Consider the following 55,443-nt stretch of genomic DNA (forward strand, 5'->3'; position numbering starts at 1 on the left):
GTGCTGCCGTTCGACTTGCATGTGTAAGGCATGCCGCCAGCGTTCAATCTGAGCCAGGATCAAACTCTTCAGTTCAAACCTGTTACTGTGTTCGGTCCCGCAGTTTCCTGCTTCTGGACCGGTCGCTCACTCAACGTACTGACGATGGATTTCTGCCTGTCTCGCGACAGGCGAAAACCTTCCTCTAATACTTGGTGTGAGACTCTTGATACTTTCGCTTCAGCCAGCTCCCGAAAGAGCCGGCCCGCATCCCGCATCAAGTGCCCACACTTATCGGCTGTAGGTTTTTAAAGATCGGTCACAACACCTGCGGCACCCCAACTATCCGGCACCGCTTCGTTTGCGTCGCTGCGTCTGCAGCAGAGAAGCGGAATTATGCAGTCTCTTCGTGGCGCCGTCAACAGGTTTCTGACAATCCGTCACCCCGTTCACGCCGCCAGAGCCCTGCCATGACTGGCTCTCCCGCTTCCCCATGCCCCGCTGCGCGGAGCACGAAAGAGCGGAATTCTAGCGGCCTCGAAGAGGGCTTGCAAGCGCTATTTTGACAAGCGTATTAACGATGTTTAAAAACCGGCTTGCGCTTCTCCACGAACGCGGCCATGCCTTCCTTCTGATCTTCAGTAGCGAAGAGCGAATGGAACAGCCGGCGCTCGAAATGCACGCCTTCCGCCAGCGTCGTTTCATAGGCTCGATTGACTGACTCCTTGACCATCATCACCGCCGGCAATGGGAATTCCGCGATGGTCGCGGCTGCAGCTACCGCCTCGTCAAGCAACGACGCCGCCGGAATCACGCGCGAAACCAGGCCGGCGCGCTCCGCTTCCGTGGCATCCATGAAGCGGGCGGTCAGACAAAGGTCCATCGCTTTCGCTTTCGACACTGCTCGCGGCAACCGCTGCGTGCCGCCCGCCCCAGGCATGATGCCGAGCTTGATTTCCGGCTGACCGAACTTGGCCGTATCGGCGGCAAAAATGATGTCGCACATCATGGCCAGCTCGCAGCCACCGCCCAGCGCGAAGCCGGCCACCGCGGCAATGATCGGCTTGCGGATGGAGCGAACCGTTTCCCAGTTGCGCGTGATGTAGTCACCTTTGTAGACATCCATATAGGTGTAGGTCGCCATCATGCCGATGTCGGCCCCAGCCGCAAACGCCTTCTCGCTACCTGTCACGACAATCGCGCCAATCGCTTCATCGGCGTCGAACTCGCGCAACGCGGTGCCCAACTCGTCCATCAGTGCATCGTTCAGCGCATTCAGTGCCTTCGGACGATTCAACGTGATCAGACCGACTCGCCCCCGCGTCTCAACCAGAATGTTTTCGTAAGCCATGCCGCCTCCAAATAGTTGATTTGCACGCGAAAAAACTCTTCGCGCGGCTCTCTCAATAATGCTACCATTAACCAACCAACCGGTCGGTCAATTATTAGACAGGCTTTTCCCAACACATAGCCAAGCCCTCCTAGCCATGACACACCAGCTATTCACCAAGCACGAAGACACGCTGCACAAGGCGCTCGCCGCACTCGAAACGCGCGGCTACTGGAGCCCGTTCGTCGAGATGCCCAGTCCGAAAGTGTACGGGGAAACAGCCAACGCAGACGGCGAAGCCGCGTTCAAAGCGCTTCTCAACAAGACATTCGAACTGGACCAGCCGTCGACGGGGGAAACGGTCGGCGCTGAAGTCTCGCCGTTCGGCTTCCCGCTCGGCGTGCGTTATCCGAAAGCCGACCCGGACGCATTGATCGCCGCAGCGGCGGCTGCGCAACCCGGCTGGCGCGCGGCCGGCCCGCAGGCATGGATCGGCGTGAGCCTGGAAATCCTCGCGCGACTGAACCGCGCCAGCTTCGAGATTGGCTACAGCGTGATGCACACGACCGGCCAGGCCTTCATGATGGCTTTTCAGGCCGGCGCCCCGCATGCGCAGGACCGCGCGCTCGAAGCCGTTGCGTACGCATGGGACCAGTTACGCCGCGTTCCCGCCGACGCGCACTGGGAAAAGCCCCAAGGCAAGAACCCGCCGCTCGCCATGCATAAGCGTTACACCGTCGTGCCGCGCGGCACCGGCCTTGTGCTGGGCTGCTGCACGTTCCCGACGTGGAACGGCTATCCGGGCCTCTTCGCCGACCTGGCTACCGGCAACACGGTCATCGTCAAGCCGCATCCGGGCGCGATCCTGCCGCTCGCGCTGACCGTGCGTATCGCGCGCGAGGTTTTGCGCGAAGCGGGCTTCGACCCAAACGTCGTCACGCTGCTAGCTACCGATCCGAACGACGGCGCCCTCGTCCAGAACCTGGCCCTGCGCCCGGAAATCAAGCTGATCGACTTCACAGGCAGCACCCAGAACGGCACATGGCTCGAGCGCAATGCGCACCAGGCTCAGGTCTACACCGAAAAATCCGGCGTCAACCAGATCGTGATCGACTCCGTCGACGACATCAAAGCCGCTGCCCGCAACATCGCCTTTTCGCTTGCCCTGTACTCGGGACAGATGTGCACCGCGCCGCAAAACATCTACGTACCGCGTAACGGCATCCGCACCGCCGACGGCATGCTCGGTTTCGACGAGGTCGCGCAAGCCATTGGCGGCGCCGTACAAAAGCTCGTTGCCGACCCGGCCCGCGCAGTCGAGTTGCTCGGTGCGATCCAGAACGAAGGCGTCATGCAGCGCATCGACGAAGCCGCCAAGCTCGGCCGCGCGCTCGTCGAAAGTCAGACGCTCGAACATCCGTCCTTCCCGGACGCTCGCGTACGCACGCCGCTCGTGCTGCAACTCGACGCCGCAACCGACCGCGCACAGTTCACGAGGGAATGGTTCGGACCGATCTCGTTCGTGATCGCGACGGACTCGACCGCGCAGTCGCTCGATCTCGCCGGCGCCATCGCCGCCGAGCACGGCGCGCTGACGCTGTCTGTCTACAGCACGGACGAAGCCGTACTCGACGAGGCGCACGAAGCGTCGATCCGCGGCGGCGTGGCGCTCTCGATCAATCTGACCGGCGGTGTGTTCGTCAATCAGTCCGCGGCCTTCTCCGATTTCCACGGCACCGGCGCCAACCCGGCCGCCAATGCCGCGCTGGCCGATGCGGCGTTTGTCGCAAACCGCTTCCGCGTGATTCAAAGCCGTGTTCATGTTGAACCGAAAGTGGCGCCGGCGGTAGCTGGCTGAATGGCATAGGACAAAGCGCGGTCCTACGCCGTCTGGCCGAATGGACCGCGCCGTGCGCCCCAATTAACATGAGACATCGGATCGGCATCACACGCCGATCCATTCGAGCGGAAGTTTCCATGATCGACGCCTTCACCCGCGCTGCGGTTCGCCGACCGATCGGCCGCTGCGGCGACGGCGGAGCCCGGCAAGATAACCACGCCATGCGAGCCTCGCGCCGCGCCGTTCGGCGCCGGCTCATCGCGCGGCCTCGCTAACCGCGCCGCAGTGCCCCGCAGTGCCCATCGGTCAATGAGATTTTGAGGAGACACCCAATGTCATATGAAGCGATCCGGCTGGACATCGACACATCGAGCCACGTAGCCACCATCACGCTGAACCGTCCGGACAAGCTCAACAGCTTTACGGGCGCGATGCACCAGGAACTGAGCGCTGCGCTCGAGCAGGTCGAAACGTCCGGCGCCCGCTCGCTCGTGCTGACTGGGGCGGGCCGCGGCTTCTGCGCCGGCCAGGATCTCGCCGACCTCGACTTCACACCAGGCGCGGTGACCGATCTGGGCAACGTGATCGACACATATTTCAACCCGCTGATCCGCCGCCTGCAGGCGCTGCCGTTGCCCGTGATCGCGGCGGTCAATGGCACGGCCGCCGGCGCCGGCGCCAATCTCGCGCTGGCCTGCGACCTCGTGCTCGCGGCGCGCTCTGCGAGCTTCATTCAGGCGTTCGTGAAGATCGGCCTCGTGCCGGACTCGGGCGGCACCTGGTTCCTGCCGCAGCGCGTCGGTATGGCGCGCGCCTTGGGACTCGCCATCACCGGCGACAAACTCAGCGCTGAGAAAGCCGAAAGCTGGGGCTTGATCTGGCAGGTGGTCGACGACGCGGAACTCGCCGCCTCCGCCGCCAAACTCGCGACCCAGCTCGCCCAGCAACCGACGCGCGCCATCGCTGCAATCAAACAGACCATGCGCGCGGGTGTAACGCAAACGCTCGACCAGCAACTCGATATGGAGCGCGATCTGCAACGCGAACTCGGTGCGTCGCACGATTACGCGGAAGGCGTGCAGGCGTTCATCGAAAAGCGCGCGCCGCGTTTCGAGGGCCGTTGACATGACCGCTCAAACCAACCACCCCGACCAGATGACGTCCGACGAACTCGCCCGCGCGACCGCAGCCGCGATGTACGAGAACGATGCCTGCAGCCGCGCGCTCGGGCTCGAAATTCTCGAAGTGCGCCCAGGCTATGCGCGGCTGCGCATGGCGGTGCGTGACGACTTTCTGAACGGCCATCAGATCTGCCACGGCGGCCTTATTTTCACACTCGCCGATTCGACGTTCGCGTTCGCCTGCAACACGTACAACATCAATACGGTCGCGGCCGGTTGCGCGATCGAGTTCCTGCGGCCGGTGCGAGGCGGCGACGTGCTGACGGCGGAAGCGGTCGAGCAGACACTGAGCGGACGCACCGGCATCTACGATATTCGCGTGACGAATCGCGCCGGGGAAACCGTCGCGATGTTTCGCGGCAAGTCGGCGCAAATCAAGGGCAACCTGATTCCCACCGGCGACTGACAGGCAAAGGCGCAACCGCTGGCGACAACCCCAAGGCCGTCCCCATAGACAACACGCGGTTCCGGATTTCTGGCGCGCGAGCGCGCCGCACATCAGATTCAGGCATTTGAGGCAGCAAGGAGACATTCGATGACCACCAATCTTCCGCTCGATCCGATCGAGACCGCCAGCCGCGACGAACTCGCCGCGCTTCAACTTGAACGGCTCAAATGGTCGCTGAACCATGCGTACGAGAATTCGCCGGTGTATCGGCGCAAGTTCGACGAAGCAGGCGTGCATCCCAGCGAAGTGAAATCCCTCGCGGACCTCGCGCGCTTTCCGTTCACCACCAAGAAGGACCTGCGCGACAACTATCCGTTCGGGATGTTCGCCGTGCCGCAGGAGCAGATTTCGCGGATACACGCGTCGTCCGGTACGACGGGCAAGCCGACCGTCGTGGGCTACACCGCGCGCGACATCGACACGTGGGCGAATCTCGTTGCGCGGTCGGTCCGCGCCGCCGGTGCAAAGCGCGGCGACAAGGTGCATGTGAGCTACGGCTACGGCCTCTTCACCGGCGGCCTCGGCGCGCACTACGGCGCCGAGCGCGCAGGCCTCACCGTGATCCCGTTCGGTGGCGGCCAGACCGAGAAGCAGGTGCAATTGATCCAGGATTTCCGGCCGGACATCATCATGGTGACGCCTAGCTATATGCTCTCGATCGCCGACGAACTCGAACGCCAGGGGCTCGATCCGGCCAGCTGCTCGCTGCGTATCGGCATCTTCGGCGCGGAACCGTGGACCAACGACATGCGCCAGGCGATCGAAAAACGCATGGGCATCGACGCGGTCGACATCTACGGGCTGTCCGAAGTGATGGGCCCGGGCGTCGCGTCGGAGTGCGTCGAAACGAAAGACGGCCCAACCATCTGGGAAGATCACTTCTATCCCGAGATCATCGACCCTGAAACCGGTGAGGTGCTGCCCGACGGTGAACTCGGCGAGCTCGTGTTCACGTCGTTGACGAAGGAAGCGCTGCCGATCATCCGTTACCGCACGCGGGACCTCACTCGCCTGCTGCCGGGCAGCGCTCGCACGATGCGGCGCATGGAAAAGATCACGGGCCGCTCGGACGACATGATGATCGTGCGCGGCGTGAACGTGTTCCCGACGCAGATCGAGGAACTGCTGCTCAAGCAGCACGCACTCGCGCCGCACTACCAGATCGTGCTTACGAAGGAAGGCCCGCTCGACGTATTGACGCTGAACGTCGAACCATGCCCGGAAAGCGCGCCGGACGCGGCCGCACTAACCACGGCAAAAAACGCGCTCGCATATGACATCAAGGCGCTGATCGGCGTGAGCGCGGTGGTGAATGTGCTGGCGGTGAACGGAATCGAGCGTTCGGTGGGCAAGGCGCGGCGCGTGGTGGACAAGCGCAAAGCCGGACTCTGATTCAGGCAAGGAACGAAGCAAAGACCACGATAAAAAACGGCGTCACTCGCGGATCATCATCCGCTCGCGGCGCCGTTTTCATTTCAATGCCCGTCGTCACCTCGCAACGGCTTCAAACCAGCTTCACAAACGACTCGCAAAACGTCGTTGCAACCACGGCTACATTTCCAGCGGCAACCACAACCGCTTGCGGACAATCCCGCACGAACCGGTTTGCCAGTCACGCTGGCCCATGCGGTCCAGAGGCCGCCGCTCCTATCGGCTATTCAGCTTCACGAATTCGGCAGCAGCAACCACATCCGGCCGCCCTGCTTCATCTTGCCGGCCAGATCTCCCGCGTCATCGCCGAGCCCCCAGAAATAGTCGGCGCGCACGCCGCCCTTGATCGCTGTACCCGTGTCCTGCGCGAACACGAGGCGATTCATCGGCGAATTCGTCAGCGGACGCGTGGTCTGCAAAAACACCGGCGTGCCCAATGGAATCGCGCTCGGATCGACCGCGATCGACCGCTCCGGCGTCAGTGGCACGCCGAGTGCGCCGATCGGGCCATCGGCGCCACCGCTCGGTGCACTTTCCGCGGATGGCATCTCGCGGAAAAACACAAAGCGGGGATTCGTATCGAGCAATGCCTCGACGCGTGTCGGGTTCGCGCGTGCCCATGCCTTGATGCCTTGCATCGTCGCCTGCGCTGGCGTGACCTCGCCATGATCGAGCAGCCAGCGGCCAATCGACTTGTACGGCTGGTTGTTGGTGCCGCCAAAGCCGACGCGCATCACGCTGCCGTCTTCCATCACGACGCGCCCCGAGCCCTGGACCTGCAGGAAGAACGCTTCGATCGGATCGTCGACCCACACGAGCTCGTTGCCGTTGAGCACGCCCGAGCGCTCGAGCTGCGCACGCGCCGGCAACGACCCGCCCGCGCGATACCCGGCGGGCCAGCGATACAGCGCGGTCTGATACACGCCGTGCCGCGTGCGCGAACCGCGCAGCAAGGGCTCGTAGTAACCGGTAACGAGACCGTCGAGTGTGCCGTCGCTATTGGCGAGCTGGAAAGGCGTGAAATAGGCTTCGAAGAAAGCGCGCGCGCTCGTGACGTCGAGATCGTCGATTTGCGCGGCGGCGGCGCAGGCACGGGACCAGTTCGGCTGACGCGCGAGCCTCACGCAGTTTTGCCGCAACGCGGCCGTCGCGCCGATCAGCGAGTCGTCCTGCCAGCCTGGCACCTGCTGCCAGGCGACCGCGGTCAATCGCGCCGAGGCAATCTGGCCGGGGACGATCGCCGCGCCGGTCGGCGGCGAAGGCCGGATCGCGCCGCCGCCACCGCAGGACGCGAGCAATACCGCCACCGAAAGTGCACCGAGCCACGCGCCGGCGCGGCGGACAAAACGCATACAATGTTCGTTCTTGATGGAAACCGCCATGTCTGATCTGTTCGACGAATACCCGATGCTCATCTTCGCGCTGGAATCACTTGTCGCGCTCTTCCTGCTCGTCTTTATCGTCGTATGGACGGCGTCCGGCAAGAAGAAAGCGACGCGTGCCAGGTCGGCGAAGCAGCCCGAGCAGCAAAAACCGCAGTGACGAGCAAGAACAAGCAGGCACGAGCAGCTGCGCTGTAGTTACGTCGCCCGTTACCCCGTGGGCCGCACCGAAGCAGGTATCAACCGCTTGCCCCGCTGCGCGTCACACCGCTTCACCATTCATTGCGCCGCCCACTCCACCGCGCGCGTACAACGTGACTAAAGACCGCGGACCTTTGCGCCGGTTCAATGCAACGTACGCGGCATGCGCAACACGAACTCCGGCACAGGCGCATCGAAGCGCTCGCCGTCCTCGGCCACGCAGAAGTAATCCCCGCGCATAGTGCCGACCGGTGTCGCGATCACCGCCCAGCTCGTGTACTCGAAATGCTCGCCCGGTTTGAGCAGCGGCTGATGGCCGACCACGCCCAGGCCTTTGACTTCCTGCACGGTGTTTTCGCTGTCGGTGATCACCCAATGACGCGCGATCAGTTGCGCGGGCACCTGGCCGGTATTACGGATGGTCAGCGTGTAGGCAAATGCGTACTGGCGGCGCTCCGGGTCGGATTCTTCCGGCAGGTATTGCACCTGCGACGAGACGCTGAATTCGTACTGGCTCATCCTGATTCCGGTCTGATGAAACGGCTGTGAAAAATCGCGGGACGGCCCGAACACCAATGGTTTGCGGGTGCATCGGCGACACGGCGCTCATGGAGTGGCATTCTGCTTGATGCGCGGCATGCCCGCAACCGGGCATATCCTTTGGCCAGGAGCGTTTAGGGCATTGTGACATCCATGCCTCGCCGCCCGGTTTCTTGATGCCGTTTCTTCCCCACCATTTCGCCACGCCGCTTCTTTCCGCTCCCGGCGCAGTCAACCTCCACCGCCCGCGCCCCCGGCACACGCCTGCAAAACGGTAAAATAGCGCTTTCCCGCTTGCACCCTCCCCTGCCATGACGCAATTCCGCATCGCCCCCAGCATTCTGTCCGCCGACTTCGCTCGCCTCGGCGAGGAAGTCCGCAACGTCGTCGCCGCCGGTGCCGACTGGATTCACTTCGACGTGATGGACAACCACTACGTGCCGAACCTCACCATCGGCCCGCTCGTCTGCGAAGCGATCCGCCCGCACGTGGATGTCCCGATCGACGTGCACCTGATGGTGCGCCCGGTCGACCGCATCGTGCCGGACTTCGCGAAAGCCGGCGCGAACCTGATCAGCTTTCACCCGGAGGGCTCGGACCACATCGACCGCACGCTGTCGCTGATCCGCGACCACGGGTGCAAGGCCGGCCTCGTGTTCAACCCGGCCACTTCGCTGAACTACCTCGATCACGTGATGGACAAGGTCGACCTCGTGTTGATCATGTCGGTGAACCCCGGCTTCGGCGGCCAGGCGTTTATTCCCGAGGCGCTCAACAAGCTGCGCGAAGCGCGCAACCGCATCGACGCGTACAAGGCGCGCACCGGCCGCGAGATTCACCTCGAAGTGGACGGCGGCGTGAAAGTCGACAACATCGCGGAAATCGCGGCGGCAGGCGCGGACACGTTCGTGGCCGGCTCGGCGATCTTCGGCCAGCCCGATCATAAAGTCGTGATCGACAAGATGCGCGCGGCTCTCGCCGCCGTTCAGCACTGAAACTTCGCACCCGAGCCAGCACCACATGACCGCTCCGTTTCCCGCCCCGACCTTCACCGGCCCGCGCCTGCAAGCCGCGATCATCGACCTCGACGGCACGATGATCGATACCGCCGACGACTTCACCGCCGGCCTGAACGGCATGCTCGCGCAACTCGACGCGGCGGAAACCTCGCGCGAGGAAGTAGTCGGTTATGTCGGCAAGGGTTCGGAGCATCTGATCCGCAGCGTGCTCGCGCCGCGCTTCGAAGCCGAGCATGCGCAGGAGCGCTTCGAGGAAGCGCTCGCGATTTATCAGGCTGAATACGCGAAGATCAACGGCCTGCACACGCGGCTTTATCCCGGCGTCGAAGCCGGTTTGCGCGCGCTGCGCGAGGCCGGCCTCAAGCTCGCGTGCGTCACCAACAAGCCGCACCGCTTCGCGCTCGAACTGCTGCAGCAGTACGGGCTCGCGCAGTATTTCAGCGTCGTGCTCGGCGGCGACAGCCTCGCGAAAAAGAAACCCGACCCGCTGCCGATGCTCACCGCCGCCGCGCAACTGGGTGTCGAGCCGCAAGCCACGGTCGCGATCGGCGACTCGGAAAACGACGCGCTCGCGGGCCGCGCGGCCGGCATGGCGACGCTCACGGTGCCCTACGGCTACAACCACGGCCAAGCTATACAAACGATAAAATCCGATGGTATAGTTGCCTCGCTGCTCGACGCCGCCAAGGCGATCGCAGCGCACCATTCCACGACTTGAAAAGTCCTTCATCCTCATGTTTCTGAATAAAAAACGGAGTCTGATTAGCATCGACCGGGGAGCCTGGCCCTGGCGTCGCTGGTCGCGCTAACCTCGCCTGAGGTACGCTGAAGCTCGTCTTCGGCAACCGTTTTTTACTTCGCTGCGCTCACGCGCTTTTTCCATCGTTCAGTTTTTTCGCTGCTGCATCGGCTGATTGGCCCGCGCGTACCCGCAAAGTACAGCTGCCTACCGGCCAACACCTGCACGCATCGATGGGAAACTCGCGCCGGTCGGTATCATCGAGTCGAAACCGTCGACCCGCGTCCTGACCGGAGGCGCCTAGCCCCGCTTTGTCCGACGCTCGCTGCCGCCGGATCACCGTACAGGATCGGAACATGACCGAACTCGAATTCCAGTCCCTCGCGAACGAGGGTTTCAATCGCATTCCGCTGATCGCCGAAGCGCTCGCCGACCTCGAAACGCCGCTCTCGCTATACCTGAAGCTCGCGCAGAGCGAGCGCAACGGCGCGAATTCGTTCCTGCTGGAATCGGTGGTGGGCGGCGAACGCTTCGGCCGTTATTCGTTCATCGGACTGCCGGCACGCACGCTGCTGCGCACGCGCAACGGCGTCACGGAAGTCGTGCGCGACGGCCAGGTGGTCGAGACGCACGAAGGCGATCCGCTCACCTTCATCCAGCAGTTCCAGGCGCGTTTCAAGGTCGCGCAGCGCCCGGGGCTGCCGCGCTTCACGGGCGGCCTCGCCGGCTACTTCGGCTATGACGCGGTGCGCTACATCGAGAAAAAGCTTGCGCACAGCGCACCGAAAGACGATCTCAATCTGCCCGACATCCAGTTGCTCCTGACCGAGGAAGTCGCGGTCATCGACAACCTCGCGGGCAAGCTCTACCTCGTGGTCTACGCCGATCCGACGCAGGCCGAGGCGTACACGAAAGCGAAGCACCGTCTGCGCGAACTGCGCCAGCGTCTGCGCACGAGCGTGCAACCGCCCGTCATTTCGTCGAGCGTGCGCACCGAGATCTACCGCGAATTCGCAAAGGACGATTATCTGGCCGCCGTGCGCAAGGCGAAGGAATACATCGCGGCCGGCGAACTGATGCAGGTGCAGGTCGGCCAGCGTCTGACCAAACCGTACCGCGACAATCCGCTGTCGCTGTATCGCGCGCTGCGCTCGCTGAATCCGTCGCCGTATATGTATTACTACAATTTCGGCAACTTCCACGTAGTCGGCGCGTCGCCGGAAATTCTCGTGCGCCAGGAAAAGCGCGGCGAGGACCGCATCGTCACGATCCGCCCGCTCGCGGGCACGCGTCCGCGCGGCAACACGCCCGAGCGTGATGCGCAACTCGCGACCGAGCTGCTCAACGACCCGAAGGAAATCGCCGAACACGTAATGCTGATCGACCTCGCGCGCAACGACGTGGGCCGCATCGCGCAGATCGGCTCGGTCGTCGTAACCGACAAGATGGTGATCGAAAAGTACTCGCACGTGCAGCACATCGTGAGTTCGGTCGAAGGCAAGCTCAAGTCCGACATGACCAATTTCGACGTGCTGCGCGCCACCTTCCCAGCCGGCACGCTCTCGGGCGCGCCGAAGGTCCGCGCAATGGAGCTGATCGACGAACTCGAGCCCATCAAGCGCGGGCTTTACGGCGGTGCGGTCGGCTATCTGTCGTTCACGGGCGAGATGGATCTCGCCATCACGATCCGCACCGGCGTGATCGCGAACGGCAATCTGTACGTGCAGGCGGCCGCGGGCGTGGTCGCCGATTCGGTGCCGGAATCCGAATGGCAGGAGACCGAGAACAAGGCGCGCGCGGTGCTGCGCGCGGCCGAACAGGTTCAAGACGGCCTCGATAGCGACTTCTGACCGGAGACACACCATGCTGCTCATGATCGACAACTACGACTCGTTCACCTACAACCTGGTGCAGTACTTCGGCGAACTCGGCGAAGACGTGCGCACCTACCGCAACGACGAAATCACGCTGGATGAAATCGCGAAGCTCAACCCCGAGCGCATCTGCCTGTCGCCGGGCCCCAGCAATCCGCAGCACGCCGGCATCACGCTCGACGTGCTGCGCGAATTCGCCGGCAAAACGCCGATTCTCGGTGTGTGCCTCGGCCATCAGGCGATCGGCGAGGCGTTCGGCGGGCGCGTCGTGCGCGCGCAGACCATCATGCACGGCAAGGTCAGCACGATCGAAACCGACTGCAAGGGTGTGTTCGCCGACTTGCCGAAGCATTTCTCGGTGACGCGCTACCATTCGCTCGCGATCGAACGCGAATCGCTGCCGGACTGCCTCGAAGTGTCGGCGTGGACCGAGGACGGCGAAATCATGGGCGTGCGCCACAAGGAACTCGCGGTCGAAGGCGTGCAGTTCCACCCGGAATCGATCCTGTCCGAACACGGCCACGCGCTGCTCGAAAACTTCGTCAAGCAGTCGAAGCTCGCCGCCGCCGGCAAAACATCGAACAACGCGGCTCACCGCAACGCCTGATGAAGAGAGACGAAATCATGTCCATTACTCCCCAGGAAGCCCTGCAGCGGACCATCGAGCACCGCGAGATTTTCCACGACGAAATGCTGCACTTGATGCGCCTCATCATGCGCGGCGAGCTTTCGCCCGTGATGTCGGCTGCGATCATCACCGGCCTGCGTGTCAAAAAAGAGACCATCGGCGAAATCACCGCGGCCGCCACGGTGATGCGTGAATTTGCCCGGCACGTCGAAGTGCAGGACAACTCGAATTTCGTCGATATCGTCGGCACCGGCGGCGACGGCGCGCACACGTTCAATATCTCGACCGCGACGATGTTCGTGTCGGCCGCGGCGGGCGCAAAGGTCGCGAAGCACGGCAATCGCGGCGTATCGAGCAAATCGGGCAGCGCGGACGTGCTCGAAGCGCTCGGCGTCAATATCGATCTGCAACCGGAACAGGTCGCGGCGTCGATCGCCGAAACGGGCATGGGCTTCATGTTCGCGCCGAACCATCATCCCGCGATGAAGAACGTCGCGCCGGTGCGCCGCGAACTCGGCGTGCGCACGATCTTCAACATTCTCGGGCCGCTCACCAATCCGGCCAGCGCGCCGAACCAGTTGATGGGCGTGTTCCACGCGGACCTCGTCGGCATTCAGGTGCGCGTCATGCAGCGCCTCGGCGCGAAGCACGTACTCGTGGTGTACGGCATGGACGGCATGGATGAAGTCTCGCTCGGCGCGGCGACGCTCGTCGGCGAATTGCGCGACGGCGAAGTGCGCGAGTACGAGATTCATCCCGAAGACTTCGGCATGCAGATGGTGTCGAACCGCACGCTGAAAGTGGCCGATGCGACCGAATCCAAGGTCATGCTGCTCGACGCGCTCGACAACAAGCCCGGCGTCGCGCGCGAAATCGTCACGCTGAACGCGGGCACGGCGCTCTATTCGGCGAACGTGACGGCATCGATCGCGGACGGCATCCAGCTCGCGCGCGAAGCGATTGCAAGCGGCAAGGCTCGCGCGAAGGTCGACGAGCTGGTGCGCTTCACCCAGCAATTCAAGCAGTAATCACGTAGCGAGACATTTATGAGCGACATCCTCGACCGCATCATCGCGGTCAAACGCGAAGAAGTCCGGGCGGCCGAACAAAGCGTGCCGCTCGAAGAGCTACGGCTCGAAGCATCGTCGCGCGATCTGCGCGACTTCGTCGGCGCGTTGCGCGCCAAGCATGCGGCGGGGCTCGCCGCGGTGATCTCCGAGGTGAAGAAGGCGAGCCCGTCCAAAGGCGTGCTGCGCGAGCACTTCGTGCCGGCCGAAATCGCGCGTTCGTATGAGAAGCACGGCGCGGCGTGTCTCTCCGTGCTGACCGACGTGCAATTTTTCCAGGGCAGCGTCGCGTATCTGCAGCAGGCGCGCGCCGCGTGCCAGTTACCGGTGCTGCGCAAGGACTTCATCGTCGACCCCTACCAGATCGTCGAAGCGCGCGCGATGGGCGCCGACGCGATCCTGCTGATCGCCGCCGCGCTCGACACCTCGCAGATGCAGGACCTCGAGGCGCTCGCGCATTCGCTCGGTCTCGCGGTGCTCGTCGAAGTGCACGACAGCAACGAGCTGAAGGAAGCGCTCACGCTCAAGACGCCGCTGATCGGCATCAACAACCGCAATCTGCGCACGTTCGAAACCTCGCTCGACACCACGATCGGCATGCTCGACGCGATTCCCGACGAGCGCATCGTCGTGACCGAATCGGGCATTCTGTCGCGCGCGGACGTGGAGCGCCTGCGCGCGATGGACGTGCATACGTTCCTCGTCGGCGAGGCGTTCATGCGCGCGGACGAGCCGGGCGTGGAACTCGCGCGAATGTTTTTCTGAGCACGGCATCGGCAAGGAATCGCATCATGGGCATGGAACGCGAAATCAAGCTGGCGCTGCCGGCCGGGCAGGTGCAGGCGGCAACGCAGTGGTTCGTCGCGCGCGCCGGTACGCACGGACAGGCGATCAAGCTCGTGAACATTTACTTCGACACGCCGCAGCTCGCGCTGGCCGCATCGAAAAGCGCGCTGCGCTTGCGGCAGACGCCGGACGGCTGGCTGCAAACCCTCAAGACGGTCGGCAAGGCGACGAACGGTTTGCACAGCCGGCATGAATGGGAACTGCCGGTGGCAGGCGCGAAACTGGAAATCGACGCACTGCTGCGCGCGTGCGATGAGCCCGCTGCGGCAGACGCCGTAAAACAGGCTGCGCCGTCGCTGATCGAACTGTTCCGCACGAATTTCACGCGCACGCTGTGGCAGGTCGACGTGGACGGCGCGCAAGTCGAGGCGGCAATCGATCAGGGCGACGTGCTTGCGGAAGTCGATGGCGAGACGCGCCGCGCGCCGATCTCCGAAATAGAGCTCGAACTGAAGTCCGGTGACGAAGCGGCGCTTCACGCGCTCGCGGCTGAACTCGGCAAGCGGATTCCCGGCCTCGCGCCGGATGACATCAGCAAGGCACAGCGCGGCTACCGGTTGCGGGCGGGTTGAGTGGCAATGCGCACACCTTGAGCTAGCCGGCGTTTGCTGCGACACTTCCCCGCCATGACATCCGCTTCCCGTACCCGCTCCAATCCGTCGCAGGCATCGCTGTTCGACGACGCCGCGCCCGCCTCCGCCGAGGCTAGGTCCTCGACGTCCGCCACACCACGGCACTCAGCCGACTCCATCGCCCCCCCAACGCTCGAAGCCCAATTCGCCGCGCTGCCCGCCGCGTGGCGCGCGCACCTGAAGTCTTTCATCGAAAGCGACGCTTACGCGCCGTTGTGCCGTTTCGTCGACGGTGAACGCGCTGCCGGCAAAACGATTTACCCGGCCGACGTGTTCCGCGCGCTGCGCCTGACGAGCCCTGACGAAGTCAAAGTCGTGATCCTCGGCCAGGACCCTTATCACGGCGAAGACCGCGGCACACCGCAGGCGCACGGGCTCGCGTTTTCGGTTGCGCCGCACGTGCGCACGCCGCCGTCGCTGCGCAACATCTTCAAGGAAATCGCCGCAAGCCTCGGCTACGAAGCGCCGCAGCACGGCTGCCTCGACAGTTGGGCCAAACAGGGCGTGCTGCTGCTGAACACGGTGCTGACCGTCGAGCGCGACAGCGCCGCGAGCCACGCGAAACGCGGCTGGGAAAAATGCACCGACACGCTGATCCACGAACTCGCGACGCGCCACGAGGGCCTCGTGTTCATGCTGTGGGGCGCGCATGCCCAGGCGAAGCGCGCGCTGCTCGGCGGCGGGTCGCATTGCGTGCTCGAGGCGCCGCATCCGTCGCCGCTGTCGGCGCATCGCGGCTTTCTCGGCTGCGGGCACTTCGCGAAAGCGAACGAGTATCTGACGACGCACGGCCGCGAGCCAATCGACTGGCGTCTGCCGGACGAAGCGCAAATGCTCGCTTAGGTACCCGGAAGGTACCTGGAAGGCACCCGGAACCGGCGCGTCGAAAACAGGCGCCGATAGATAGCAAAACGCCACGGAACCGGAATTCCGTGGCGTTTTTCGTTTCACCGTATGCACCGCATCGAAACGACGCGGCACAGTGCGACGCTACAAGCGGCTCAAACAGCAGCGATCGCTTCGCGCGCGGTGCTCAGCGCGGCATTCGCGGCGTCCGGCCCCATGTTCAGGCCTTCGGCGTAGATGAAGTTCACGTCGGTCATGCCGAGGAAGCCGAGGAAGGCTTTCAGGTACGGGGTCTGGCTGTCGTTCGGCGTACCGAGATACTTGCCGCCGCGTGCCGACACGACGTGCACCTTCTTGCCCGTCACGAGACCTTCCGGACCGTTCGCGGTGTAGCGGAACGTGATGCCAGCGCGCGCGATGAAGTCGAAGTACGTCTTCAGTTGCGACGAGATGCCGAAGTTGTACATCGGCGCGCCGATCACGACGATGTCAGCGGCTTGCAGTTCGGCGATCAGCGCTTCGCTGCGCGCGGCAATCGCGGCTTGCTCAGGCGTGCGCTGCTCGGCCGGCGTGAAGAAGGCGCCGAGCACGGCGTCGTCGAGGTGCGGCAGCGGTTCGGCTTGCAGGTTGCGGACGACGACTTGCGCGCCCGGATTCGATTGTTGCAGCTTCGTGGTCAGCTCGTTGACGAGCATCGTCGAGTTCGCGCCTTGCGAGCGGGCTGCCGAGTTGATTTGCAGGATCGTGGTCATGGTTGACTCCAGTAGGGGCGCGCAATGTTGCGCGAGTGGAGCCATTGTGTTTTTTTACCGACCGGCGAAAAAGCCATCCGGCAGCGAAGGATTGTTGCACTGGTAGAACAATCCCCCGCCGCAGGCCATCCATTACCAGCACAGCGTATTACGATCAGCTTGCGAGCCAGCGCTCGCGAGCGCGCCGCGTGGCGGCCCGCTTGTCATTGACCGCGAGCTTGTAGCGCGCCACCTCGGGGCCGTCGAGCCGGATCTGCGTGACGCGCAGCTCGTCGCGGCGGAACGCATGGACCTCGACCTTCGCGCCCGGCTGATAGCGCGCGAGCAGAGCGTCGATATTGCCGCCGGTCACGCGCAGGCCGTCGAACGCGATCAGCACGTCGCCGGCGGAGAGCCCCGCCTTCTGCGCGGCACTGCCCTCGTGCACGGTCGTGAGCATGCAATCTGCGCCGCCGCGCAAACGCACGCCGAGCGACGGCTTGCCGTTGCGGTCGGCGTCGGGCGCAAGCGACACGCCGAACGGCGCGAGCAATTCGGCAAGCGGCAGATCGCGCGTGCCGTACACGGCCTCGGAAAACAGTTCGCCCAACTGCACGCCGGCCGCTTCCGCGAAAATCGCTTCGATTTCGTTTTCCGCGACGCCGACCGGCTTGCCGCGATAGAAGTCGCGGCCAAAGCGCTTCCACAAGAGACGCATCACATCGTCGAGCGATTTGCGGTTGCCCGTTTGCGCGCGAATCGCGAGATCGAACGAGAGCGCGACGAGCGAGCCCTTCGTGTAATAGCTGACGATCGCATTCGGCGCGTTCTCGTCCTGCCGGTAGTACTTGACCCATGAATCGAACGAGCTTTCGGCGACGCTCTGCTTCAGACGTCCGCTGCCACGCTGCACGCCGCCGACCACCTTGCCGAGCAGGCCGAAATAATCGTCCTGCGAAATCACGCCGCTGCGCACGAGGATCAGGTCGTCGTAGTACGACGTGAAGCCCTCGAACAGCCACAGCAGCGAGGTGTAGTTTTCGACGCTCAGGTCGTACGGCGCGAACGCGGCCGGCTTGATGCGCTTCACGTTCCACGTGTGAAAGTATTCGTGGCTGCACAGGCCGAGGTAGGTCCGGTAGCCCTCGCTCATCGCGTCGCGGCCCTGCACCGGCAGATCTGTGCGATTGCAGATCAGCGCGGTCGACGCGCGATGCTCGAGACCGCCATAGCCATCGGTGACCGCTTGCGTCATGAACACGTAGCGCTCGACCGGCGCCTTCTTCGACTTCGGCTCGAACAAGGCGATCTGCGCCTCGCAGATACGCTTGAGGTCCGCGCACAGCCGGTCCATGTCGAGCCCGATCACGCGCCCGCCGATCACGACGTCGTGCGGCACGCCGTGCGCCTTGAACGTCGCGAGCGCGAATTCGCCGAGCGTCACAGGATGATCGGTCAGTTCGTCATAGTTCTGCGCGCGGTACTCGCCGAAGCCGTAGCGCTTCGTGCCGCGCGCTTCCGGCAGCGCGGTCGCGACGCGCCAGTTGCGGTACGCGGCGCCCTGCGGCTTCTGGATATCGACCACGCACTGCGCTTCCTCATGACCGAGCGGTGAGAGAAACACGCTCGTGCCGTTGAAAAAGCCGGTCGTGTCGTCCAGATGCGCGGCGCGCACTGACAAATCCCACGCGTACACCTCGTAGCGCAGCGTCAGCGCACCCTTGACCGGCGCGGCCTGCCATGTGTGCTTGTCGATCTTTTCGACCCGCACCTTGCGGCCCGCCTCGTTCGTGGCGCGCAGCGTGACGATATTGCGCGCGAACTCGCGCACCATGTAGCTGCCCGGAATCCACACCGGCAGCATGAAACGCTGGCCGGCCGGATCGGGGTCGGCAACGGTCATGGTGACTTCGAACAGGTGGGCGGCGGGTTGACTGGGAACGATGGTGTAGCGGATCGGCTTCATCGGCAGCGGCTGGCAGATTGGGATTGGAAATTGGGAAATTCGCGCGAAGACGGGACGGCTAGGGATGGCGCCCCCTGATGCGAAAGAAGGCGCCTCTCGCGCCTCCTTTCCGATGAATGCCGCAGGCTCAGTGCACCGCGGACAGTTCGCGGTCCAGCCGGTCGGCCGGCACGGCGCCAGGCAGGCGGCGGCCGTCGGCGAGGAACACCGTGGGCGTGCCGTCGACGTTCATCGCATGGCCGAGCGCGAGGTTCTTGTCGATCGCGGCGGTGTCGCAGGTGGCGGCGGCGGTCGGCGCCTGATGGTCCTGCATCCACGATTCCCAGGCCTTCGCGCGGTCCGCCGAGCACCAGATCGACTTCGACTTGGCCGTCGAATCCGGCGAGAGCACCGGGTACAGGAACGTGTAGACCGTCACGTTGTCGATCGACTTCAGTGTGGTTTCGAGCTGCTTGCAGTACGGGCAGTTCGGGTCGGAGAACACGGCGATCTTGCGCGAGCCGTTGCCGCGCACCACCTTCACCGCGTTCGCGAACGGCAGGCTCGCGAAATCGATGCGGTTGGTTTCCGCAAGGCGCGCTTCGGTCAGATTCTTGCGGGTCTTCGCGTCGACCAGGTCGCCGATCATCAGGTACTCGCCCTTCGCGTCGCTATAGACGATCTGCGTGCCGAGGTTCACCTCGTACAGCCCGGCGATCGGCGACTTCGTGACGCTCTTGATCGTCACGTCCGAGAGACGCTGTTGCAGCGTGGCCTTGAGGTTGTCGGTAGTCTGGTCGGCCTGGGCCGAGCAGCCGAGCGTGACAGCCGCGATCGCGAACGCGGCGGCGGCCATGCGGAAGGTCTTTTTCATGCTGGAGTCCTGAGTTCAGTCGCGCATCGTGCGCGTTTTTCACGTTCGGGCCGCGTATTTTCGGCCGCATATCGGGTCGGACCGCAAGGCGGCGATCCGCTCATGATACCTGTCCCGGCCGCCACTTACCGGCCATCAGCTATCCGCGTGACGCCTCAGCCGAGCGCGGCCGACACGAGCCAGCGCTTGATGAACGGTTGCGCGCCGACGAACGCCATGCCCGTATTGCGCACGACCCGCGCGAGCGGACCAGGCACGGAGAAGAGCTTTTGCAGGCCGTCGGTGGCGATCATCAGCGCGCGGATGTCTTCGCGGCGCGAGCGCTCGTAGCGGCGCAGCAGCACCATGTCGCCGAGATCGCGGAACGATTCCTTGCCGGCGACCGTGGCGGCGAGCGCCGCGACGTCGCGCAAGCCAAGGTTCATGCCCTGCCCCGCGAGCGGGTGGATCAGATGCGCGGCGTCGCCGACCAGCGCGACGCGCGGCGCGACGAGCCGGTCCACGGTCTGCAGCGCGAGCGGGAAGCCTTGCGCGGGCGTCACGCAGTCGAGCGCGCCGAACTGGCCGCCGCTCACGTGCTCCACTTCGGCGGCGAGCCGCTCGGGGTCGAGCGCAAGCAACTGCTCCGCGTGCTCGGTGCGCGCCGACCAGACCAGTGACACGTGAGCGTCCGGCATCGGCAGCAGCGCAATGATCTCGCCGTCGCGGAACCACTGGTAGGCGGTTTCGCCGTGCGGCTTCGCGGCCTTGAAATTGGCGACCACGCCGGTCTGCCTGTAATCGCGCCGCACCATCTTCGAGCCGATCTGCGCGCGCACCCACGAATGCGCGCCGTCCGCGCCGACCACGAGATCGGCCTCGATCACGTTGCCGTTCGCGAGGCCCACGCTCGCGCTCTCCGCGGTGAAGTCGAGCGCCTGAGCGCGCGAGTCGATCCACGTGAGATTCGGCTGGAAGCGCAGAGCCGCGTCGAGCGCGCGCTCGATCACCGACGACTCGACGATCCACGCAAGCTGCGGCACCGACGCCTGGAACGCGGAGAAATGCAGCTCGGCGTGGGCGTCGCCGTAGACGCGCATGTCGTAGACAGGACCCAGCCGCGCCGGGTCGAGCGCCTGCCAGACCCGCAGCCGTTCGAGCAAGGCCTGCGAGCTCGACGACAACGCGTAGACCCGCGAGTCGAAAGCGGCGCCGGCGGGCAGCGCCGCGCAAGGCTGCGCGAGCAGCGCGACGCGCAGTCCGCCTTGCGTGAGCGCAAGCGCCGCAGTCTTGCCGACGAGCCCGCCGCCGATCACGGCGGCGTCAAAGGTCTGGTGATGTGCGTTCATCCGCGCATTATAGCTGCGGGGTTTGCGGGGGACGGATCATAGGGGAGCGGCATTTTGGCGCCCGGCCCGGGTGCGGGAACCGCGCCGCGCTAGTGCAGCGTGCTCGCCGCCAATGCCGCGTTCGCTTCGCGCATGCGCATGAAGTCGGGATCGGCCGACAGGATGCGCCACGCGGCCGCTTCGATCTGTGGCTTGCGATCGCGCTGATCGCCGCGCACCGCGCAGTCGGCGAGACCGGTTCCGACCCATCCAATGATTCGCACGCTTTACGCCCCGAGGGCAGGCTCTGGCGGCCCTGAGCCGATGATTCCACAGTGGATGTCGAGAAACGCAGCGCGCCGGTAAGCCGATCCGAACGGGTTACAATTGCGCTTTCCGTGAAAACTCGCACTCGATCGTCGAGCCAACGCCCCGATTGGGTGACTTGTCCGCTCCGCTGACTCCGCCGCGCGCCGTCCTGCGCGAAGGCTTTCCGAATCCGCGCACAGCGTCGAGCGCATCACGCAACTTACTGATTCACCGAAGGATTTCCATGAGCCTCCAATGCGGCATCGTCGGCTTGCCTAACGTCGGCAAGTCCACCCTGTTCAATGCGCTGACCAAGGCGGGCATCGCCGCCGAGAACTATCCGTTCTGCACGATCGAGCCGAACGTCGGCGTCGTCGAAGTACCGGACGCGCGCCTGAATGCGCTCGCCGAAATCGTCAAGCCGGAGCGCATCCTGCCGGCCGTGGTCGAATTCGTCGACATCGCCGGTCTCGTGGCCGGCGCGAGCAAGGGCGAAGGCCTTGGCAACCAGTTCCTCGCGAACATCCGCGAAACCGACGCGATCACGCACGTCGTGCGCTGCTTCGAGGACGACAACGTGATTCACGTCGCGAACAAGGTCGATCCGCTGTCGGACATCGAGGTCATCAACACCGAACTCGCGCTCGCCGATCTCGCGACCGTCGAAAAGGCGCTCGCGCGCTATTCGAAGGCCGCCAAGTCGGGCAACGACAAGGAAGCGGTCAAGCTCGCCGCGGTGCTGGAAAAGGTCCGCGCGCAACTCGATCAGGCGAAGCCGGTCCGCGCGCTCGATCTGACCGATGAAGAAAAAGCCACGCTCAAGCCGTTCTGTCTGATTACCGCGAAGCCGACCATGTACGTCGCCAACGTGAAGGAAAACGGCTTCGAGAACAACCCGCACCTCGACGCGATCACGAAGTTCGCGGCGGCCGAAGGCGCGCCGGTCGTGGCCGTGTGCGCGGCGGTGGAAGCGGAAATCGCCGACCTCGACGAAGCCGACATGGAAGTGTTCCTCGCCGACATGGGCATGGAAGAGCCGGGCCTGAACCGCGTGATCCGCGCGGGCTTCAAGCTGCTCGGCCTGCACACCTACTTCACGGCCGGCGTGAAGGAAGTGCGCGCGTGGACGATTCATATCGGCGACACGGCACCGAAGGCGGCCGGCGCGATCCACACCGACTTCGAGCGCGGCTTCATCCGCGCGCAGACCATCAGCTTCGCTGACTTCATCACCTACAAGGGTGAGCAAGGCGCGAAGGAAGCCGGCAAGATGCGCGCCGAAGGCAAGGAATACGTCGTGCACGATGGCGACGTGATGAACTTCCTGTTTAATGTTTGATTGCGTGGCTTGCGCTGGCTTCCGGCCAGCGAAAGCCACGCCGCCATGACACGGGATCGAATCCGCGCCTTCTATCGGCCATTGCGAGGCTATCGCGGGTGTCCGGAAACGGCGCTTTGCTTGCGCCTGATCGCGCTGACCGCAGGGAGCCCCGGCACACCTCCGATAGACGTGTGACTGCGTCGCTATCGCACGCTCGTGCTTCCCTCAATTGTCAATCATCGGCCGGCGTGACTTTTATATAAGGCTTCAAATCCGGGTTCGACAGCGCGAGCAGATTGAGCGTCGCGCCGCCGAACTTGCGCGCGAATTCGTCGTCCAGTGCATGGTTGTAATCCGCCACCGGCAACTCAAGGGGAAAGAGACGATCGGTCACAGCCAGCACCTTGCGCACGTCTAGCGTGTACGAAACCAGAGCCTGCTTTTCTTCCGACCACATCACAACGACACACCGTTTCTCGGAATGGTTTGCCATCAATACCCTCTGCACTGTTGATAGTTCTGAAACGCCCGCTGGGAGCACGCGTCCATGAAGCGCCGACCGCCCATGGCGCTTCTGTACGTAGTGCATTCGTCCATATCGCGCTCATAGTGTTCGAAGCATTCAGCCTCGTCTGCCTCGCTCACACCGCGCGCGGTCAGGTCCTGCACATCGCCGAACTGAACATCCTCGGTGTACTCGAACGGCTGCGCGTCGCCTAGTGGCGTTGCTGTACTCGCATTGTTGGCTAGGTCGCTACCATCTGTGCTATCTGCGCTGCTCTCACCGGCCAGCGCACCGGCGACAGCCGGATCGGGCAGACCGCCACCGCCGCTGCCGCCAAACATGGCCGCGCGTGCGCCGATCAACCGACCTTGCCGGGTGCCCGGATCATACCGGCCCGACAGCGTGAGTTCGCCGTTTGGGAGATAGACTGCGCTCGCAGGGAGAGTCCTCAACGGCGTGCCGTGGGGTCGCGGAAACAGGTCAGCACGAGGGCCTTTGATGGCAAGCAGGGAGCCCCGGCGCACCTCGGAGAGAAGCGCACCGATGACCCACCAGCCATCGGTGTCGGGGTTGCGGTCCCGGACACCACGCAGCCACAGCCAGCCACGCTTCTGGATACTCCTGACCAGATTCCCGTCCTTCTCCCACCCGCGACGGTTCAACCCGGCAATACCGAGAAATTCCTGCGTATCGGCTTTGGCCTTCTCAAGGTCGGCGGCTTTTCTCAGGCACGCTTTGTAGTGCTGCTCATCACAGATGACATAGCAGACGCCCAGTGGTCTCTGACAGCGCAGTTCCACGGAGCACATCTCAAATACGGTCAGGGACATAGGTGTGTCGACGATCTATCTGAAGCCGCTGCCCGGATCGGCAGCGATCAGAATAAATACCGTGCGACAGGTTGCCCGTACATGGGCGACGGCCCAAAACGCTGGCAAAGGGCCTCGACGTTCAGGAAAACTGGAACGACGACGGGATCCCGAGCCGGGCGACGTCGCCCCCCCTCCTACCGATAACCATTCGTCGCCCCGCAGCCCTCGCTCCACCCCGCATCCCAAATGTTTCCGTTTCATGACAGCCGGTGTTAAATTGCGGCTTCCGGCCCCTGCCAGGGCGGTCCGCGCCGCGCGGCCGCCGACGCCGGAATGTCATCGAACACAAATAGAATCGCGCGATTCGCGTTCGCGCCTTTCCACACAACCAGCTTTCGTGGGATCGGAGTAAGCGCCCCAGCTAACTCCGATCGACATAGGAGACAAATCGATGAATTGCAAGCCGCTGCTCCGTTCGCTTTCCATGGCCGCCGTATTGAGCGTCGGCCTCAGCCAGGCGGCCCAGGCCGCGACCGAAATCCAGTTCTGGCATGCAATGGAAGCCGCGTTGGGCGAACGTCTGAACGACATCGCGAACGACTTCAACAAATCGCAAAGCGACTACAAGATCGTGCCCGTCTTCAAGGGCACCTACGACCAGACCCTCGCCGCCGGCATCGCGGCCTATCGCAGCGGCAACGCGCCGGCCATCCTGCAGGTCTACGAAGTCGGCACCGCGACGATGATGCAGGCGAAGAAGGCCATCATCCCGGTCACCGAAGTGTTCAAGAACGCCGGCGTGCCGCTCGACCAGAAGGCCTTCGTGCCGACCATCGCGAGCTACTACAGCGACTCGAAAACCGGCGAACTGATCTCGATGCCGTTCAACAGCTCGACACCGGTGCTGTACTACAACAAGGACGCGTTCAAGAAGGCCGGGCTCGACCCGAACCAGCCGCCGAAGACCTGGGCCGAACTGCACGCCGATGCGCAGAAGCTGAAAGCGTCGGGCATGTCGTGCGGCTACTCGTCGGGCTGGCAGAGCTGGATTCAGCTCGAGAACTACAGCGCGTGGCATGCGGCGCCGTTCGCGTCGAAGAACAACGGCTTCGACGGCCTCGACGCGCAGCTCGAATTCAACAAGCCGCTGCAGGTCGCGCACATCCAGTTCCTGCAGAACATGGCGAAGGACGGCACGTTCACCTATGTCGGCCGCAAGGACGAGCCGGTGTCGAAGTTCTATAGCGGCGACTGCGGGATCATCACGAACTCGTCGGGCTCGCTCGCGACGATCAAGAAATACGCGAAGTTCAACTTCGGCACCGGCATGATGCCGTACGACGAGAGCGTGAAGGGCGCGCCGCAGAATGCGATCATCGGCGGGGCGAGCCTGTGGGTGCTGTCGGGCAAAGACCCGGCCGTCTACAAGGGCGTCGCGAAGTTCCTCGCGTATCTGGCCACGGCGCCGGTCGCCGCGAAGTGGCATCAGGACACCGGCTATCTGCCGATCACGACCGCCGCGTACGATCTGACGCGCCAGCAGGGCTTCTACGACAAGAACCCCGGCAGCGACACCGCGATCCGCCAGATGCTCAACAAGCCGCCGCTGCCGTTCACGAAGGGCCTGCGTCTGGGCAACATGCCGCAGATCCGCACCGTGATCGACGAAGAACTCGAGCAGGTGTGGGCGAACAAGAAGACGCCGCAACAGGCGCTCGACTCGTCCGTCGCGCGCGGCGACGATCTGCTGCGCCGCTTCGAGAAGACCGGTAACTAAGCCTTGCCTGCCGGCGGGTTCCGGCGCTGCCGCGCCGGAACCCGCCGTTGCAACCCACTCTGGGAATCCCGATGGAAAAGCGCTCCCATTTCGGCACCAGCGCCCTGCCCTATCTGCTCGTCGCGCCGCAGTTGCTCATCACGCTGGTGTTCTTCCTGTGGCCGGCGGGCGAAGCGCTCTGGCAATCGACACAAAGCCAGGACGCGTTCGGCACGTCGAGCGAATTCGTCGGACTCGCGAACTTCGGGCAGCTCTTCGCCGACCCGCTGTATCTGGCGTCGTTCAACACGACGATCGTGTTTTGCGCGCTCGTCACCGTGTCGGGCCTCGTGATCTCGCTCTTGCTCGCGGTCTGCGCGGATCGCGTGACGCGCGGCAAAAGGTCCTATCAAACGTTGCTGATCTGGCCATACGCGGTCGCGCCCGCTATCGCCGCAGTGCTGTGGTCGTTCCTGTTCAACCCGAGCATCGGCCTCGTCACGTATGCGCTCGCGAAATACGGCATCGTGTGGAATCACGCGCTGAACCCCGGTCAGGCGATGTTCCTCGTCGTGCTCGCGTCGGTCTGGCAGCAGGTCAGCTATAACTTCCTGTTCTTCTACGCGGGCCTGCAGGCGATTCCGCGCTCGCTGATCGAAGCGGCCGCGATCGATGGCGCCGGCCCGGTGCGGCGCTTCTTCGGCATCGCACTGCCGCTGCTGTCGCCGACCACGTTCTTTCTGCTGGTGATCAACATCACCTACGCGTTCTTCGACACCTTCCCGGTGATCGATGCCGCGACCGGCGGCGGCCCCGGCCAGGCCACCCGCACGCTGATCTACAAGATCTTCGCGGAAGGCTTCCAGGGGCTCGACATCGGCAGTTCGGGCGCGCAGTCGGTCGTGCTGATGATCATCGTCGTGGCGCTGACCGTCGTGCAATTCCGTTTCATCGAACGCAGGGTTCAATACTCATGATCGAGAACCGCCGCGGTTTCGACCTCTTCTGCCACGCGGTGCTGCTCGTCGGCGTCGCGCTGGTGGTGTTTCCCGTGTATGTCGCGTTCTGCGCGGCGACGATGAGCGAACACGAAGTGTTCACGGTGCCGCTGTCGCTCGTGCCGAGCACGCATCTGTTCGAGAACATCGCCACCATCTGGACGCAGGGCACCGGCAACGCGGCGGCGCCGTTCAATCGCATGCTGCTCAACAGCCTCGTGATGGCGCTCACGATCGCGATCGGCAAGATCGCCGTGTCGATGATCTCCGCGTACGCGATCGTGTACTTCCGCTTTCCGTTTCGCACGTTCGCGTTCTGGCTGATTTTCGTCACGCTGATGCTGCCGGTCGAAGTGCGGATTTTCCCGACCGTGGAGGTCGTGTCGTCGATGCATCTGAGCAATACCTACACCGGTTTGACGCTGCCGCTGATCGCGTCGGCGACCGCGACGTTCCTGTTCCGCCAGTTCTTCAAGACGCTGCCGGAGGAACTGATGGAAGCCGCGCGCATCGACGGCGCGGGCGCGCTGCGCTTCTTCTGGGACGTCGTGCTGCCGCTCTCGCGGACCACGATGGCGGCGCTCTTCGTGATCACGTTCATTTACGGCTGGAACCAGTATCTGTGGCCGATCCTGATTACGAGCCAGCAGTCGCTGACCACCGCCGTGATCGGCATCAAGGGGATGATCGCCTCGGGCGACACCGCGACCGAATGGCATCTGGTGATGACGGCCACACTGCTCGCGATGCTGCCGCCGCTCGTGGTCGTGTTGACGATGCAGCGCTGGTTCGTGCGCGGCCTCGTGGATTCGGAGAAATGAGCCGCTACGGCAGCGCGCGCCGCGACGTGCGCTGCCGCATCGACTGGAACACCACACCGCGCGAATCACGCCAATCAAAAGCGACGCGCGACAGGCACTCAAAAGCAAAGGCTAGAACGGCATGGCTGCACTGACTCTGCAAGGCGTTAAGAAAACCTACGACGGCAAACAGTTCGTGCTGCACGGCATCGACGTCGACGTGGCCGACGGCGAGTTCGTCGTGATGGTCGGGCCGTCCGGCTGCGGCAAGTCCACCTTGCTGCGGATGGTGGCCGGGCTCGAGCGCATCTCCGACGGCCGCATCTCGATCTCCGGCAAGGTCGTCAACGAGCTGGAGCCGAAGGATCGCAACATCGCGATGGTGTTTCAGAACTACGCGCTGTATCCGCATATGAGCGTGGCCGAGAACATGGGCTACGCGCTGAAGATCGCGGGCATCGACCGCGCGCAGATCGCAAAGCGCGTGGAAGCCGCCGCGCAGATTCTCGAACTCGGGCCGCTCCTGCAACGCAGGCCGCGCGAACTGTCGGGCGGGCAGCGGCAGCGCGTCGCGATGGGCCGCGCGATCGTACGCGAGCCGGCGGTGTTTCTGTTCGACGAACCGCTGTCGAATCTCGACGCGCGTCTGCGCGTGCAGATGCGCCTCGAAATCCAGCGTCTGCATGCGCGCCTCGCGACCACGAGCCTGTACGTCACGCACGATCAGATCGAAGCGATGACTCTGGCGCAGCGCGTGATCGTCATGAACAAGGGCCACGCCGAGCAGATCGGCGCGCCGACCGAGGTCTACGAGCGGCCTGCCACGGTGTTCGTCGCGAGCTTCATCGGCTCGCCGGGGATGAACCTGCTCGAAGGCCGCGTGTCGGACGACGGCTCGACGTTCGAAGTCGCCGGCAACGGCCCGAAGCTGCCGCTCGCGGGCGTGCCGGCGATCGGCCGCGAGGTCGCGACGGGCCGCGAATGGACGCTCGGCATCCGCCCCGAGCATATGAGTCCGGGCACGGCAAACGCATCGCACGCGACGCTCACCGTCGATTCCTGCGAACTGCTCGGCGCGGACAATCTCGCGCACGGCCGCTGGGGCAAGCACGACGTGACCGCACGGCTGCCGCACGCGCACCGGCCCGCGGCGGGCGAGGCGCTGCAGGTCGCGCTGCCCGCGCAGCATCTGCACTTCTTCGACCCGGCGACGGGACGGCGCGCGAACTGACACGGGGTTGGCGCGCCGTGGCGGCGTCCCGCGGCTCGCGCCGCCAGAAGAGGGTCCGCCAGCGGCACTCCCCCTGCCGCCCGCCTCTCGCCGCGAAGTACAATGCCACCTGAACCACCACCGCGCGCGGGAGCGTCGTCGAGCATGACGCCGCGCCGGCCGGCGCCGGGCACTCAGCCCGGTCTTCACACTGATTACCCATTCACCCTCGACTGCCCGCCCCCTCGCGGCCGGCGTCGTCAACGTCTACTGCAAGCAAATGGCCCAATACGTTTTCACCATGAACCGGGTCGGCAAGATCGTGCCGCCCAAGCGTCAGATCCTCAAAGACATCTCGCTGTCGTTCTTCCCCGGCGCGAAGATCGGCCTGCTCGGCCTGAACGGCTCGGGAAAGTCGACGCTGATCCGCATCATGGCCGGCGTCGACAAGGAGATCGAAGGCGAAGCCACGCCGATGCCGAATCTGAACATCGGCTATCTGCCGCAGGAGCCGCAGCTCGATCCGCAAAAGACCGTGCGTGAAGCGGTCGAGGAAGGCCTCGGCGACGTGTTCAACGCGCAGAAGAAGCTCGACGAAATCTACGCGGCCTACGCCGAACCCGACGCCGACTTCGACGCGCTCGCCGCTGAGCAGGCGAAGTACGAGGCGATCCTTGCGACGACCGATGGCAGCGCGGAGCAGCAGATCGAAATCGCCGCCGACGCGCTGCGCCTGCCGGCATGGGACGCGAAGATCGAGCACCTGTCGGGCGGCGAAAAGCGCCGCGTCGCGCTGTGCAAGCTGCTGCTCGAAAAGCCGGACATGCTGCTGCTCGACGAGCCGACCAACCACCTCGACGCGGAATCGGTGGAATGGCTCGAACAGTTCCTCACGCGCTTCCCGGGCACCGTCGTCGCGGTCACGCACGACCGCTACTTCCTCGATAACGCCGCCGAGTGGATTCTCGAACTCGACCGCGGCCACGGCATCCCGTGGAAGGGTAACTACAGCAGCTGGCTCGATCAGAAGGAAGCGCGCCTGAAACAGGAAGAGGCGTCGGAATCGGCACGCCAGAAGGCGATCAAGAAGGAACTCGAGTGGGTGCGCCAGAACCCGAAGGGCCGCCAGGCGAAATCGAAGGCGCGTATCGCCCGCTTCGAGGAACTGAACAGCCAGGAATATCAGAAGCGCAACGAGACTCAGGAAATCTTCATTCCGGTCGGCGATCGCCTCGGCAATGAAGTGATCGAGTTCAAGAACGTCAGCAAGTCGTACGGCGACCGCCTGCTGCTCGATAACGTCAGCTTCAAGATTCCGGCGGGCGCGATCGTCGGCATCATCGGGCCGAACGGCGCGGGCAAGTCGACGCTGTTCCGCATGCTGACGGACCGCGAACAGCCGGATTCGGGCGAGATCGTCAAAGGCCCGACCGTCAAGCTCGCCTACGTCGACCAGAGCCGCGACGCGCTCGACGGCTCGAAGACCGTGTTCGAGGAAATCTCGGGCGGCGCCGATGTGCTGACGGTCGGCAGGTACGAGACGCCGTCGCGCGCGTACATCGGCCGCTTCAACTTCAAGGGCGGCGATCAGCAGAAGAACGTCGGCAATCTGTCGGGCGGCGAGCGCGGGCGTCTGCATCTCGCGAAGACGCTGATCGCGGGCGGCAACGTGCTGCTGCTCGACGAACCGTCGAACGACCTCGACGTCGAAACGCTGCGCGCGCTCGAAGACGCGCTGCTCGAATTCGCGGGCTCGGTGCTCGTGATCTCGCACGACCGCTGGTTCCTCGACCGCATCGCGACGCATATCCTCGCGTTCGAAGGCGATTCGCAGATCACGTTCTTCGACGGCAACTACCAGGAGTACGAAGCGGACAAGCGCGCGCGTCTCGGCGAAGAAGCCGCGCGGCCGAAGCGTCTGCGTTACAAGCCGATCTCGCGCTAGGCGAACGGGGCGGGTGGCCCGTCCGGCAGGCGCCGGATGGGCCGGATGGGCCGGTCACAATCCCACCGCGCCACGCGGTGACGAGGAGACAAGCATGGCGATGTCGAAGGGCAGACGCTGGATCGTCGTCGTGGGCGGCACGCTGCTGGCGTTGATTCTCGTCGTAATCGGCCTGCTGCAGTTCGCGCAACAGGAAATCAGGAATCGCGTGAGCGCGGCGCTCGGCCCGCTCGGCAGCGCCGAAAGCATCGACGTCGGCCTCACCTCGGTCCACCTCACCCATGTCCTGCTGAAGGCGCCGCCGGATTGGCCCGCCGGCGAACCGCTGCGCGCCGACGAAATCACCATCACACCGGATGTGCGCGATCTGCTCGCGCGGCGCATGCACATCCGCGAAGTCGTGGTGCGCGGCTTCGACATGGCCGTGCTGCGCGCGAAGGACGGCTCGCTCAATCTGCTGCCGAACCTGCGCGAATCGCTGAACCGCTCCAATCAGCAGACGAACAGCACGGCGCCGTCGATCCCGCGCGAGGAGCTGGTCGATCACATCCGCTTCGAGCAGGGCAACTTCCATTTCTACGACATGACCGTCGGGCCGCCGCCGTTCAAGGTGACGGTCAGCAACGCCAACGCGAGGGTCGACAATCTGCATCTGCCGTCGCTCGCCGAGCCGACCAATGTCAGCGTCAGCGGCTCGATCAAAGGTCCGGCGCATACGGGCACGGTTGCGTTCAACGGCTGGATCAAGATCGCGAGCCGCGATTCGCAGACCACGAGCAAGCTGCACGGCGTCGATATCGCGATGCTCGATCCGTATCTGTTGAAGAAGGCCGGTTCGCGGACACAAGTCACGGGCGGCACGGTGGATCTCACGGTGGAATCGAGCGTGCGCAACTATCATCTGCATGCGCCCGGCACGGTGACGATCCACGGTCTGCAACTCGCGCAAAGCGACGACCCGCTCGACACCTTCATGTCGATTCCGACGCGCGCCGCCGTCGCCGCGCTGAAGGCGCACAACGGTGACATCACGCTGCATTTCGTGCTCGACGGCGACTTGCGCGATCCGAAGTTTTCGGTGCGTGAAGGGATTCTCAAACGCATTGGTGCCGGGTTTGCGTCGGCACTCGGCGTCAGTGTCGAAGGGGTGGCGAAGGGCGCTGGCGAGACCGTGAAGGGGCTTGGGGATGCGTTGAAGAGTCTGTTGGGGCGGTAGGCTTCGATGGCAGCCAGGTGACGAAGTGACGGCGAAGCAACGACAAAGCGCTGAAAGGCACCACGAGCGAAGCACGTCGATGCAAAAAAGAAACGGGCGCCGCGGCAACGCGAACGCCCGTTTCGTCATTCTGGACCTGGGTAGATCAGGCGCTCACGCCAGGCAGTTCAAACCGGCAAACCCAACTCGCGCAGCTTCGCTCCGGTTTGCGCCGCGTTCGTGTGATGCACGCCGTGCCAGCCAAGCGCCGTTGCGGCTTCGGCGTTCCTGAGGTTGTCGTCGATGAACACCAGTTCGCCTGGCTCGATGCCGGGCAGTTGCGCGTCGATGCGCTCACGCATTTCCGCGAAGATCGCCGGATCGGGCTTCACGAGCTTCACGCGCCCCGACACGACGATGTCGCGAAACCGCCGCAGCACCGGGTAGTGCTCCCATGCGTACGGAAACGTCTCCGCCGACCAGTTGGTGAGGCCGAAGAGCGGCACGTTCGCGGCTTCGAGCTTTTCCATCAGCGCGACGCCGTCTTCGAGCACGCCCGCCACCATCTCGTGCCAGCGCTCGTAGAACGCGCGGATCAGCGGCTCGTGGCCGGGAAACTTCGCGATCAGTTCGTCAGTCGCTTCGACGATCGGCTGGCCGCCGTCCTGGCGGATCACCCAGTCCATCGAGCAGACGTGCGTGAGAAACCAGCGGCGCTCGGCTTCGTCGGGAATCAGCTCGCGGTACAGGTACTCGGGACTCCAGTCGATCAGCACGCCGCCGAAATCGAACACCACTGCCTTGATCGTCATGCACGCTCCATTCGCCATGTCTCGCTACGTTCAGATGGGTTGCGTGCGCAATTCGAGCCACGCTTTCGCGTCGCCGGACACATGCGGCGAGAGGCGCGTGCGAACGGTCTCGTGATACGCGTTGAGCCACGCGCGCTCGTCGTCGCGCAGCAGCGATAGCTCGATGCAGCGCGTGTCGATCGGGCATAGCGTCAGCGTCTCGAACTTGAGGAAATCGCCGAATTCGGTTTTTCCCGCAGCGACGTTGAGCACGAGGTTTTCGATCCGCACGCCCCACTTGCCCGACCGATAGAGACCCGGCTCATTCGACGTAATCATGCCCTCTTCCATCGCGGTCCATGGTTCGGCGGCCGCATAGTGCGAGATCACCTGCGGGCCTTCATGCACGTTCAGGAAATAGCCGACGCCGTGACCCGTGCCGTGGCCGTAATCGGCACCAGCTTCCCAGATCGGCGCGCGCGCGATCGCGTCGAGCATCGGCGAGCGGATGCCGCGCGGAAATTGCGCGCGCGACAACGCGATCATGCCTTTGAGCACGATCGTGAAATCGCGCCGCTGCGCGTCGCTCGGCGTGCCGACCGGCACGACGCGCGTGATGTCGGTGGTGCCGCTCAAATATTGGCCGCCCGAGTCGATCAGCAACAGGCCGTTGCCCTCGATCACCGCATGCGACTCTTCGGTCGCGCGATAGTGCGGCATCGCGCCGTTCGCGTTGAAGCCCGCGATCGTCGCGAAGCTCAGCGACACGAAGCCGGGACGGCGCGCGCGGGCGGCCGTCAGGCGTTCGTCGATGGTCAGCTCGGTGATGCGCTCGCGGCCCAACGCGCTTTCGAACCACGCGAAGAATTCGGTGAGCGCGGCGCCGTCCTGTTCCATCGTTGCGCGCACGTGCGCGGCGTTCGCGGCGGTCTTGCGCGACTTCAGGAACGTCGACGGATTGACCGCCTCGACCACCTTGACCGACGGCGGCACCGCCTGCAGCGAACCGTACGTGATGCGGCGCGGATCGATCAGCAGCGTGCTGCCGGCCGGCAGCGCGGCGAGCGCATCGGCGGCTTTCGCATAGGGCTCGACGCTGATGCCGTCTTGCGCGAGCACCTCGGCGAGCGCCGACGGCACCTTGCCATCGGCGATAAAGAGCGATGCGCGATCGACACCGATCAGCGCGTGCGCGACGAACACCGGGTTGTAGCTGACGTCGGCGCCGCGCAGGTTCAGCAGCCACGCGAGGTCGTCGAGCGTCGAGATGAAGTGCCATTGCGCGCCTTTGTCGGCCATCGCGCGGCGCACCTGCGCGAGCTTCTCCGCGCGCGCGACGTCCGCTTGCGGCGCGGCATGCTCGAACACCGCGTCGGCCGGCAGCGATGGGCGCTGCGCCCAGATTGCGTCGAACAGATCGGCGTCGGTGCGCAGTTGCACGCCGCACGCGCTCAGCGCGGCGCTCAACGCGCGCGCCGCGGCCACGCCAAGCACCGCGCCGTCCACGCCGACCGTGCCGCCGTTCGCGACGTTCTGCGCGAGCCATTCGAAATGCGGTGTGGTTTGCTGGCCGCCCGTCATTTTCATCAGTTGGACGCCGGTGCCGGCCAGTTGCGCGCTCGCCTGCTCCCAGTAGCGGCTGTCGGTCCAGACGCCGGCGAAGTCAGCGGTCACGATCAGCGTACCGGCCGAGCCGGTGAAGCCCGAGAGCCACTGGCGCCCCTGCCAGCGTCCGGGCAGATACTCGGACAGGTGCGGGTCCGCGGACGGCACGAGGTAAGCGGCGATGCCTTCGCGCGCCATCGCGGCGCGCAGGCTCGCAAGGCGCTCGGGAATGGAGGAGGTTTCGGGAAGTCGGGCGTTCATGGAGTTACCTGCAAAGATTCATCGACGGATTGATCGGCGCATTTATCGACGGCTGGGTTGCCGTGAAAGGAGGCCGACCGTCACGGCGACGGCGATCAGCGCGACGGCGGTGCACACCGGCCATTCGAGCATGTCGCCGTCATGGAAGAGACCTGTCACGTTGCCGGCCATGCGCGCGACGCTCGTGCCGAGCACGCCTGCCAGCAGCGCGATCCACCAGCGGGCGCGGCTCGAGCGGCGCAACGGATGCAGCCACCAGCCCGCAAGGCCGATCGCCACGCCCAGTACAAGGATGCCTGTCCAACCCATCAGGAATGGGCTCCTGAGCGGGTTTCCGGGCAGGCTTCCGGATGGGCTGCGAAGCGAGCCTCAAAGCGGGACAAAATTAATTTCAGATTCGTCTGATAGGCGAAAGTAGCCGGCAAAGCTAGCATTTTTGCCTCATTAACTATAGAAGTTCAGCACGGCGCTTTCCGCATAGCGGTTGAGTTTAGGGGTCGGGATTAGGTTAGGCAAGCTGTAAGCGTGACGAACAGACCTGACTCCCGGCCGTTGCCAGGCTGACGCCGCGCCATGCGCATCGCCCTTATCGAACCAGACGTGCAACATGCCAAACTGGTCGACCGGCTCATCTTCGCCGGCGGCCATATGTGCCAGCACTTCACCACCAGCGCCACGTTCCTGCTGCGCGCCACCGACGAATTCTTCGATCTTCTGATCACCGAAAGCTGGGCCGGCGACCATTGCGCCGAAGACGTGATCCCGCTCGCGCGCTCCATCCTGCCAGGCCTGCCCGTCATGATGATGATCACGGAGCCGCGCGAAAGCCAGATCGTCGCCGCGCTGCATGCCGGCGCCGACGACTGCATGAGCAAGCCGGTGCGCGGCCCCGAAATGCTGGCCCGGGTCGAAGCGCTGCAGCGCCGCGCGGGCCTGCGGCGGCCGGCCAACCGGCGGCGGGACGTCATCGGCGGGTATTCGTTCGACGCGGCGCACTTCGCCGTGGCCTTCCGCGGGCTGACCGTCATCCTGACACCCAAGGAATTCCGCCTCGCGCTGCTGCTGTTCAACAATCTGGCGCGCCCGGTGTCGCGCGCGCATATCCTCGAAACCGTGTGGGCGCGCCGTCGCGACGTAAAGTCGCGCACCATCGACACGCACGCGTCGCGGGTGCGCAGCAAGCTGCAGTTGCGCCCCGAGCTTGGCTACTCGCTGGTGCCGGTCTATGGTTACGGCTACCAGCTCGACGCGATTCCGCTGGAGAGCATGACGGGCGCGGGCTGATGCATGCGGGGTATACAGCGTGCAGAATGTGAAAATCGTGGAAACGCTATAATATATGGCTGAACGATAGCTCCCCCAAATGCAGCTTCTAACGATCGGAATCAACCATCACACTGCGCCTGTCGCCTTGCGCGAACGCGTGGCGTTTCCGCTCGAACAGATCAAACCCGCCCTGGACACGTTCAAGGGCATCTGGCTAGGCCGCATGGCGCCCAATTCGCCGGAAGCGGCGATCCTGTCCACCTGCAACCGCACCGAACTCTACTGCGCCACCGACGACCTCGCCGCGCGCGAAGCCGCGATCCATTGGCTGTCGAAGTATCACAACCTGCCCATCGAGGAACTCGCGCCGCACGTCTACGCGCTACCGCAGTCGGAAGCGGTGCGCCATGCGTTTCGCGTCGCGTCGGGGCTCGACTCGATGGTGCTCGGCGAAACGCAGATCGTCGGACAGATGAAGGACGCGGTGCGCACCGCATCCGAAGCCGGCGCGCTCGGCACCTATCTGAACCAGTTGTTCCAGCGCACCTTCGCCGTCGCGAAGGAAGTGCGCAGCACGACCGAAATCGGCGCCCAGTCGGTTTCGATGGCCGCCGCCGCCGTGCGCCTCGCGCAGCGCATTTTCGACAAGATCGCGAACCAGCGCGTGCTGTTCATCGGCGCGGGCGAAATGATCGAGTTGTGCGCGACGCACTTCGCGGCGCAGCAGCCGCGTGAACTCGTGGTCGCGAACCGCACGGCCGAGCGTGGCATGCGGCTCGCCGAGCGCTTCAACGGCCGGGCCATTCCGCTTTCCGAGCTGCCCGCGCGCATGCACGAATTCGACATCATCGTGTCGTGCACGGCGTCCACGCTGCCGATCATCGGTCTCGGCGCGGTCGAGCGTGCAGTGAAAGCCCGCCGCCACCGCCCGATCTTCATGGTCGACCTCGCCGTGCCGCGCGACATCGAGCCCGAAGCCGGCCAGCTCGAAGACGTGTTCCTGTACACCGTCGACGACCTCGGCGCGATCGTCCGCGAGGGCAATGCGTCGCGGCAAGCCGCGGTTGCGCAAGCCGAAGCGATCATCGAAACGCGCGTGCAGAACTTCATGCAGTGGCTCGACGCGCGCAGCATCGTGCCGGTGATCCGCCACATGCATACGCAGGCCGATGCGCTGCGCCGCGCCGAAGTCGAACGCGCGCAAAAAATGCTCGCGCGCGGCGACGACCCGGCCGCGGTGCTCGAAGCACTGTCGCAATCGCTCACCAACAAGCTGATCCACGGTCCGACGCACGCGCTCAATCGCGCGAGCAGCGACAACCGCGACAAGCTGATCGAACTGATGAGCGGCTTCTACAAACACTCCGGTTCCTCGGAGCGTTAGCGGCGATCGCCGCGCCGTGCGCGCCATTGCAAGTGGCTCGCACCGTGTTTCCGTTCCGGGCATCCGCCCCGCCCCCCTGGCAGCCATCCTTTCCGGAGCCCGCTCCGCTACCCGTCCGATGAAAACGAGCATGCAACGCAAGCTCGACCAGCTCACCATCCGGCTGGCCGAACTGAACGACCTGTTGAGCCGCGAGGACATCACGTCCAACCTCGACCAATACCGCAAGCTCACGCGCGAACACGCGGAGTTGGGGCCGGTCGTCGAGCATTACGCGCTGTGGCGCCAGGCGCAGAACGATGCTTCGACCGCGCAGGAGTTGCTCGCCGACGCGTCGATGCGCGATTTCGCCGAAGAGGAAATCCGCGCGGCGCGCGAGCGCATGGACACGCTCGGCACCGAGCTGCAAAAAATGCTGCTGCCGAAAGACCCGAACGACGACCGCAATATCTTCCTCGAAATCCGCGCGGGCACGGGCGGCGACGAATCCGCGCTATTCGCGGGCGACCTGCTGCGCATGTACCTGCGCTTCGCCGAGCGCAACCGCTGGCAGGTGGAAATGATGTCGGCAAGCGAGTCGGACCTCGGCGGCTACAAGGAAGTCATCGTGCGGATCGCCGGCGAAGCCGCGTATTCGAAGCTCAAGTTCGAGTCGGGCGGACATCGCGTGCAGCGCGTGCCGGCCACCGAAACGCAGGGCCGCATTCACACGTCGGCGTGCACGGTCGCGGTGATGCCGGAAGCGGACGAAATCGGCGAGGTCGAGATCAACCCTGCCGATCTGCGCATCGATACGTTCCGCGCGTCGGGCGCGGGTGGGCAGCACATCAACAAGACCGACTCGGCGGTGCGGGTGACGCACTTGCCGACGGGTATCGTCGTCGAATGTCAGGACGACCGCTCGCAGCACAAGAACAAGGACCGTGCTCTCAAGGTGCTCGCCGCGCGCATCAAGGACAAGCAGGCGCACGAGCAGCAGGCGAAGGAAGCGGCCACGCGCAAAAACCTGATCGGCTCGGGCGACCGCTCGGAGCGCATTCGCACGTACAACTTCCCGCAAGGGCGCCTCACCGATCACCGCATCAACCTGACGCTGTATCGCCTCGACGCGATCATGGACGGCGATCTCGCCGAACTGATCGCGGCGCTCGTCAGCGAGCACCAGGCCGAACTGCTCGCCTCGCTCGGCGACGCGGACTGACGCCCCGCCGCCCCGCTGCCACTCGCCCATGACGATGAACGACGCCCGCTCGGCCCCGACCACTCCGCTCGATCCGCCGGCCACAGCCGCCGCGCTGTTGCGCGCGTCGCCGCTGCCGCCGCTGGAAGCGCGGATTCTGCTCACACACGTGCTCGGCTGGCGGCAGACGCAGTTGATCACGCGCGGCGACGAGCCGCTCGACGGCGCTAGCATCGAGCGTTACCGCGCTCTCGAAGCGCGGCGCGCGGCCGGTGAACCGGTCGCGCAACTGGTCGGCGCACGGGAATTCTTCGGGCTCGAGTTCGAGGTCACGCCGCATGTGCTGATTCCGCGTCCCGAAACCGAACTGCTGGTCGAAACCGCGCTCGCGACCATGGAGCCTCTTTCGCGGCCGCGCGTGCTCGATCTCGGCACCGGCACGGGGGCGATCGCGGTGGCCATTGCGTGGACACGGCCCGACGCGCGGGTCTGGGCGCTCGACCGTTCGGCCGAAGCGCTCGCGGTGGCCGCGCGCAACGGCACGCGTCTGCTCGAAGCAAATCGTCCTGGCGGCACCGTGACGCTCCTGCAAAGCGACTGGTACAACTCGCTCGACGCCGCGCTGCGCTTTGACGTAATCGTCAGCAATCCGCCGTATATCGCGAGCGGCGATCCGCATCTGCTGCAAGGCGATCTGCGCTTCGAGCCGCGCGGCGCGCTCACCGACGAAGCGGACGGCCTGACCGCCATCCGTGCGATCGTCGCCGGCGCGCCCGGCCGCCTCACCGCCAACGGCGCGCTATGGATCGAGCACGGCTACGACCAGGCCGAAGCCGTGCGCGCGTTGCTGAATGCGCAGGGTTTCGCGCAGGTCCGCTCGGAGCGGGACCTCGCCGGCATCGAGCGGATCAGCGGCGGAACGTGGCCCGGCGACGCGGGATGACCGCGCACGCGCGGCCCGCCGGATGGACGCAGCGGCCTCGGCTGGCCGTAGCGAAATCCGCTATCATTTCAGCCTACTCCCTACACCTATCGGAACCGCAAGGTCAGTCATGGATACGCAACAACGCATCAAGCAAATCGTCGACGACAACAACGTCGTCCTCTTCATGAAGGGCACGGCCCAGTTCCCGATGTGCGGTTTTTCGGGCCGCGCCATCCAGATCCTGAAGGCGTGCGGCGTCGGTGAAATCAAGACCGTCAACGTCCTCGAAGACGACGAAATCCGCCAGGGCATCAAGGTGTTCTCGAACTGGCCGACCATTCCGCAGCTTTACGTGAAGGGCGAGTTCATCGGCGGCTCGGACATCATGATGGAGATGTACGAATCGGGCGAACTGCAGCAGCTGTTCGCTGCCGCCTGACGTTCGCTTCCTCCAGGTGCCGCGAGCCATGGAAACACGCGCTGCGGCGCCCCGCCGGCTGATCGTCGCGATCACCGGCGCCACCGGCGCCATCTACGGCATCCGGCTGCTCGAGACGCTGCGCAGGCTGGGCGGCGTCGAAAGCCATCTGCTGATTTCGAGCGCGGGTTGGCTCAATATCCAGCACGAACTCCAGTTGGGCAAGGAAGAGGTGCATCCGCTCGCGGATGTCGTCCATTCGGTGCGCGACGTCGGCGCGAGCATCGCGTCCGGCTCGTTCGCGACGGACGGCATGGTCGTCGCCCCCTGCTCGATGAAGACGCTCGCGAGCATCGCTCACGGTTTCTCCGACAACCTCATCACGCGCGCCGCCGACGTCACGCTCAAGGAGCGCCGCCGCCTCGTGCTGCTCGTGCGCGAAACGCCGCTCAACCTCGCGCATCTGCGCAATATGACGGCCGTCACCGAAATGGGCGGCGTGATCTTTCCGCCGCTCCCCGCCTTTTATAACCAGCCCGCTTCGATCGACGAAATGGTCGATCACACGGTCGCGCGCGTGCTGGATCTGTTCGCGCTCGGGCCGGCGCTGTCGCCGGCGTGGGAAGGGCTGCGCGGCGCGCAGGAATAGCACTTCGGCGCCGCTGCGTTGCGGCACCGGCGCGAAGCCACTCCGCGTTGGCAAGGCTTAAACCGATTAACAACATCGGCGACACAATCAATTCCATCCGGGCCCGTTTATTAAGCGACCGTGTGGACCTATATTGATACCAACCCAATCTTCACACCGCGCCCGCAAGGTCGCGTTGCTGCCATGAACCGCTTGCCTTCGCTTTTCCTGTCCCACGGCGCCCCCACGTTGCCGATCGATCCGTCGATGCCCTCCGCGGAATTCGGCTCGCTGAGCGCGCAACTGCCACGCCCCGAAGCCGTGCTGATGCTGTCGGCCCACTGGGGCAGCGCACAACCGCTCGCGAGCATCGCGACGGCGCCGGAAACCATCCACGATTTCTACGGTTTTCCGCGCCAGTTGTACGAAATCCAGTACCCGGCGCCGGGCGCGCCCGAGGTCGCGCGTAGCGCCGCGGCGCTGCTCGGCGCGAACGGCATCGCCACGAACGTCGAGTCTCACGGGCTCGATCACGGCGCATGGGTGCCGATGCTGCTGATGTTCCCGCATGCCGACGTGCCGATCGCGCAATTGTCGATCCAGCCGCATCTGAACGCGGAGCATCATTTCCGCGTCGGCCGCGCGTTGCGGGCGCTGAAAGACGAGGGCGTAATGGTGATCGGCTCCGGCCAGATCACGCACAACCTGCGCGCCGCCGATTTCTCCGCGCGTCCCGAAGACGCCGATCCGCGCGTCGCCGAGTTCACCGGCTGGTTCGAGGAGAAGCTCGCCGCGCGCGACATCGACGCGCTGCTCGACTACCGCCGCCAGGCGCCGCACGCCGTGCTGATGCACCCGACCGACGAGCACCTGCTGCCTGTGTTCGCCGCGCTCGGCGTCGCGGACGACGACTATTCACTGGCGATCCAGTCGCTCGGCACCTACCAGCGCTCGCTCGCGATGACGAACTACGTGTTCGGCTCCGCCTGATACGGCTACGGCTCGCACAGACCAAACCGGCACCAACAAAAAAGCCCGCCTGAGCAACCAGGCGGGCTTTTTTTCGCCCGGACCCCACCGACCGCGGATCCGGTGTACTCGGCACGGCGCTTAATGCGCGCCCATGCCTTCGAGCACTTCGTCATGCACTTCGCGCTCTTCCAGATACTCCGAGCGGTAGCCGCTATTGACGCCCCAGTAGTAGAACACCAGCGAGAAGCCGATCACGACCAGCATGTCCCAGCCGTAAGGCAGGATGCCGGAACCGCCGAACTCCTTGCTGCCGATCAGCGACAGAACCGCCATGATCGGCAGATACGCGACCAGCCACCAGGCAGCCTTCAGATCACGGCCCCAGCCCTCGAAGCCCGACTTCGCCTGGAAATAGAAGTACACCGGCAGCGCGACGACCATCAGCAGAATGATTTCACCGGTCAGCGGCCACTTCGCCCAGTACAGGATCAGCGACGCGCACACGAACGCGAACGGCGCGATCACCTTCATGCCGGCGATCTTCAGCGGCCGTTCAAGATCGGTTGCCGCGCGGCGCAGCGCCATCAGGCTGATCGGGCCGGTCAGGTACGAGATCACGGTCGCGACCGAAATCACCGCCGCGAGCGAGCTCCAGCCGCGGAAGAAGAACAGGAAAAGGAACGACACGAACAGGTTGAACCACATCGCCGGACGCGGCACGCCGTAGAACGGATGCACCTGGCCGAAGATCTTCGGCATCGTGTTGTTGCGCTCCATCGCATAGATCATCCGCGTGGTGGTCGCCATATAGGTCGTACCGGTGCCGCTCGGGCTCACGAATGCGTCGACGTAGAGCAGGATCGCGAGCCAGTTCAGGTTCAGCGCGATCGCCAGTTCCGCGAACGGCGAAGCGAAGCTGAGATGGCTCCAGCCCTTCATCACTTCGCCCGGGCTCACCGCGCCGATGTAGGCGATCTGCAGCAGCACGTAGATCACGAGCGCGAGCAGGATCGAGCCGATCACCGCGAACGGCACGCTCTTCGCGGGGTTACGCGCTTCGCCGGCGAGGTTGATCGGGCTCTGGAAACCGTTGAACGCGAACACGATGCCGCTCGTCGCGACCGCGGTCAGCACCGACGACCAGCCGTACGGCGCGAACGTGGTCGTCTGGCCGAAGTTCTCGGTGTGGACGCCCGTCAGCATCAAGCCGAGAATCGTCGCGCCGGGGATCAGGAACTTGAAGATCGTGATCGCCGAATTGGCGCGCGCGAAGAGCTTCACACCCCAATAGTTGAGCAGGAAGTAAATGATCACGAGCCCAGCGGACAGCAACAGGCCGTTCCTGGTCAATGATCCGTCGACGAAGAGCGCATGGGCCCACCCATAGGGCCAGGTGCTCATGTATTGAATGGATGCCTCGGCCTCGATCGGAATCACCGACACAATCGCGATCCAGTTGGCCCACGCACTGATGAAACCGACCAGCGCCCCGTGCGAGTAGCGCGCATAACGCACCATCCCGCCGGATTCCGGAAACATCGCGCCGAGTTCCGCGTAGGTCAGCGCAATCGCGAGGATCACGACAGCACCGATGATCCACGCGCAAATGGCGGCCGGACCGGCAATCTTTGCGGCCTTCCAGGCACCAAACAGCCAGCCCGAGCCGATGATCGAACCCAAGCCGGTCAGCATCAGCGCGAATGGCCCGATGTTCCGTTGTATAGAACTTTTCACGTCTTCTCCTAAATCAGAACCATGCCGGCACCGCGTGACATTGCTTGTGGCGCTGGAGACGGGTGACGCGCATGCATGCGCGCCGGAAGATGCCAGAACAGGTGCAACCGACGCGCGGCGCGTAGTTTAACGGTTGCACCGTCTTACCGCAGCGAAACCAAGGGTTCTCCCTATCAAAAAAATGGCAGCCCATGCAAGCTTTGTAAGAAAAACCTGTCCAAATCTGTCAAAGTTGGGTCCAGATTCTCACAGACAGTTGACCTTCGTCCCAAATCGCCGTATAACGTTCGAGCAGGATTTCAAGCGGCGAGTGAAGTGGTTCTTTCGTAGGTCGCCCATCAACGGTACTCCGGTTGGTCCCATTACCCCCTTCCTTGATTTTCATGCACCCTCGGGCTTCGGCCTTATTTACCATTTTTAGGAACAAGTAATATGGAAACCGGTACCGTCAAGTGGTTCAATGACGCAAAGGGCTTTGGCTTCATCACCCCGGACGGCGGCGGCGAAGATCTGTTCGCGCATTTCTCGGAAATCCGCGTCGACGGCTTCAAGACGCTGCAGGAAAACCAGAAGGTCACGTTTGAAGTGAAGACGGGCCCGAAGGGCAAGCAAGCGGCTAACATCAAGCCGGTGTAAGCTCCGCGCTTCCTTCTGGACGCACTAAAAACCCCGCCTTGGCGGGGTTTTTTATTATCCGTCACAAATGAGCGCGCGGATTAACTTCGGCTGACTTCGCGCTTGACTTCGCAATACGCGGCGAATTATCTGCGAATACCCGATCACTATCCGAACACGCGCCGGGCATGAATGCCGAGGCCGGTCGCCACGCTCGCAAGACGATCGCCGAACACCGCCCTTGCGTCCGGAAATGCCGCGGCCAGCGCGCCCGAGAGAAATGCGAGACCGGTCGAGCCGCCCGTGAAATAGATGGCGTCGACATCGCGTGGCGCGATGCCCGCCGCCTGGACCGTATCGCGCGCCGCCTGCACGATGCGCCGCGTTTCATCCTCGCCGGCCTTGACGAGCTGGGCTTCGTCGAACGCGAGACGCAGGTCGTCTTCCACCGCGTCGAGATCGATCACGGTCTCGCCGCCCGCCGCCACGCCAATCTTCGCCTCTTCCGCATGCGCGGCCAGCGCGTGGCCGAGACGCCGCTCGACGACGCGCATCAGCCGGTCGTGATACGTCACGTCGGTAAACAAGTGCCGCATCAGCGCCAGTTCGCTGGCGCGCTTCGGCGTGTAGACGGTGTTGATCAGATGCCAGGTCGCGAGATCGAAATAAATCCGGTTCGGAATTTCACGTCCCTCCGGATCGAGCGACTGGTAGCCGAGTTCGCGCAGGATCGTCGCGAGTTCGACGCGGCGATCGAAATCCGTGCCCGCGACGTGCACGCCGTGGTGAGCCAGCACGTCGTCCTTGCGCTCCACGCGCTTCATCCGCTCCGGCCCCACGCGCACGAGCGAAAAGTCCGAGGTACCGCCGCCGATGTCGGCCACCAGCACGAGCCCTTCTTCCGTCAGATGCGATTCGTAGTCGAACGCGGCGGCGATCGGTTCATACTGGAAGTGAATATCGCTCAGGCCGACCGTGCGCGCCGCGGCTTCGAGCTGCTGCTGCGCCATCTGATCGGCGCGCGGATCGTCGTCGACGAAAAACACGGGACGGCCCAGCACCGCGCGGCTGATCGCACCGCCCGTGCCCGTTTCGGCCGCGCGCTTCAGGTGATTCAGAAAAATCGCGATCACCTCGGTGTACTTGATCGCGGTGCCGTCGCCGAGATCGGTCGAATTCTCGGCGAGCGGCGAGCCGAGAATGCTTTTCATCGAGCGCATCAGACGGCCGTCGAAGCCATCGATGTAAGCTGCGAGCGCCGCGCGCCCGAACTCGCTGGTGTCTTCGTCGGTATTGAAAAAGACGGAGGTGGGCAGCGTGGTGTACGCACCCTCGACGGGCGCCAGCTTCAACTGCGCGCCGTCCGGAATCGCGACGGCCGAGTTGGAAGTACCGAAGTCAATCGCGCAATAGTTCATGGCAGGAATCGCCGCTCACGGCTGGCGCGAACAGAAAGGGGAGCGGCTTTGTATCACGAAAACTCGGCCAGCATCAACTGAGGCTTTCGGTGCGGCCCCGGCATCACACCGCAAATCGAACGAAATCGGACGAAATCGGACAGACACGCACCGAGCCACGCGGAACGGATATTGCTCCGCCCGACGGATATGCCGCCAGAATTTCGCCATTATGGAGACTTCGAGCAATGAGCGCGCCGCCTACTGCTGCTGTCGACGATAAAAACGCCACGCTCATCGAAACCGATCTGCCCTCGCGGCTCGACCGCCTGCCGTGGGGGCGCTTTCACACGCTGATCGTCGTGGCGCTCGGCGTGACCTGGCTACTGGACGGCCTAGAAGTGACGCTGGCCGGCGCAGTCGCGAGCGCGCTGAAAACGAGCCCGGCCTTGCGCTTCTCCAATGCCGACGTGGGCCTCGCGGGCAGCGCCTACATTGCCGGCGCGGTACTCGGCGCGCTCGGGTTCGGCTGGCTCACCGACCGGCTCGGCCGCCGCAAACTGTTTTTCATCACGCTCACGCTGTATCTGGCCGCGACCGCGGCAACCGCGCTGTCGTGGAATCTCGCGAGCTTCATGCTGTTCCGCTTTCTGACCGGAGCGGGCATCGGCGGCGAATACACCGCGATCAATTCGACGATCCAGGAGTTCACGCCCGCGCGTGTGCGCGGCTGGACCGACCTCGGCATCAACGGCACGTTCTGGGTCGGCGCGGCACTCGGCGCGGCAGGCTCGCTGGTGCTGCTCGACCCGCATCTGTTGCCGGCCGATTGGGGCTGGCGCACCTGCTTCCTCATCGGCGCGGTGCTCGCGCTCGCGATCCTGCCGATGCGCGCCTGGGTGCCCGAAAGTCCGCGCTGGCTGCTCACGCATGGCGACGAACGCGACGCGCGCACGATCGTCGAGCGCATCGAGACGCGCTTTCGCCACGATGGCCACACGCTCGCCGACGACCATCTCACGCGGCTGCGTCTACGCGCCCGTGGTCACACGCCGTTGCGCGAGGTTTTCCACGTGCTTTTCAACGTGCATCGACGCCGCGCGATGGTCGGCCTCACGCTGATGACCGCGCAGGCGTTCTTCTACAACGCGATCTTCTTCACTTACGCGCTCGTGCTCACCGATTTCTACCAGGTGCCGGGCGACCATATCGGCTGGTATCTGCTGCCGTTCGCGCTCGGCAACTTCCTCGGACCGCTCGTGCTCGGCAGGCTCTTCGACGTGATCGGCCGGCGCAAGATGATCGCGACGACCTATGCGATGTCCGCCATCCTGTTGACGCTCTCCGGCTACCTGTTCGAGCGGCAATTGCTCACCGTCGTCACGCAGACGGCCGCCTGGATGGTGATTTTCTTCTTCGCGTCGGCGGCCGCGAGTTCGGCGTATCTGACGGTAAGCGAATCGTTTCCGCTCGAAATCCGCGCGCTCGCGATCGCGGTGTTCTACGCGTTCGGCACCGCGCTCGGCGGCATCGTCGGGCCGGCGTTTTTCGGCCGGCTGATCGATACGCATGAGCGCGGCCAGGTGTTTTTCGGCTATCTGGTGGGGTCGGCGCTGATGCTCGCGGCGGCGGTCGTCGCGGCGATCTGGGGGGTGGATGCCGAGCGCAAGTCACTCGAGCATGTGGCCGCGCCGCTTTCGAGTGTCGCGGAGGGTGAGGAATGACATGGGGGGCGCCTGTTGGCGCCCCCCATGTCATTCCGGGCCTTCCGACGACCTCACCCTTCCGCCTGTGCCCGGCCCGATATACCAGCTGCCCGTCCCAGCGGTTGTAACGTCACGCGCGTTTTTACACTGTTTCACGAATAAATTGGCACCGGCGTCGAGGCGGCTTTCGTGTCACAACTGGTATTGCAATATCGCGGCCCCCGTCCACGCGACGCTTTCCGATTGCGATGGTTTTGAACCACCACACAAATAGCGTAATCCGAAGCACTCGCGACGCTATCCCGAAAAAATCGCTCAAATTTTCTTTGATAGCATGGTTCGGCACTATTTTGTCGGACTGCAGATCATTTCAGTCTACATTGAGTGAAAGAGAAAATGTCGCGTATCGAGAGGAAAAATATGCTTCTGTTTTTTGAAAAAAAAACAACCTTTAGATAAAGGTGATATTTTTTCGATCCGTTCTCTCACAAGCCATGATGTGGCATCGGAAAAGCCTTAAACTCAACTCGAAATACGGGCAATTTCATACATGCATCTTGCCCACGCAGTCGAATAGCATGTATGGAGATTTTTTGCATGACTGATATCTTCGTAAAAATTAATGGTATTTCAGGCGAATCACAGGATGCCATCCATAAAGGCGAAATCCAGGTAATTAGCTGGCACTGGAAGATGGCTCAATTATCTTCGATGATGTCCGGCTCAGGTGGTGGTGCGGGCAAGGCTACGGTTAATGATCTGCAATTCGCCCATCAAATCGACCGTGCCAGTCCCAATCTGATGCGCTATTGCCTCACTGGCCGCCATATTCCCGAAGTTATTCTGTCAGTACGCAAGGCCGGAGGGTTACCTCTGGACTTTCTGACGATCACAATGGGTGATGTACTCATTACGGCCGTTGAACCTATCGTTTTCGATTACAACTATCACGAAGGCGTCACGCTCTCCTTTTCTCGTGTAAAGCAGGAATATAAAATTCAGGCTCAGTCAGGCAGCAGTGCGGGCATTGTTACTGCCAGCTTTGATATCAAAGAGAATCGAGAGCAATGAAAAATCAGTATAACTACGTTGCATTGGCAATTGGCGGAGCTCTACTAGCTCTAGCCATGTTCGTTGGTCTGAACACAATGGATTTCTATAGAACATCAGCTGTTGGTATAGCGAAAGTAGTCCGCCTGAATGCGGGTGGTTATCACCCGCAAATAGAATTCGACGCCGCTAATGGACAGCATTACCGCTTAGCAGCCAGTTCATGGCATTCAGTAGAGATCGGGCAGAAAATAAGGATTCGCTATGACGCCGACGACCCGCGGGCATCTGTGACAATCGACAGTATCGTTGATATCTGGATATGGTTTTTATTCTTGCTATTTTTGGCAGCAACGTTTTTGATTGGCGGAATAAGGGGACTAGGATTTGAGCGAGTGAGTATCAGATGAAAATATTGAGAAAAAGCGACTGGAAATTCAATACGAGTGCCGGCGGCGGAGCTGGCTACGGCATTTTTTCTACCGAAAGTGGAATTTTTGTTCTCGACGATCGAGACGGAAACAGGCATCAGTATTTTTTTAGTGCATTCGGCCCGTCAGCTTCATGGGCGCTAACATCATTTCTTCGCATTCCGAAAATTGCTCTCCCTAAGATCATTATCAAAGGGAATGAATTGAGTGGATCGGGGGCTACTTCCGATTTTAAAAGCTATGGAAAGCTTTTTCTAACTGAGAGCTTCAAAGAGATGGATTTGAAGGACCCGCGAAGCCTGGAGGGTGGGACGGTATATCTAGAAGGTGCGGGGGGATATCTGCTGGGAGGTAACGGATCGCTCATGATGCTAGGAATTAGTCGCACCCTGCTTTTGATGGGGATCGCCAAGCCAGATTTGATTGGTATGGCGGTTCGGAGCGCTCCAGCGGTTTTGACAATGGCCGGGGTAAACGAGGGCCTGCAGAATGTCGCTGGCATAGCATTCATGCTGGGGCAGATTACATATAAGGGCCTTTACGCCGACGACTCCAACTAACCTCGTTCCTGTACCCCCCTTTTTGCGGGGCTTTTCATGGTGTACCCATGCTGGGCGCACCATGAAAAACGCGCGGCCAATACCGCGCGCCTCTCCGCTCTTTATCCCGCCACCCACGGTAAGTACCGCGAGCCGGCCGCTTAAAAAGCCTTCTTCCAGCCACCGCTGTACGCGATGTCCGTGAACGGCGCACGCTGACGCGCCGCTTTCTCGCGCTCGCGCAGCACCGGGTCCAGTTTCTCGAGGTCGCCGTAGTGGCCGAGCGAAATGATCGCCATCGGTTCGACGTCGTTCGGCAACTCGAAAGCGGTGCGGAACGCGTTCACGTCGAAACCGCTCATCTGATGCGCGGCCAGCCCGAGCGCGTGCGCCTGCAACACCAGCGACATCGCCGCGGCGCCCGCGTCGTACTGCGCGCAGCGATTCACGTCGCCCTTGCTCGTGAGCGTCTGCGTAGTCACTGCGATCAGCACCGGTGCGGGCGCATTCCAGCCCTGGTTGAACGGCACCAGCGTGGCGAAAGCCTTTTTGAACGCCACTTCGTCGACGCTGCGATCGAAGACGAGAAAACGCCAGGGCTGCGCGTTATACGAGGACGGCGCCCAGCGTGCCGCTTCGAGCACGGCGCGCAGATGCTCGCGGCTCACCGGCTCGCTCGAATACGCGCGCGGGCTCCAGCGGCCTGCAATCAGCTCGTGAATGGCAACTTCTGTAGAGGCGGGTTTGTTGGTCATGCGCTTCTCACGGTGGAAATTCATGATCACCGGGCGGCTGCCCGGGGCCACATAGCATAACGGGCTTTCGGTATGCGCTCCACCAGGCGGGACGGTTTGTATGCATGCCGGCTGCAAAAAGCAGACGGCCCTGTTGCGGGCCGTCTGTTGTTGCGTGTTTTATGGCGCGTGAGTGGTCCGCCGTGTGGCCCGTTTTGTGATCCTTACGCGCCGCGAACGCCGCGCTAAATCGCTTGCGGAGTCGGCACCTTGGCTGGGCGGTTGATCCGCAGCACGATCACCGCGGCGACGAGACACAGGCCGCCCGAAATCATCGACGCCACGGTGTAGGTGCCGAGGCTCGCGCGCAGCATGCCCGCGCCGAGCGCCGCGAACGCCGCGCCAAGCTGGTGGCCCGCGACCACCCAGCCGAACACCACGGGCGCCGATTCCTTGCCGTAGACGTCGGTCGCAAGACGCACGGTCGGCGGCACGGTGGCGATCCAGTCGAGGCCGTAGAACACCGCGAACAACGGCAGGCCGAAGAAATCGATGCCGAACGCGTGCGGCAGATACATCAGCGACAAGCCGCGCAGGCCGTAATACCAGAACAGCAATACGCGGCTATTGAAGCGGTCCGACAGCCAGCCCGACAGCGTCGTGCCGAACAGATCGAAGACGCCCATCGCGGCGAGCAGCGACGCGCCCTGCACCTCGGTCATCCCATAGTCGCCGCACATCGCGATCAGATGAGTGCCGACATAGCCGTTGGTGCTCGCGCCGCAAATGAAGAAGCTGAAGAACAGCAGCCAGAAATCGCGGGTTTTGCTCGCCGATGCAAGCGTGCCGAATGCGATTGCCAGCGGATTCTGCTTCGTGACGGTCGTGGTGACCGGCGCATCGTGCGGCTCGCCATACGGGCGCAGCTTCATGTCCCCCGGATGCTCGGGCAGCAGGAAGGCGACGAGCGGAATCACGACGGCCGCCGCGAGCGCGACCACCCACACGACCTGGCGCCAGCCGTAGTGCTCGGCGATGGCCGCGAGCATCGGCAGGAATACGAGCTGACCGGTGGCGGAGCTGGCCGTCAGAATACCCATCACGAGACCGCGACGCGTGGTGAACCAGCGCGTCACCACCGTGGCCGACAACGACAGCGCCGCCACGCCGGTCGAGCCGCCGACCATCACGCCCCAGATCAGCACCATCTGCCACGGATGCGTCATCAGCGACGAAAGCGCGACCCCCGCGGCCATCGTGCCGAGCGCGACCAGCAGCGTGGGACGCACGCCGAAGCGCTGCATCGCGGCCGCAGCGAACGGCCCCATCAACCCATACAGCGCGATGTTCACGGAGATCGCGAGCGAGATCGTCGCGCGGCTCCAGCCGAATTGATGCTCGAGCGGCACCATCATCACGCTCGGCGTGGCGCGCGTGCCCGCCGCCGCGAGCAATACCAGAAACACCACGGCGACGGTCAGCCACCCGTAGTGGAAACGCCCGCCTATCAGTCTCGCAGCCCAGTTCATCGATTCTCCAGTCGGCGCGGCGCCTCGGGGCAGCGCCGTTCGTATTATTGCGGCTTCGGCAAATGATTTGTGACAGATCAGTCACAACAGTGTTGCGATCTTAGTTACCGGTCGGTAACATGTCAAGGCGTCAATTCCATCAGGTGCACTCCATGTCCGACAGCAAAACCTTCAAGCCTGCCCCGGCACGGCGCGCACGCGGCGTCCAGACGGCCGGGCCGCAGGCGCAGCGGAATCTGCTGCGCGCCGCCAGCGAGCTGTTCTATCGCGAAGGTGTGCGCTGCGTCGGCGTCGATGCGGTGGTCGAACGCGCTGGTGTGAACAAGATGAGTCTGTACCGGCAGTTTTCGTCGAAAGACGAGTTGCTGATGGCTTATCTCGAACAGAAGGACGAACAATTCTTCGCCTACGTGAAAAAGAGCTTCGCCAAACATCCGGGCGAGCCGGCGAAACAGCTTCAGCAGTATTTCGACGACCTGGCGGTGCGCGCATCGGTCGACGGTTACCGCGGTTGCCCTTTCGTGAACGTTTCGGTGGAGTTTGCGGATATCGGGCACCCGGCGCGGCAGTTCGTGTTCCGCAACAAGGCGCGTTTGATGGCGCACCTGCTCGAGTTGTCGACGGCGGCCGGCGCCGACGATCCGGCCGCGCTCGCCGATGCGCTCGGATTGCTGATCGAGGGTGTGTATGCGGCGAGCCAGACCTACGGGCCCGGCTGCGGGCCGATTCTGGCCGCGCCGAAGGTAGCGGGGCAGTTGATCGCGGCCGCGTGTGGAGCGGGGCCGGTGCGCTGAGTGGGCTGGCTTCGGGCTTCGGATTTGAGCCCGAACACTGGCACCGGCCCCGGCTTGCCGCACCGCCGACGCCAGCGCGCCATCAATCGCCACGGATCCACACCGTTAAAATAGCGCCTTTAGCTTCCGCGCCCGCCCCCATGCCGTCGTCCGCCCAATCTCACGATGCCGTTATCGCCGCGACCCGTCACTGGCTGACGGCGGCCGTGATCGGACTCAACCTGTGTCCGTTCGCGAAAGCCGTGTATGTGAAAGAGCAGATTCGCTACGCCGTCAGCGACGCTGAGGACATGGAAGCCGTACTGACCGATCTCGAAGCCGAACTCCAGGCGCTCGTCGCAACCGATCCATCTGCCGTCGACACCACGCTGCTGATCCTGCCGCGCGCACTCGGCAACTTCCTCGATTTCAACGATTGCCTGTTCTTCGCTGACCGGCTCATCAAACAATTGCGGCTCGACGGAATCATTCAGATCGCGAGCTTTCATCCGCATTACCAGTTTGAAGGCAGCGAGCCCGGCGACATCGAAAACTACACGAACCGGGCACCCTATCCGATCCTGCATCTGCTGCGCGAAGACAGTATCGATCGGGCCGTTCAGGCTTTCCCCGAGGCGGAAGAGATTTACGAACGCAATCAGGAGACGCTCAGGCGCATCGGCCTCGCCGGCTGGAATGCGTTGATGAAGCGATGAATCTGAAGCGGTGAACACGTGGTGCCAGCGTTGTCCGCGCCGCCACCCGCCAAGCCAAGCTGTCAAGCCAGGCTGTGAAGCAGAGAAAGAAGATTCGCCACCGCGAGCGGCAAACCGGCTCGCGGCAGGAAAACCGCCGAAACAGCAAAGCCGCCGGACCGAAAAAACCGCCTCAGGCCGGCAAAAAGAACCGCTCTTTCAACGCCTCGAGCCCGAGCGTTTCGATCACTTCCGTCAGCCGCTCAGCGGGCCGGCGGCGCGGCAGATCCTTGTACTGCGCGATGATCAGCTCGTTTTTCATCGAATGTTCCCAGCCGACCAGTTCGGTCACGCTCACCTGATAGCCGTGTGCTTCGAGCTGCAAGCAGCGCAGCACGTTCGTGATCTGACTGCCGAATTCCCGCGTATGCAGCGGATGACGCCAGATTTCCGTCAACGCATCCTTGAGCGCACGCCCCTTGTTCTGCCGCAGCACGCCCGCCACCTCGGCCTGACAGCACGGCACGACGACGATGTACTTCGCGTGCTTTTCCAGCGCGAAGTGAATCGCGTCGTCGGTCGCGGTATTGCATGCGTGCAGTGCCGTCACGATGTCGACCTGCGCCGGCAGACGCGCCGACGTGATCGACTCCGCCACCGACAGGTTCAGAAACGACATCCCCTTGAAGCCGAGCCGCGCGGCCAACTCTTCGGACTTCGTAACGAGTTCTTCGCGCGTTTCAATGCCATAAATGTGCGCAGCCCCACCAGCGGCGTCCTGAAACTCCTTGAAAAAAAGGTCATACAGAATAAAACCGAGGTATGACTTGCCCGCACCGTGGTCGACGAGCGTCAGGCCGCCCTGCGCGTCCTTGATATCCTTGAGCAACGGCTCGATGAACTGGAACAGATGGTAGACCTGCTTCAGCTTGCGGCGGCTATCCTGGTTCATCTTGCCGTCGCGCGTGAGGATGTGAAGTTCCTTCAGGAGTTCGACGGACTGGTTGGGACGGATTTCGAGGGTTTTACTGGACATCGTGGGAACCGCCATCAATTGCAACGCGAACGTGCGACAGATGACGGAAAAAGAGAAAAGATGCTGTCAGTTTACCCAAAGTGCGGCTCACCCTACGAGGAAGCCGCGCGGACCATGCGGTGCATGCCATCAACCTGGAACACTTCCTGCCCGAAAAGCGGTGCGCAGGGGCGTTGCGGGAATGGCGGAAAAAACAGCTTGCGCGCCGGCTGAGCCCTCGGGCCCAAGCCGCGTCGCCAGAAAAGAGGACGCTGCCGGTTCAACACCGGACAGACGAACCGAACGCATGTGGGGAGGACGGTCCCGGAACACGGACCGAATGTTACGTAACCAGCAGTGCGCCGGAATCACAACCGCACGCGTGCTCGGATGATGGAAGAGGCAGCAATGGATACGGCACCCAACGGAAATGTCGAACAGAAGTTTCAGGAACTGCTGGCGAAGCTCACCGCGACGCCAGCCTGGTCGGAGAAACAGCAACTCGAACTGGAAATGGCACGCGACATCTCCACCGAAATGCTGCGGCTCGCCGAAGTCATGCGCGACGGCAGCGTCGATCTGGAGACATGTCTCACGATGCTCAAATACGCGAAAGTGCTCGACTTCGTGATGACGACGCTCGCGTCGCGGCGCGACATCAAACCGCAAACGCTGCGGGTCATCTTCAAGCTCGCCGGGCTGAAAGTGGACGAGGCTTACCCCGGCTAGAGCGTTGAGATTCTGGTTAGGATCACCTGGTATCCTAACGGGACTCCCACCTCGCATGGCAACCTGATCTGGCGGCCCGCGAGCGGCTTTGTGCCGCTCGTGACGCAATGGGTCTGCTGCGTCACGAGCGTCCGGCCGCGTTTGCCCCGGGCCGCGCCCGGTGTGACAATAGCGCCCTTCGCGCCGCCGCCCGCTCGTTGAGCCAGTCCGGCGCGGCGGCCCCTTCCGCTTATCCGCAGACCCGCATGCCATCCTCGCCCGATTCCACCCGCGTCGCCGTGATCGGCGGCGGCCCCGCCGGCCTGATGGCCGCCGAGACGCTTGCCCGGCGCGGCGTGCAAGTCCACGTTTATGACGCGATGCCGTCCGTCGGCCGCAAGTTTCTGATGGCGGGCAAAGGCGGCATGAACATCACGCATTCGGAACCACTCGAGCCGTTTCTGGAGCGCTATGGCGCGCGCCGCGAGCGGATCGCGCCGCTTCTCGACGTGTTCGGGCCCGATGCGCTGCGCGCCTGGCTGCACGAGATGGGCGTCGAGACCTTCGTCGGCAGTTCGGGGCGGGTTTTCCCTTCCGACATGAAGGCGGCGCCGATGCTGCGGGCGTGGCTGCACCGCCTGCGCGAAGCGGGCGTGCAATTCCATATGCGCCACAAGTGGCGCGGCTGGGCTCCGGCTGCCGGCGAATCCGCCGCGCACCTGCTCCGGTTCGACACGCCCAACGGTGAACAGACCGCGAGCTGCGACGCAGTGGTGTTCGCACTCGGCGGCGCGAGTTGGCCGCGTCTCGGCTCCGACGCCGCGTGGGTGCCGCTCATGACGTTGCGCGACGTGCCTGTGGCGCCGCTGCGGCCCGCCAACTGCGGCTTCGATGCGGACTGGAGCCCTTATCTGCGCGAGCGTTTCGCGGGGCAGCCGATCAAGCCGGTCGCGATCACGGTCAGCGATGTAGACGAAAAAGTCCACAATCGACAAGGTGAAATACTTCTGACCGAAACCGGCCTCGAGGGGAGCCTGATTTACGCGTTGTCGGCGCCGATCCGGGAGCGGATTCTGGCCGACGGCGACGTCACGATCTCGCTGGATCTCGCGCCGGGCTTGCCGCTCGAGCGGGTCGTCGCGGAAGTGACGCGGCCGCGAGGCTCACGTTCGGTGGCGAGCCATCTGCATGGCCGGATCGGAATTGGCGGGGTCAAACTGGCGCTGCTACACGAGATTCTGCCGAAGGAAGCGTTCGCCGATGCAGCCGGCCTCGCACACGCGATCAAGGCGCTGCCGCTGCGGCTCGCACGGGCCCGGCCGATCGAGGAAGCGATCAGCACGGCGGGCGGTGTTCCGTTCGAAGCACTGGACAGCAATCTGATGATCGAGCGGAT

The 55,443-nt window shown here is 63.7% G+C and carries 54 protein-coding genes and 1 rRNA gene (1 of these 55 only partly in view); 36 read left to right on the forward strand and 19 right to left on the reverse strand.

The features are described from left to right. Positions 1-75, reverse strand: a 16S ribosomal RNA gene (locus B9Z01_RS29500); the annotation flags it as partial. Positions 76-553: 478 nt separating this feature from the next. Beyond that, a complete protein-coding gene (locus B9Z01_RS29505; protein ID WP_085489107.1) occupies positions 554-1,330 on the reverse strand; it encodes an enoyl-CoA hydratase in 777 nt (258 codons plus the stop codon). Between the two features lie 136 nt (positions 1,331-1,466). On the opposite strand from B9Z01_RS29505, the gene paaN reads away from it, so the two are divergent. From paaN to paaK, 4 genes are all read left to right on the forward strand, one after another. Further along, positions 1,467-3,167 carry a phenylacetic acid degradation protein PaaN gene (gene paaN / locus B9Z01_RS29510; protein WP_085489108.1) on the forward strand — a complete coding sequence of 567 codons (1,701 nt, stop codon included), beginning with the start codon at positions 1,467-1,469 and terminating at the stop codon, positions 3,165-3,167. Positions 3,168-3,481: 314 nt separating this feature from the next. Then, positions 3,482-4,273, forward strand: a complete 792-nt coding sequence (paaG, locus tag B9Z01_RS29515; protein ID WP_085489109.1) for a 2-(1,2-epoxy-1,2-dihydrophenyl)acetyl-CoA isomerase PaaG — start codon at positions 3,482-3,484, stop codon at positions 4,271-4,273. A gap of 1 nt (position 4,274) precedes the next feature. Continuing rightward, positions 4,275-4,736, forward strand: coding sequence for a hydroxyphenylacetyl-CoA thioesterase PaaI (gene paaI / locus B9Z01_RS29520; protein WP_085489110.1), 462 nt, complete (start codon positions 4,275-4,277; stop codon positions 4,734-4,736). 129 nt (positions 4,737-4,865) lie between these two features. Then, on the forward strand, positions 4,866-6,170 hold the full coding sequence (gene paaK, locus B9Z01_RS29525) for a phenylacetate--CoA ligase PaaK (RefSeq protein ID WP_085489111.1): 1,305 nt from the start codon (positions 4,866-4,868) through the stop codon (positions 6,168-6,170). Positions 6,171-6,442: 272 nt separating this feature from the next. On the opposite strand, the gene mltA is transcribed toward paaK, so the two are convergent. Further along, entirely contained in the window at positions 6,443-7,561 is a 1,119-nt protein-coding gene (gene mltA, locus B9Z01_RS29530) for a murein transglycosylase A (protein WP_085489112.1), read from the reverse strand. 28 nt (positions 7,562-7,589) lie between these two features. Between mltA and B9Z01_RS35740 the strand changes: the two genes are divergently transcribed. After that, positions 7,590-7,751 (forward strand): hypothetical protein, encoded by a 162-nt coding sequence (locus tag B9Z01_RS35740; RefSeq protein ID WP_167387585.1) that lies wholly within the window; start codon positions 7,590-7,592, stop codon positions 7,749-7,751. A 185-nt stretch (positions 7,752-7,936) separates the two neighbouring features. On the opposite strand, the gene apaG is transcribed toward B9Z01_RS35740, so the two are convergent. After that, positions 7,937-8,311: a Co2+/Mg2+ efflux protein ApaG gene (gene apaG, locus B9Z01_RS29535; RefSeq protein ID WP_085489113.1), complete on the reverse strand. Its 375-nt coding sequence runs from the start codon at positions 8,309-8,311 to the stop codon at positions 7,937-7,939. A gap of 332 nt (positions 8,312-8,643) precedes the next feature. Between apaG and rpe the strand changes: the two genes are divergently transcribed. The 8 genes from rpe (at position 8,644) to B9Z01_RS29575 (ending at position 15,980) form a co-directional block, all read left to right on the forward strand. Further along, complete coding sequence (gene rpe, locus B9Z01_RS29540; RefSeq protein WP_085489114.1) at positions 8,644-9,327, forward strand: ribulose-phosphate 3-epimerase; 684 nt, start codon at positions 8,644-8,646, stop codon at positions 9,325-9,327. A gap of 25 nt (positions 9,328-9,352) precedes the next feature. Continuing rightward, positions 9,353-10,069, forward strand: coding sequence for a phosphoglycolate phosphatase (locus B9Z01_RS29545; RefSeq protein WP_085489115.1), 717 nt, complete (start codon positions 9,353-9,355; stop codon positions 10,067-10,069). Between the two features lie 377 nt (positions 10,070-10,446). Beyond that, positions 10,447-11,940 (forward strand): anthranilate synthase component I, encoded by a 1,494-nt coding sequence (gene trpE, locus B9Z01_RS29550; protein ID WP_085489116.1) that lies wholly within the window; start codon positions 10,447-10,449, stop codon positions 11,938-11,940. Positions 11,941-11,953: 13 nt separating this feature from the next. Then, positions 11,954-12,571 (forward strand): aminodeoxychorismate/anthranilate synthase component II, encoded by a 618-nt coding sequence (locus B9Z01_RS29555; protein WP_085489117.1) that lies wholly within the window; start codon positions 11,954-11,956, stop codon positions 12,569-12,571. 17 nt (positions 12,572-12,588) lie between these two features. Further along, positions 12,589-13,620 carry an anthranilate phosphoribosyltransferase gene (gene trpD, locus B9Z01_RS29560; RefSeq protein ID WP_085489244.1) on the forward strand — a complete coding sequence of 344 codons (1,032 nt, stop codon included), beginning with the start codon at positions 12,589-12,591 and terminating at the stop codon, positions 13,618-13,620. Positions 13,621-13,638: 18 nt separating this feature from the next. Then, positions 13,639-14,424 carry an indole-3-glycerol phosphate synthase TrpC gene (trpC, locus tag B9Z01_RS29565; protein WP_085489118.1) on the forward strand — a complete coding sequence of 262 codons (786 nt, stop codon included), beginning with the start codon at positions 13,639-13,641 and terminating at the stop codon, positions 14,422-14,424. A 26-nt stretch (positions 14,425-14,450) separates the two neighbouring features. Next, positions 14,451-15,077: a CYTH domain-containing protein gene (locus B9Z01_RS29570; protein WP_085489119.1), complete on the forward strand. Its 627-nt coding sequence runs from the start codon at positions 14,451-14,453 to the stop codon at positions 15,075-15,077. A 54-nt stretch (positions 15,078-15,131) separates the two neighbouring features. Then, complete coding sequence (locus B9Z01_RS29575; RefSeq protein WP_085489120.1) at positions 15,132-15,980, forward strand: uracil-DNA glycosylase; 849 nt, start codon at positions 15,132-15,134, stop codon at positions 15,978-15,980. A 158-nt stretch (positions 15,981-16,138) separates the two neighbouring features. Here B9Z01_RS29575 and B9Z01_RS29580 read toward each other — a convergent pair whose 3' ends face one another. From B9Z01_RS29580 to B9Z01_RS35745, 5 genes are all read right to left on the reverse strand, one after another. Next, positions 16,139-16,735 carry an FMN-dependent NADH-azoreductase gene (locus B9Z01_RS29580; RefSeq protein WP_085489121.1) on the reverse strand — a complete coding sequence of 199 codons (597 nt, stop codon included), beginning with the start codon at positions 16,733-16,735 and terminating at the stop codon, positions 16,139-16,141. Between the two features lie 154 nt (positions 16,736-16,889). Further along, a complete protein-coding gene (locus tag B9Z01_RS29585) occupies positions 16,890-18,680 on the reverse strand; it encodes a M61 family metallopeptidase (protein WP_085489122.1) in 1,791 nt (596 codons plus the stop codon). Positions 18,681-18,807: 127 nt separating this feature from the next. After that, entirely contained in the window at positions 18,808-19,533 is a 726-nt protein-coding gene (locus B9Z01_RS29590) for a DsbC family protein (protein WP_085489123.1), read from the reverse strand. 155 nt (positions 19,534-19,688) lie between these two features. Continuing rightward, complete coding sequence (locus B9Z01_RS29595) at positions 19,689-20,861, reverse strand: UbiH/UbiF family hydroxylase (RefSeq protein ID WP_085489124.1); 1,173 nt, start codon at positions 20,859-20,861, stop codon at positions 19,689-19,691. 89 nt (positions 20,862-20,950) lie between these two features. Then, a complete protein-coding gene (locus tag B9Z01_RS35745; protein ID WP_167387584.1) occupies positions 20,951-21,124 on the reverse strand; it encodes a hypothetical protein in 174 nt (57 codons plus the stop codon). Positions 21,125-21,393: 269 nt separating this feature from the next. On the opposite strand from B9Z01_RS35745, the gene ychF reads away from it, so the two are divergent. After that, positions 21,394-22,488: a redox-regulated ATPase YchF gene (gene ychF / locus B9Z01_RS29600; RefSeq protein WP_085489125.1), complete on the forward strand. Its 1,095-nt coding sequence runs from the start codon at positions 21,394-21,396 to the stop codon at positions 22,486-22,488. 214 nt (positions 22,489-22,702) lie between these two features. Here the strand turns inward: ychF and B9Z01_RS29605 are convergent, their stop codons facing one another. Then, positions 22,703-22,963: a hypothetical protein gene (locus B9Z01_RS29605; RefSeq protein WP_143809106.1), complete on the reverse strand. Its 261-nt coding sequence runs from the start codon at positions 22,961-22,963 to the stop codon at positions 22,703-22,705. Then, positions 22,963-23,805 (reverse strand): hypothetical protein, encoded by an 843-nt coding sequence (locus B9Z01_RS29610; RefSeq protein ID WP_085489127.1) that lies wholly within the window; start codon positions 23,803-23,805, stop codon positions 22,963-22,965. The genes B9Z01_RS29605 and B9Z01_RS29610 overlap by 1 nt, the downstream gene beginning before the upstream one ends. Before the next feature lie 433 nt (positions 23,806-24,238). Between B9Z01_RS29610 and ugpB the strand changes: the two genes are divergently transcribed. The 6 genes from ugpB to B9Z01_RS29640 all read left to right on the forward strand — a co-directional run bounded on the left by ugpB (position 24,239) and on the right by B9Z01_RS29640 (position 31,712). Further along, positions 24,239-25,564, forward strand: coding sequence for a sn-glycerol-3-phosphate ABC transporter substrate-binding protein UgpB (ugpB, locus tag B9Z01_RS29615; RefSeq protein ID WP_085489128.1), 1,326 nt, complete (start codon positions 24,239-24,241; stop codon positions 25,562-25,564). 71 nt (positions 25,565-25,635) lie between these two features. Further along, complete coding sequence (gene ugpA / locus B9Z01_RS29620; protein ID WP_085489129.1) at positions 25,636-26,520, forward strand: sn-glycerol-3-phosphate ABC transporter permease UgpA; 885 nt, start codon at positions 25,636-25,638, stop codon at positions 26,518-26,520. Next, a complete protein-coding gene (ugpE, locus tag B9Z01_RS29625) occupies positions 26,517-27,362 on the forward strand; it encodes a sn-glycerol-3-phosphate ABC transporter permease UgpE (RefSeq protein WP_085489130.1) in 846 nt (281 codons plus the stop codon). Before ugpA ends, ugpE begins: the two co-directional genes overlap by 4 nt. Positions 27,363-27,483: 121 nt before the next feature. Then, a complete protein-coding gene (locus B9Z01_RS29630) occupies positions 27,484-28,572 on the forward strand; it encodes a sn-glycerol-3-phosphate import ATP-binding protein UgpC (RefSeq protein ID WP_085489131.1) in 1,089 nt (362 codons plus the stop codon). Positions 28,573-28,831: 259 nt separating this feature from the next. Beyond that, positions 28,832-30,496 (forward strand): energy-dependent translational throttle protein EttA, encoded by a 1,665-nt coding sequence (ettA, locus tag B9Z01_RS29635; protein WP_085489132.1) that lies wholly within the window; start codon positions 28,832-28,834, stop codon positions 30,494-30,496. A gap of 94 nt (positions 30,497-30,590) precedes the next feature. Then, complete coding sequence (locus tag B9Z01_RS29640) at positions 30,591-31,712, forward strand: DUF748 domain-containing protein (RefSeq protein ID WP_085489133.1); 1,122 nt, start codon at positions 30,591-30,593, stop codon at positions 31,710-31,712. 167 nt (positions 31,713-31,879) lie between these two features. On the opposite strand, the gene B9Z01_RS29645 is transcribed toward B9Z01_RS29640, so the two are convergent. Genes B9Z01_RS29645 through B9Z01_RS29655 form a run of 3 tightly spaced genes read right to left on the reverse strand, consistent with a single transcriptional unit; the run spans position 31,880 to position 34,657 of the window. Next, positions 31,880-32,503 (reverse strand): HAD family hydrolase, encoded by a 624-nt coding sequence (locus tag B9Z01_RS29645; protein WP_085489134.1) that lies wholly within the window; start codon positions 32,501-32,503, stop codon positions 31,880-31,882. 30 nt (positions 32,504-32,533) lie between these two features. Further along, positions 32,534-34,348 carry an aminopeptidase P family protein gene (locus B9Z01_RS29650; RefSeq protein WP_085489135.1) on the reverse strand — a complete coding sequence of 605 codons (1,815 nt, stop codon included), beginning with the start codon at positions 34,346-34,348 and terminating at the stop codon, positions 32,534-32,536. 42 nt (positions 34,349-34,390) lie between these two features. Further along, positions 34,391-34,657: a hypothetical protein gene (locus B9Z01_RS29655; RefSeq protein ID WP_085489136.1), complete on the reverse strand. Its 267-nt coding sequence runs from the start codon at positions 34,655-34,657 to the stop codon at positions 34,391-34,393. A 264-nt stretch (positions 34,658-34,921) separates the two neighbouring features. Between B9Z01_RS29655 and B9Z01_RS29660 the strand changes: the two genes are divergently transcribed. From B9Z01_RS29660 to B9Z01_RS29690, 7 genes are all read left to right on the forward strand, one after another. Beyond that, positions 34,922-35,632, forward strand: a complete 711-nt coding sequence (locus B9Z01_RS29660) for a response regulator transcription factor (protein WP_085489137.1) — start codon at positions 34,922-34,924, stop codon at positions 35,630-35,632. Between the two features lie 79 nt (positions 35,633-35,711). Beyond that, the gene (gene hemA, locus B9Z01_RS29665) at positions 35,712-36,998 is read left to right on the forward strand and encodes a glutamyl-tRNA reductase (protein ID WP_085489138.1); all 1,287 of its coding nucleotides are present in this window, start codon (positions 35,712-35,714) and stop codon (positions 36,996-36,998) included. Positions 36,999-37,116: 118 nt separating this feature from the next. Further along, complete coding sequence (gene prfA / locus B9Z01_RS29670; RefSeq protein WP_085489139.1) at positions 37,117-38,199, forward strand: peptide chain release factor 1; 1,083 nt, start codon at positions 37,117-37,119, stop codon at positions 38,197-38,199. Between the two features lie 34 nt (positions 38,200-38,233). Further along, on the forward strand, positions 38,234-39,121 hold the full coding sequence (gene prmC / locus B9Z01_RS29675; protein ID WP_085489245.1) for a peptide chain release factor N(5)-glutamine methyltransferase: 888 nt from the start codon (positions 38,234-38,236) through the stop codon (positions 39,119-39,121). Positions 39,122-39,230: 109 nt separating this feature from the next. Next, complete coding sequence (gene grxD, locus B9Z01_RS29680; protein ID WP_085489140.1) at positions 39,231-39,542, forward strand: Grx4 family monothiol glutaredoxin; 312 nt, start codon at positions 39,231-39,233, stop codon at positions 39,540-39,542. Positions 39,543-39,570: 28 nt separating this feature from the next. Then, positions 39,571-40,170, forward strand: a complete 600-nt coding sequence (locus B9Z01_RS29685) for a UbiX family flavin prenyltransferase (protein WP_085489141.1) — start codon at positions 39,571-39,573, stop codon at positions 40,168-40,170. A 183-nt stretch (positions 40,171-40,353) separates the two neighbouring features. Further along, positions 40,354-41,139: a DODA-type extradiol aromatic ring-opening family dioxygenase gene (locus tag B9Z01_RS29690; protein WP_085489142.1), complete on the forward strand. Its 786-nt coding sequence runs from the start codon at positions 40,354-40,356 to the stop codon at positions 41,137-41,139. A 120-nt stretch (positions 41,140-41,259) separates the two neighbouring features. Here the strand turns inward: B9Z01_RS29690 and B9Z01_RS29695 are convergent, their stop codons facing one another. Next, on the reverse strand, positions 41,260-42,855 hold the full coding sequence (locus B9Z01_RS29695; RefSeq protein WP_085489143.1) for an APC family permease: 1,596 nt from the start codon (positions 42,853-42,855) through the stop codon (positions 41,260-41,262). Between the two features lie 432 nt (positions 42,856-43,287). On the opposite strand from B9Z01_RS29695, the gene B9Z01_RS29700 reads away from it, so the two are divergent. Further along, entirely contained in the window at positions 43,288-43,491 is a 204-nt protein-coding gene (locus B9Z01_RS29700) for a cold-shock protein (protein ID WP_013090665.1), read from the forward strand. 146 nt (positions 43,492-43,637) lie between these two features. Here B9Z01_RS29700 and B9Z01_RS29705 read toward each other — a convergent pair whose 3' ends face one another. Beyond that, positions 43,638-44,888 (reverse strand): Hsp70 family protein, encoded by a 1,251-nt coding sequence (locus B9Z01_RS29705; RefSeq protein ID WP_085489144.1) that lies wholly within the window; start codon positions 44,886-44,888, stop codon positions 43,638-43,640. 227 nt (positions 44,889-45,115) lie between these two features. Between B9Z01_RS29705 and B9Z01_RS29710 the strand changes: the two genes are divergently transcribed. The 4 genes from B9Z01_RS29710 (at position 45,116) to B9Z01_RS35200 (ending at position 48,614) form a co-directional block, all read left to right on the forward strand. Beyond that, positions 45,116-46,591 (forward strand): MFS transporter, encoded by a 1,476-nt coding sequence (locus tag B9Z01_RS29710; protein ID WP_085489145.1) that lies wholly within the window; start codon positions 45,116-45,118, stop codon positions 46,589-46,591. A 579-nt stretch (positions 46,592-47,170) separates the two neighbouring features. Beyond that, complete coding sequence (locus B9Z01_RS29715; RefSeq protein ID WP_085489146.1) at positions 47,171-47,644, forward strand: Hcp family type VI secretion system effector; 474 nt, start codon at positions 47,171-47,173, stop codon at positions 47,642-47,644. After that, positions 47,641-48,033 (forward strand): DUF3592 domain-containing protein, encoded by a 393-nt coding sequence (locus B9Z01_RS35195; RefSeq protein WP_143809107.1) that lies wholly within the window; start codon positions 47,641-47,643, stop codon positions 48,031-48,033. Before B9Z01_RS29715 ends, B9Z01_RS35195 begins: the two co-directional genes overlap by 4 nt. Beyond that, entirely contained in the window at positions 48,030-48,614 is a 585-nt protein-coding gene (locus B9Z01_RS35200; protein WP_143809108.1) for a hypothetical protein, read from the forward strand. Before B9Z01_RS35195 ends, B9Z01_RS35200 begins: the two co-directional genes overlap by 4 nt. A gap of 140 nt (positions 48,615-48,754) precedes the next feature. On the opposite strand, the gene B9Z01_RS29725 is transcribed toward B9Z01_RS35200, so the two are convergent. Beyond that, a complete protein-coding gene (locus tag B9Z01_RS29725) occupies positions 48,755-49,348 on the reverse strand; it encodes a nitroreductase family protein (RefSeq protein ID WP_208626316.1) in 594 nt (197 codons plus the stop codon). Positions 49,349-49,572: 224 nt separating this feature from the next. Next, positions 49,573-50,856, reverse strand: a complete 1,284-nt coding sequence (locus tag B9Z01_RS29730) for an MFS transporter (RefSeq protein ID WP_085489148.1) — start codon at positions 50,854-50,856, stop codon at positions 49,573-49,575. Between the two features lie 152 nt (positions 50,857-51,008). Here B9Z01_RS29730 and B9Z01_RS29735 point away from each other — a divergent pair, with 152 nt between their 5' ends. Both B9Z01_RS29735 and B9Z01_RS29740 read left to right on the forward strand, forming a co-directional pair. Further along, the gene (locus B9Z01_RS29735; RefSeq protein WP_085489149.1) at positions 51,009-51,650 is read left to right on the forward strand and encodes a TetR/AcrR family transcriptional regulator; all 642 of its coding nucleotides are present in this window, start codon (positions 51,009-51,011) and stop codon (positions 51,648-51,650) included. Between the two features lie 140 nt (positions 51,651-51,790). Further along, a complete protein-coding gene (locus tag B9Z01_RS29740) occupies positions 51,791-52,345 on the forward strand; it encodes a DUF1415 domain-containing protein (protein ID WP_085489150.1) in 555 nt (184 codons plus the stop codon). Positions 52,346-52,517: 172 nt separating this feature from the next. Here B9Z01_RS29740 and B9Z01_RS29745 read toward each other — a convergent pair whose 3' ends face one another. Further along, positions 52,518-53,360, reverse strand: a complete 843-nt coding sequence (locus B9Z01_RS29745) for a class I SAM-dependent methyltransferase (protein ID WP_085489151.1) — start codon at positions 53,358-53,360, stop codon at positions 52,518-52,520. Between the two features lie 387 nt (positions 53,361-53,747). Between B9Z01_RS29745 and B9Z01_RS29750 the strand changes: the two genes are divergently transcribed. Further along, a complete protein-coding gene (locus B9Z01_RS29750) occupies positions 53,748-54,068 on the forward strand; it encodes a type II toxin-antitoxin system HicA family toxin (RefSeq protein ID WP_085489152.1) in 321 nt (106 codons plus the stop codon). A gap of 245 nt (positions 54,069-54,313) precedes the next feature. Then, positions 54,314-55,443 carry the 5' portion of a TIGR03862 family flavoprotein gene (locus tag B9Z01_RS29755; protein WP_085489153.1) on the forward strand. The gene runs 142 nt beyond the window's last position, so the window shows 1,130 of its 1,272 coding nt (coding positions 1-1,130); the start codon lies at positions 54,314-54,316; the stop codon falls past the right edge of the window.

The sequence above is a fragment of the Paraburkholderia susongensis genome, from assembly GCF_900177725.1.
Lineage (GTDB): Bacteria > Pseudomonadota > Gammaproteobacteria > Burkholderiales > Burkholderiaceae > Paraburkholderia > Paraburkholderia susongensis.

Bases quoted from the DNA above. Each gene is read 5' to 3' on its own strand.
- B9Z01_RS29545 (WP_085489115.1), top strand. From the start codon at position 9,353: ATGACCGCTCCGTTTCCCGCCCCGACCTTCACCGGCCCGCGCCTGCAA.
- B9Z01_RS35195 (WP_143809107.1), top strand. From the start codon at position 47,641: ATGAAAAATCAGTATAACTACGTTGCATTGGCAATTGGCGGAGCTCTA.
- B9Z01_RS29735 (WP_085489149.1), top strand. From the start codon at position 51,009: ATGTCCGACAGCAAAACCTTCAAGCCTGCCCCGGCACGGCGCGCACGC.
- B9Z01_RS29645 (WP_085489134.1), bottom strand. From the start codon at position 32,503: ATGACGATCAAGGCAGTGGTGTTCGATTTCGGCGGCGTGCTGATCGAC.
- B9Z01_RS29730 (WP_085489148.1), bottom strand. From the start codon at position 50,856: ATGAACTGGGCTGCGAGACTGATAGGCGGGCGTTTCCACTACGGGTGG.
- paaN (WP_085489108.1), top strand. From the start codon at position 1,467: ATGACACACCAGCTATTCACCAAGCACGAAGACACGCTGCACAAGGCG.
- B9Z01_RS29685 (WP_085489141.1), top strand. From the start codon at position 39,571: ATGGAAACACGCGCTGCGGCGCCCCGCCGGCTGATCGTCGCGATCACC.
- B9Z01_RS29630 (WP_085489131.1), top strand. From the start codon at position 27,484: ATGGCTGCACTGACTCTGCAAGGCGTTAAGAAAACCTACGACGGCAAA.
- apaG (WP_085489113.1), bottom strand. From the start codon at position 8,311: ATGAGCCAGTACGAATTCAGCGTCTCGTCGCAGGTGCAATACCTGCCG.
- hemA (WP_085489138.1), top strand. From the start codon at position 35,712: ATGCAGCTTCTAACGATCGGAATCAACCATCACACTGCGCCTGTCGCC.
- B9Z01_RS29505 (WP_085489107.1), bottom strand. From the start codon at position 1,330: ATGGCTTACGAAAACATTCTGGTTGAGACGCGGGGGCGAGTCGGTCTG.
- B9Z01_RS29740 (WP_085489150.1), top strand. From the start codon at position 51,791: ATGCCGTCGTCCGCCCAATCTCACGATGCCGTTATCGCCGCGACCCGT.
- B9Z01_RS29725 (WP_208626316.1), bottom strand. From the start codon at position 49,348: ATGACCAACAAACCCGCCTCTACAGAAGTTGCCATTCACGAGCTGATT.
- trpD (WP_085489244.1), top strand. From the start codon at position 12,589: ATGTCCATTACTCCCCAGGAAGCCCTGCAGCGGACCATCGAGCACCGC.
- B9Z01_RS29745 (WP_085489151.1), bottom strand. From the start codon at position 53,360: ATGTCCAGTAAAACCCTCGAAATCCGTCCCAACCAGTCCGTCGAACTC.
- B9Z01_RS29690 (WP_085489142.1), top strand. From the start codon at position 40,354: ATGAACCGCTTGCCTTCGCTTTTCCTGTCCCACGGCGCCCCCACGTTG.
- B9Z01_RS29705 (WP_085489144.1), bottom strand. From the start codon at position 44,888: ATGAACTATTGCGCGATTGACTTCGGTACTTCCAACTCGGCCGTCGCG.
- B9Z01_RS29585 (WP_085489122.1), bottom strand. From the start codon at position 18,680: ATGAAGCCGATCCGCTACACCATCGTTCCCAGTCAACCCGCCGCCCAC.
- ugpB (WP_085489128.1), top strand. From the start codon at position 24,239: ATGAATTGCAAGCCGCTGCTCCGTTCGCTTTCCATGGCCGCCGTATTG.
- paaK (WP_085489111.1), top strand. From the start codon at position 4,866: ATGACCACCAATCTTCCGCTCGATCCGATCGAGACCGCCAGCCGCGAC.
- ugpE (WP_085489130.1), top strand. From the start codon at position 26,517: ATGATCGAGAACCGCCGCGGTTTCGACCTCTTCTGCCACGCGGTGCTG.
- trpE (WP_085489116.1), top strand. From the start codon at position 10,447: ATGACCGAACTCGAATTCCAGTCCCTCGCGAACGAGGGTTTCAATCGC.
- B9Z01_RS29605 (WP_143809106.1), bottom strand. From the start codon at position 22,963: ATGGCAAACCATTCCGAGAAACGGTGTGTCGTTGTGATGTGGTCGGAA.
- B9Z01_RS29570 (WP_085489119.1), top strand. From the start codon at position 14,451: ATGGGCATGGAACGCGAAATCAAGCTGGCGCTGCCGGCCGGGCAGGTG.
- B9Z01_RS29555 (WP_085489117.1), top strand. From the start codon at position 11,954: ATGCTGCTCATGATCGACAACTACGACTCGTTCACCTACAACCTGGTG.
- rpe (WP_085489114.1), top strand. From the start codon at position 8,644: ATGACGCAATTCCGCATCGCCCCCAGCATTCTGTCCGCCGACTTCGCT.
- B9Z01_RS29640 (WP_085489133.1), top strand. From the start codon at position 30,591: ATGGCGATGTCGAAGGGCAGACGCTGGATCGTCGTCGTGGGCGGCACG.
- B9Z01_RS29710 (WP_085489145.1), top strand. From the start codon at position 45,116: ATGAGCGCGCCGCCTACTGCTGCTGTCGACGATAAAAACGCCACGCTC.
- B9Z01_RS35740 (WP_167387585.1), top strand. From the start codon at position 7,590: ATGTCTGATCTGTTCGACGAATACCCGATGCTCATCTTCGCGCTGGAA.
- B9Z01_RS29610 (WP_085489127.1), bottom strand. From the start codon at position 23,805: ATGTCCCTGACCGTATTTGAGATGTGCTCCGTGGAACTGCGCTGTCAG.
- B9Z01_RS29700 (WP_013090665.1), top strand. From the start codon at position 43,288: ATGGAAACCGGTACCGTCAAGTGGTTCAATGACGCAAAGGGCTTTGGC.
- prfA (WP_085489139.1), top strand. From the start codon at position 37,117: ATGAAAACGAGCATGCAACGCAAGCTCGACCAGCTCACCATCCGGCTG.
- B9Z01_RS29590 (WP_085489123.1), bottom strand. From the start codon at position 19,533: ATGAAAAAGACCTTCCGCATGGCCGCCGCCGCGTTCGCGATCGCGGCT.
- B9Z01_RS29715 (WP_085489146.1), top strand. From the start codon at position 47,171: ATGACTGATATCTTCGTAAAAATTAATGGTATTTCAGGCGAATCACAG.
- grxD (WP_085489140.1), top strand. From the start codon at position 39,231: ATGGATACGCAACAACGCATCAAGCAAATCGTCGACGACAACAACGTC.
- B9Z01_RS29650 (WP_085489135.1), bottom strand. From the start codon at position 34,348: ATGAACGCCCGACTTCCCGAAACCTCCTCCATTCCCGAGCGCCTTGCG.
- B9Z01_RS29580 (WP_085489121.1), bottom strand. From the start codon at position 16,735: ATGACCACGATCCTGCAAATCAACTCGGCAGCCCGCTCGCAAGGCGCG.
- paaG (WP_085489109.1), top strand. From the start codon at position 3,482: ATGTCATATGAAGCGATCCGGCTGGACATCGACACATCGAGCCACGTA.
- trpC (WP_085489118.1), top strand. From the start codon at position 13,639: ATGAGCGACATCCTCGACCGCATCATCGCGGTCAAACGCGAAGAAGTC.
- mltA (WP_085489112.1), bottom strand. From the start codon at position 7,561: ATGCGTTTTGTCCGCCGCGCCGGCGCGTGGCTCGGTGCACTTTCGGTG.
- prmC (WP_085489245.1), top strand. From the start codon at position 38,234: ATGAACGACGCCCGCTCGGCCCCGACCACTCCGCTCGATCCGCCGGCC.
- B9Z01_RS29750 (WP_085489152.1), top strand. From the start codon at position 53,748: ATGGATACGGCACCCAACGGAAATGTCGAACAGAAGTTTCAGGAACTG.
- B9Z01_RS29655 (WP_085489136.1), bottom strand. From the start codon at position 34,657: ATGGGTTGGACAGGCATCCTTGTACTGGGCGTGGCGATCGGCCTTGCG.
- B9Z01_RS29595 (WP_085489124.1), bottom strand. From the start codon at position 20,861: ATGAACGCACATCACCAGACCTTTGACGCCGCCGTGATCGGCGGCGGG.
- ettA (WP_085489132.1), top strand. From the start codon at position 28,832: ATGGCCCAATACGTTTTCACCATGAACCGGGTCGGCAAGATCGTGCCG.
- B9Z01_RS29575 (WP_085489120.1), top strand. From the start codon at position 15,132: ATGACATCCGCTTCCCGTACCCGCTCCAATCCGTCGCAGGCATCGCTG.
- B9Z01_RS29660 (WP_085489137.1), top strand. From the start codon at position 34,922: ATGCGCATCGCCCTTATCGAACCAGACGTGCAACATGCCAAACTGGTC.
- ugpA (WP_085489129.1), top strand. From the start codon at position 25,636: ATGGAAAAGCGCTCCCATTTCGGCACCAGCGCCCTGCCCTATCTGCTC.
- paaI (WP_085489110.1), top strand. From the start codon at position 4,275: ATGACCGCTCAAACCAACCACCCCGACCAGATGACGTCCGACGAACTC.
- B9Z01_RS35200 (WP_143809108.1), top strand. From the start codon at position 48,030: ATGAAAATATTGAGAAAAAGCGACTGGAAATTCAATACGAGTGCCGGC.
- ychF (WP_085489125.1), top strand. From the start codon at position 21,394: ATGAGCCTCCAATGCGGCATCGTCGGCTTGCCTAACGTCGGCAAGTCC.